Here is a 53424-nt window from a genome sequence, read left to right on the forward strand (position 1 = left end):
GGGCGGCATAGTGGGCGCGCACAGGATAGCCCTTGTGATCGGCGAAGCCGTAGCCCGGGTGAAGCGTATCGAGCGTTCGCATCAGCGCATCGCGCGAGACCTTGGCCAAAATGGAGGCCGCCGCGATGCTGGCGGATTTAGTGTCGCCTTTGATAATCGCCTGCTGCGGGATCGCTACGTCTTTCAGGCGTTTCGCGTCGATCAGGAGATGCTGCGGAGTTACTCCCAGCCCCTCAACAGCACGCCGCATTGCAAGGATGGCCGCCCAGTAGATGTTGATGGTGTCGACCTCCTCGACTTCGACAAACGCGACAGACCATGAAGCCGCCTTTTCCTTGATTTCGATCGCGAGAGCCTCCCGCGAATTCGCGTCCAGCTTTTTCGAATCGTCGATGCCGGTTATGCGGGTGCCTGGCCTCAAGATAACTGCGGCAGCCGCGACAGGCCCCGCGAGCGGACTCATTCCGGCCTCATCGATACCAGCAACGGCATCCTGCCCCTGATCCCAGAGAAGCGTTTCATAGCGGAGCATCTTGCGAAGCCGCTGTCCTTCGGATCGGTTTTCAAAGCGCCGCTTTTCAATCGCAGCGAGGATTGCGCGCGCTCCCGCGCGGCCGTCAGCGCGCAGGATTTCTTCAAGGCTCGCCTCAAGCGGCCTGCCCTCGACGACATAGCGCTGACGTAGTTCGTCCAGTGAATAGCGGGTCACGGCAGCCTTGATGCAGGGACTGGCGGAGGTGTCGCCAAGCTTTGTGGCGAATGTCTGAAATTCACTGTCAAGAAATGGAACTTGGCGCCCGTCCCTAGACAGGACGGGCATAAAAAAACGCCCCGCACTGCGGGGCATTTTCTAGTTTATCGTAAGTGTCAGGCTGCTTCCGCCTCCTGATTGATCGCCGTCTTTGCGATTTCAGTCAGAGCCTCGTCGGTCGCCTCTTCCTCTTCGAGGGTTTCCTCAAGGAGCGAGACCGCGTCGTCAAGGCCAAGCTCCTCGGCCCAGGCAATCATCGTGCCGTAACGTGAAATCTCATAGTGCTCAACGGCCTGAGCGGCGGCAAGGAGGCCGGCGTCCAAAGCGGGCGAGCCCTTATATTCTTCCATGATCTCGGCGCCCTCATCCCTGATGCCCACGATCGCTGCACAGGTTTTACCCTGCGGCTTCTTCTCGATCACGGCGAACACCTTTTCCAGCCGCTCGATCTGTCCTTCAGTTTCGGTGCGGTGTTTTTCGAATGCTGCTTTCAGTTCTTCGTTCTGAGCAGCCTTTGCCATCTTCGGCAGGGTGGCCAGGATTTTCTTCTCAGCGAAGTAGATATCCTTGAGGGTATCGTGAAACAGGTCGTCAAGGGTCTTTGGCTGCTTTGCCATGTGGGCTTCTCCAATGTCTTGAGGTCGTCGCATCACCGCTGGTGAAGCTCGCCGGCTAACGAGGCTGCGTTTGAGTCGTTCCAATTCCGGTCACCTTCCATCGCTGGATACCGGAGCCTCCCGGGGGTCTCTTTCAGGATGCCAATCTGCGCCGGGGCGCGCACGCTTCAAGGCTAATCCCTCGGCTTCCGGCAGGCCGGGCCGCTTCACCTGCGGTGAAGTTCCGCATCCGCTTGTTCCCCGGCGCCTTCGCTGGGCATCGAGACCGCTACTCAGGGCGGCTCAGAAAGCGAAGGAGCTTCAGATGTCTAACCGGTCCCGCCAACGCAAGTCCCTGCGCATCCGCGCAACAAGCTTTCAGTCGTGGTTCAACGCAAACCTCAAGGCACATGCGCGGGACATCGCGCGGCACGGAGCGGATTGCGGCTTCCCTTCCATCAGCTACACCAGCGATACGGTCTGCATCTTCGATCGCTTTGCAGACGAAATCTGGGCAATGGCCGTCGCCGACGCCGAGGAATACGGTCACACGAATGTCTGCGAAATGATCGCTGGCTTCAAGCGCTCGGACATGCTGGCAGATTACGACAGCTTCAAGAACCTCATGGTCTGGTACGCCTGCGAGAAGCTGGCTGGTGAGCGCGAATGATCGCGCTCACCGCGTACGCCCGAAGCGCTCAGCGCGGTCGGAAATCCGGCCGCGCCAGCGTGAGGCGAATATTGTAAAGGTTGTAGTGAGCTATCCGCAGCTCGTGAGATCCTTCCGGCAAGGCCGGAAGCTCGCTCGCGATTTTGCGCAGGAGCGCCGTGAGCTCAAGACGGGACAGGCGCAGCAGTTCGGATTGTGAAATCACTCTCATTTTTTCCTCCATCGTTCGGACCGCGACCATCGCGGCCTCCTGGAGGAAGGCCCTGCACCTTCGGCAGCGGGCTGCACCGCTTGCGGCCAAAACGCAGTGGAGGAATGCCGTGCATTTGCGGCCATGCGAGCTGACGGTGGTGCGAAGACTGGACAAGGAGGACATGCGGTGTCGCCGGCTTCGGCGATGACCAGGAAAATGATTTTACAAACGAGCTGGTGAGAGAACTGGCCCGGCTCACGGCGCGGGAGAGCGCAACATTGCGTGATGAACCACAACGACCGTGATGCTCATGCGCAACTGTGCAATATCCGAGCGTCCGGATTGCTGCGCGCGGGCGTTACTTTGTGTGGCCGGTGTCGGGATCTTTGGGCGTATTCTTTTCCGCCTGCGGCGTCATTTTCGCGGGACTCTCCTTGCCCGGCACGCCGCGCGGGCCGAGCGCCTCACGCTGCAAATCTTCTTCCGAGAATTCGGGTTCGCGTCCATTAATTGGTTCGTCAGGCATGCGTCACCTATTCCATTCGTGCTTTTTCTTTGAGGTCGCGGATGCGGTTCTCCGCCTCCTCCTTTGACTGGACAATTTCCGACCAGTCGTTGACGCGGGCTTCCCTGCTCAACCTCTTCAGCTCATCCAGCTGCTGCTGCGTCGGCTTTTCCATATTCGCTCCTTACGAGACAAGCCGCAGCTTACGAAGCCGGTAGGCGTCGATGGCCCGGTTGGCCAGCATCAGTTTCCTGCGCTCACCCTTCAGGACCATCTCATCGACGGATTTCAGGAGAAACCGGCTGGTCTCTTCGGCATCGATAATTTCCCCGGAACGTTCGAGGTAGTCCCAGGCGATCTGGATCGCATTCTCGATCAGCCAGGGAATGGGTTCGCTCATATGAGAAAAACCCTCCTCGCCGGGCGGGGTTCCTAGGCGGGGCACGGCAATCCTGCAGCAGGATTGATTTCAGCGCGCCCGTTACCGGGCGGGCCATACTCGCGCCGCCAGCGGCGCTCCCCGAACCCCGCGGACGGGTTTCGGCCGGAAGGTGACTGTCCCTCGCGCGGGTTTCAAACCGAGGCATCCAGATCACTCCCAATTAGCTTCTTACGATCCCCGAATCTTACCAGCCGTCCGCTGCGCCGCGTCCGTTGCTCAGAGCTCCTTTCGTTTCCGGCTTCCGCGCTGCGCGCGGACCCTCCTGAAACGAAGAGGAGCTTGGGACCCGGCTTGGTCCGGCTGAACCAAAGGGGAGCCGGTGCAATTCAGCACCCAATAACATGGAGAAAAACACCCATGAAACTTCAACATATCGAACTGTCCGAACTGAAGGTCTCGCCGGTGAACGTGCGCAAGCGCGGCGCGGGCGAAGATCTTGGCGAGCTTATCGCCAGCATCCGCAGCCTCGGCGTCATCCAGCCACTTCTCGTGCGGCCGAATTGCGAGGGCTATGAAGTCGTCGCAGGTCAACGCAGGCTTCTCGCCTGCCAGGCACGGCAGGAAGAAACAGGGGGCGTAGCACCACTTCCCTGCGCTCTCCTGGAGAACGGCGACGATGCGACCGCGCTTGAGGCTTCGCTTGCCGAAAATGTCGCACGCCTGCCAATGGACGAGATCGACCAGTACGAGGCCTTCGCAGTCCTCACCGTTCAAGGCCGGAGCATTGCGGACATAGCGGGCCAGTTCGGGGTGACTGAGCTGCTCGTCAAAAGGCGCCTCGCGATAGCGGCGCTTATCCCGCAGATATTAAGTGTCTACCGCGACGGGGAAATCGAGCCCGAGACGATGCAGCAACTGACCCTTGCGACGGCAAAGCAGCAGAAAGCGTGGTTCAGGCTCTTCAAAAACCCGAAAGAGCATGCCCCGACCGGACGCCGGCTGAAAGCGTGGCTGTTCGGCGCGGAAATCCCGGTATCGTCCGCCATATTCCCGCCCGAGCGTTACACCGGCAACATCGTCTCCGACCTCTTCGGCGAGGAGCGCTACTTCGACGACGCCGAGAAGTTCTGGAAGCTGCAGACGGAAGCGGTCATTCACCGCCAGGCCGCCTATCTTGAGGAGGGCTGGAGCAACGTCGTCATCATGGAGATCGGCGCGGCGTTTTATCAATACGACAAGGTTAAGCGCGGGAAGGCAAAAGGAGGCGCGGTCTATATCTCCTGCGCCGGCAACGGCGAAATCGGCTTCCACGAGGGATGGCTCGATGCAAAGGAAGCCGCACGGCGGGAGAAAGCGATAGAGAGGAGCGCGAATGCGGGAAAGCAGGATGAAAAAGAGGCCGCCCGGCAAAACCGGAGCTGACCAGCGCCGCGATGCGCTACATCGATCTGCACCGTCAGAGTGCGGTCCGGGCGGTGCTCCTGAAATCCCCGCAGATCGCGCTTCGTCTTCTCGCCGCCAGCGTCATAAGCAGGGACGGCTTGTGGCTGGCCCGGCCTGAAATGCAGGATGGCGCGCGCCACGAGGCGACGGCTTCTTCCATAGTTGCGGGCAAGGCGAGCGGCGTCTTCGCGGCCGAGCAGAGCGAGGTGCGGATGCTTCTTGGCCTGCCTGGCGTTGGTTACCTGACCGCGGCCGAATACGGCTCCGTCAATCTTCCAAAGCTGTTCGCGAAGCTGCTGACGCTTCCCGACGACGATGTCCTGCGGGTGCTGACCTTCCTTATGGCCGAAACCCTGCCGGCAGGAAGCGAGGCCGTCGAGATCCTGGGCCATCTCCTTGCCGTCGACATGAGAGAGTGGTGGACGCCGGATGAGGCCTTCCTCGACCTTCTCCGGGACAAGCCGGCGATTAATGCGATGCTCGCTGAATTAGCGGGAAAGCAGGCCGCTCATATTCACGTTGCCAAGACAGCCGCGGTTCAGAAGGGTGCGATCAGGCATTGCCTTGCCGGGACCGGCGGACGGACCAAGGTCGAAGGCTGGCTGCCACGCTACTTAGGCTTCCCGATGCAGTCCTACACCAAGCGCAAGGGCCTGCGCGCCGTCGATAACTGGAACGCCGTGAAGAAGCTTTTCAGCTAATACTACCTGCGAACCGGGCAGTGCCGAAAGGTGCGGCCCGGTTTTTTGCGCAGGCTGCTCCAATGAAAAAAGCCCGCCTTGCGGCGGGCTTTTTTACGAGATTTCCTCAGATCGGGGCGAGTCCGTAATAGTCATCCACCGCGCGCGTGCGGGTTTGGTCACCCCAGTTCCAGTCATTGTCGCTCGCGTATTTCGGGGCGCCCTCCAGCTGCTGCTGGGTAATGCCGGTGCGGTAGCCGCCAAGGTTCGTGTCGTATTTCAGCGACTGCCACGGCAGCGGGTAATGATCGTCTCCCACTCCCAGGAAGCCGCCAAAACTCAAAACCGCGTAAGAGACCTTGCCGGACTGCTTGTCGATCATGACGCGCTCGATCGAACCTATCTTGGTTTCATCGGGGCCATAGACCGCGGTGCCTTCAACCTTGTCACTTCCGATCAGGGTGCCCGTCTCACGTTCCTCTGTTGACATGGTTTCCTCCATTTTTGAGCTCCTGGCCTCCTAACAGCTTGGCCACACGAATGTTCCTTCCGCACTACCTGTGGTCGTTTTGCCGCATCCCGCATTCAGGCCGAACGCATCGTTTATAAATTAGCAGTCGCTGAAGTGTCATATTTTACAGCTTCCTCCACTTGCTCGTTGAAGTAGCCTCCCAAACGCCGGGCCCGCACTTTGCAACCTTGTGTTGAGTTGTGGCAAACTAAGAATAAGGGGATAGCGATGGATACAAGATGTGCGCGGGCAGACCGCGCACATCTTGAGGGGGCTTCAGACGCCGCCCCCGTGTGACCCCCGCTGTTGTCGCCCGATCAACTCCGCCAGCATTACGCTGGCAGATGATCAGGCGACACGGGACTTTCGATCCCGCACCCTGCGACCAAGGCATCGGCGGCCTTGGATGCGCCCCGGATGATCTGCGAGCCGTGAATAGCGTAACTTTCACGGACATCCGGCAAAGGGCTTTTCGGAGCCCCTTGTACCCACGACCAGGGGCTCAGGGCCGCCTCTGGACACCGCCTGCGGCGAGCGCTGCTTTTATGCACGCCCACCGACGAGGGGCTTTCGCGCCCCTCGCGACCACGACCGGGCATGTGCCCGGGAGTCGCCACAGCGGGAGGTGCAATGGCGGAGAGCGGCAGCGAGACACGGCAGCGAGACGAGCGGCACACTGTCCGCTTCACCCCGCTTGAAGACGCCCTTATATGCGCAAAAGCTAATGCAGCGGGCGTACCGGTCGCTACCTTTCTCAGAAACACCGCCCTCGCCTTCCCCATGCCGCGCGCAGCCAGGCGCCCGACCTCGAACCACGAGGAAGTCGCACTCCTGCTGGGCAGGATCGGCCAGCTGGCCGCGGCCTTCAGGAGCGCGGCCACGCTTGCGGATGCGATCTCTCGGAGCTTCGCCTTCTGTGTCTCACCGCCCTGGGGCGCAAGCCATGATCCTGCAATCCCCGGACATGGTTATATTGCGCGGCACTAATGTGCGCGGGCGGTCACTTTGATTATCTCGGGGCTGCAGACCGGTAATACGCGTTGGCTTGCCCGCCATCTGCAGAACGCCGCCGATAATGAGACGATCGAGCTCGCCGAAGTCTCCGGCACGGTCGCGACCGATATCGATGGCGCCCTCACCGAAATGGACGCGCTGTGCGCAGGCACGCGCGCGAAAGAAGGCGTCTACGCCGCCTTCATCAACCCGCCCCGGCCCCTCGCCCGCGCGCAGTTCATGCGTGTACTGGAGTTGATGGAAGAGCGCCTTGGCCTTTCCGGCCAGCCCCGCATCGTGCTCTTTCACGTGAAGAACGGGCGGCACCATTGCCATGTCGTGTGGTCGCGCATCGACATCGAGCGCATGAAAGCCATCCATCTCGGCCATGACCGCCAGAAGCTGCGCAAATGCGCGCAGGAGCTGGCCGCGGAGTTCGGCCTCACCCTCCCGCCGGGGCTTGCGGAAGATCGCGGCCCCGCCCGCTTCGATGAACCAGCCCGGACAAAGACGCCAACCCGCGCCGACAAGGAGCGGGCAAAGACCTCCGGCATCACGCCGGAAGAACGGCGCGCGGCTGTGACCGAGGCCTGGCGAATGTCGGATGACGGCGTGAGCCTGCAGGCAAGCCTGGAGGAGCGCGGCTACCTTCTCGCGAGAGGCGACAGACGCTGCTACGTTGTCGTGGACCTCGCCTGCGACGTGCACAGCCTGCCGCGCCAGATAGAAGGTGCGAAAACAAAGGATGTCGCGGCTAAACTGCAGAACCTGCCCGTCGCACTCCTCCCAACGGCGGAGCGCGCGAAGATATTGATGGCTCAGCGTGCAGCCGCCCTGCGCGACGCCGCGCGCGAACACCTGAAGAAGGGCGCAGCGGCAGAGGAAGCCCGTAACCGCCTGCTGCGCGCCCAGCGGGCACGCAAACTTGCCGTTGATCTACAATGGCAGAAGATCAAGCTCCGGCAGATGCACGAACGCAAGGTCATGCTCGCGTGGTTTCTTGCCGAAAAGAAGTGCCACCTCGCCCGGCGGCACTGGCAGGCGATTGGCCTTGCACTATACCTCCGCAAGGTTGCGGCCTTGAGAGAGCTTATCCGCTACTACGAGAAACAGCGGCACAGGCAGCTTCGCACCATGGAGGAGTTTCATCGCGAGGTGAAGACCGCGATGAAAAGGCGCCATGACAACGAGGCCGCCGAAAGCGAGCGCCTTTACACGGCACTCAGGCGCCTTGAGAGACACGAGTTGAGATGTCTGGAGCGGGGACAGCTTGGCCAGATAGCCTGGCATAAGACGTGGCTTGCGCATAACCAGGGTGACTACGACGGAGAAATCACGCTTGCTCTCAGCGTCGGCCTCAAGCGCGGCCACCAAGCGAAGGAATTCGATCAATCACGGCATCTCAGGAAATGGTATGACAGCCGCTACGCACCTTCGGTGGAACGGCTTGCCCGCACCTATGCCTATATGAAGGAAAATGGCATCGAGATTACGAGCGATCCAGCCTCGAAATGGCTTCCCCTGCAGCGTCAAGGCAGCAGCCAGGGCGGCGGCATCGCCGGTATGCCACTTTCCGCTGCGTTCAAGTTGAACGAGCAGGAAGTCACCGGGCGTAACCCCCGCTTCCGGGGGCGCATGCCGCATCGTGGCCCTGCGCCCCCGTCGGGAAAGATTTAAGCAGCAAGCAGCGTGCCGGCAGTCACCAGTGCGGCTTCATCCGTAGCCGCGGCGCCAGCAAATCAACGAAATGTCGAATCTGTCCGGATATTTTTCGGTTTCCGTAAGCGCTGGGGTTTGGTTGTAAGTGTTCGCTATGGCGCGCCTCGCCGCTTAATGCTGCGAGGCCGGGCTCTAGGCCTTTGGCCCCGAACCTCGCGTGTCCGAGTTTCGGCCTCCGGTAACGATCCCTCGCGCGAAGAGAGCGGAGGTCTCACCTTGACTCAGCCAGAGATACCGACGTGTGCCTGGAAGCAGAGCCGATCACGGCGCTCATCTAGGAGGGGGCGCGAAAGGTGCAACCAGCGTATTGTGGAACGCTGCAATCTGCCATACGCCGGCCTCCTTGACGAAAACACGCAGACTTAGCTCCTGATAGGCAATGCATGACCGTCTGGAGCAACCAGGCCGCTCAGCTCATTGGTGACATTCGCGAGCGCCACATCGGGCCGTATGAATCTGACCGTGACATCCATCGTTCGCTGCGTTGCGTTCTTGGCCCTGCCCGAAAGTATTGCCGACAATCCCTTCTCGATTCCGGCGTGGCCGTTCATCATGTCACCCCTGACGCTGACAAATCGAGCGTCCGGAGCGTACATCCGCGCAGCAGCTTTTCCATCATGATTGTTGAAACCTTCGGTCATTTCTACAATGACTTTGCGAATCTCCAATTCATCTTCGTTGCCGCCGGTTTGCTGTGCACCCGACATTGATGCTGTCCCAAACGTGACCACACCGAGCGCAACAAGGGCGGCAAGAGCATTGATTTGTTTCATTTCCGCTCCTTCGTTAAGGAAATAATCAGTACATTTGCCTTCGGCCGATGCAGAGGCGGTGTAGCATGGCGTGTGGTCGCACGGGAGCCGCAAGTCTGCGCGCCGGTTCGGCAAAAATGCGGATAGCCAAATGTTGGATTGGAATGACCTTCGCGCTATTTTCTGGCGGTCCGCGCGGTGGTAGCACCGGGATCGCCGCAAAAGCTTTGGGCGTGAATCAATCGACCGTTCAACGACGTCTACGGGCTCTCGAAGTGGCTCTTGATTGCTCGCTTGCCGAACGACAGGCGGGGGGATACCGATTGACATCCCATGGCCAACAGCTGTTGGCCCATGCTGAGCAAGTTGAAGCGACCGTCAATACGTTGCAACGCCAATCGGCTTCGCTCGACAAGCGCGCGGCTGGCCTGGTTAAGCTCACGAGTCACGTGACGGTGGGTCAGCGCATCATCAAGTCTGGCTTCCTTGATACCTTTCATCTGGAGAATCCAGGCATCACAGTCGAGTTGATCATGGAGCAGCGCAAACTCGATCTTTCCAAGGGCGAGGCGGACATTGCAATCCGAGGCGGAAGCCTTGATGATGACCCGGCGCTGGTTGGACGAAAAATTGCCGACGTCCCTTGGGGAATTTACGCCAGCCATTCTTTTGTCGAACGCCATGGTCGCCCGTCCGCGCCTGCCGACATCAAAGGCTTTAGCGTTGTCGAACTGTCTGATGAGATCGAGGCTTTACCAGCGGCCCGGTGGATGAAGATGCATGCGCCGGCGGCAAGGGTCGCGGTGCGATGCAGTAATATTCCCAGCGTGCACCTCGCAATCAAGTCTGGCGCCGGTATCGCTCCCTTGCCGGCAGCGTATGCAACCGCGGACGACGCTCTTGTCCGTGTGCTCGGCCCGTTTCCCGAATTAGACTATCCAATGTTCCTTGTTACACACCGGGACCTTCGCAGGATACCGCGCGTCAATGCTGTTTTTGAGTTTTGCCTCAGTGAACTGAAGTCAGTCCTGATGCGCGGTGAAATGAAGAAATGAGTGCCGGTGACGTCCGTCAATGGCACTTTCGGACCTCACGTCGTCCGGGATCGGATTAGTCCAGCTCGCACAAAGAGAGGGGATCGTATCCCCTTTACGTCAACGGCTCCGCAAGCCGCCGGAGGCGGCCCTTGACGCTTCAACCCCGCTCATTGCCGCAGGGCTAGCCGGGTTGCAGGCGACTCCGATTTTTAGATTGCTGAGCATCTACTCCGAGGCCGGGTTACGGCCGGTCTGGCCCGGTGTAGGTTGGCAGGTCCCCCCAACAACGAAGCCGCCGGGCGGAGTATGATCGCCGGACGGCTCGCCACGCTGGTCCCGAACGAGGGCAATGTCCGGTGCTGCATCTTCGCCGATGCGAGTGTTCCGGCAACTTCATTCGAATATTAAGCTTGATGCCGCTGAACAGGTTAACTCCGGAACCACGCCGAAGCGGTGGCCCTTCATTCAAAAAGCTCGAAGTATGGCCACCATCGTGCAGACCGGCAACGCGCGAGAGCCATGGATATCGATCGCAGCACGAAGAAGCAGAGAGCCGCTGAGCGCGTTGCCCCGCGAGGTTGTATCTTCCGAAAGAAGCGATGAGAGTTACCAGCACATCGGTGCAGTCCGGGCGCAGTGAAAGCAGCGCTGCGCCCGGCAGGCGCAAGATGAAGCTTATTTCCTGGCGGGCGGACCGCTCTTGTTTCCGGGAAGCCCCTTCACCCCCGAACTATCCTGCTGCTGGACAGCCGAGTTTGAGGTGCCCGTCGTCGTCGCGTTCGCGGGCGGACCGTTCTTGTTGCCCGGCGCGCCGCTGACGCCCGTACCCGAGTTCTGCGCGGTCGGCTGCGCCGATGAATCGCCGGTCCCCATCTGGCCCGGCATGTTCGAGGAGCCCGCTTTCTGCTCGCCGACAACACCGGATGCGCCGGAGTTGCGCGTTTTTACTCCCTTGTCGGCTTCTTCCTGGACCGCCTGAGGAGATGTCTGCTGCGCGTATGCCGGCAGTGCCGTAGCCGCGAGAAGGACGGAGAACGTCAAGGTTGCTATTCGCATAGATTTTTCCTCCTGGTTTTGTTCGCGGGACAACTCGTGAGCCCACGGACATTTCCTCGGAGGAACGGATTTTTTCAGGAACTGCGCGAGGACGCCTGTTTGCACCGCGGCATCATCGGCCCTGCGCGAGCTTGCCGTTCACGCAGACTTTCGCAGCCAATCCAGTTACATCCGTTCCGGCTCGGGTTCGTCGCGCAGGAGATAAGGCAGAAGACCTCGAAGATCCTCGGCTACGACAAAACATCCGGCTTGCGAGAGAGTCTCGGCGCTAAAGCCGCCGGTGAGAACGCCGGCCGCTTTCGCTCCCGCTTCGAGCCCTGCCTCGGCATCATAAGGCGTGTCGCCGACCATCACCGACTGCGCGCCGGCCAGTGCAAGCTTGCGCAGCGCGATGCCGACAAGGCGCGGGTCCGGTTTGCCGTGCTCAACGTCATCGCCGCACGCGGTCGCCGTGATAAAGTCATCAGCGTTCATGAGTGAGATGTAGCGCTTGAAGGCAATGCCCTTGCAGTCGGTCGCAAGTGCGATCTTCCCGCCGTGTTCGGTCAGCGCCCGAAAGACATCCCTGACGCCGTCGACCGGTTTGACGCTCGCGAGATACTCGCGTTCGTAAATCGTCCCCTGCTCCTCCAGAATCTCCTTGCGCACAGACTCACTTGATTCCGGGAGGATGAGCTGCAGCGTCTGATCGCCATCAAGGCCGGAATAGAGTTGCAGCGTCTGATACGGCACCCGGCAGCCGAAACGCTCCAAGGCGTCCTGCAGGCTCCGCAGGTTTTGCGGCACGCTGTCTACAAGCGTCCCCTCAACGTCGAAAATGAAACCTGAAAACATCTGGCGCTCACAACGTTAGTGTTTTGCAACAAACCTTTGATCTTCCACGGGTTCCTAGCGGTCCCGCCGCGACCACCAGGTTCCTGCATTGGAACCCTGGAAGCCGAAAAATGTTATCGAGAGGCCTAGACAATCGTGGAGGTTTGCCATGAAACGTCGCCGCACCAAGCAGACCACTTCCCTGGAAGAGCGCGTGCTGCGCCAGGCCGAGCAGATCAGGCTTCGGGCCGACGGCATGCCTCCGGGGCAAGAGCGCGAGGAGCTCCTGAAAAAAGCCCGCGACGCCGACATGGGCGCGCGTATCGAGGGATGGTTGAGATCGCCAGGACTGCAGCCGCCCAAATGATCGCCGCGAATAGGAACATGACGGGCAAGCGGCGGTTGCCCGTGATTCACAATCAGCGGAGCACTGGCATGAAGGCAACACATCATCTCCTCGCAGGCTGCGTGGCGCTTCTGCTCGGCACCGGCTTCGCACATGCGGGGCCCTGCAATACGGCAGACAAGGACGCGGGCTCCGGGCCGACGCCAGGCAGCACGGCGCAGTCAACGACGACTGGTATCGCACCGCAACCCGGCGCACATCCGCCCACCGCCACGATGGACAAGGCATCCGGCAACGTCGCCACCTCTTCGCAGGACGCCCAGCGCCAGATGCAAGGCCGGCCTACGGTCTCGCAGGAATCTCAGGGCGCGAAGCCCAAGGCCGGAAACGACTGCTGAGATAGCGCGAGCCCACCGGCGCTCGCGCCCTTCTTTTAAAGAGCGCGATGCCGCCCGGTAATGCGACGTAGCGGCGAGGAGACTAAAGCGATGCAGACTCCGAGCTGCGCCCGGAAGCGTCAGGAACTATTTTCAACCTGCCGGCGTAAGTTGCTGTAAAGTTGAGTGAGACTGTTACCCAGGGAATGATTTTGGACGGTAAGAAGAAATTCGAGGCCTCACAGTCGGCTGAGGGCCGATACCGCATGCTGGTCGAGGCGGTGACGGATTATGCAATCTACATGCTCGATCCGACAGGCATCGTTTCAAGCTGGAATCCGGGCGCGCGGCGCTTCAAGGGCTACGAGGAATCCGAGATCATCGGCGAGCATTTTTCGAGGTTCTATACCGAGGAAGATCGCAAGTCGGAGCTGCCGCGCCGCGCGCTGGAAACGGCAGCGCGCGAGGGTAAATTCGAAGCCGAGGGCTGGCGCGTCCGTAAGGACGGCAGCCGGTTCTGGGCGTATGTCATCATCGATCCCATTAAGGACAGCGAAGGAAAACTCGTCGGATACGCGAAAGTCACGCGCGACCTGACCGAGCGCCGCGCAGCTGAAGCCGAACTGCGCCGAAGCCAGGAACAGTTTCGCCTGCTGGTGCAGGGCGTGACCGATTACGCGATTTACCTCCTAAGCCCTGAAGGCAAAGTCGCAAGCTGGAACGCTGGAGCAGAGCGGATCAAGGGATACAAGCCGGAAGAAATTATCGGGCAGCATTTTTCGGTCTTCTATACGAATGACGACCGCTCCTCGGGACTGCCAAAATTCGCGCTTGCGACTGCAAGACAAGACGGCAGATTCGAAAAAGAAGGCCTGCGGGTTCGGAAGGACGGCTCGCAGTTCTGGGCGAATGTCGTCCTCGACGCGATCCATGACGAGGAAGGCGCGCTTATCGGCTTCGCCAAGATCACGCGTGACGTAACAGAGCGGAAGAAAACGGAAGAGAAGCTCGATCGCACCAGAGAGGCGCTGGTACAGGCGCAGAAGATGGAGGCGATCGGCCACCTGACCGGCGGCGTTGCGCACGACTTCAACATCCTGCTGATGGCCATTCAGGGCAGCCTTGAGCTCATGAAGCGCCGCCTGCCGGCCGGCGACACTCAAATGCATCAGTTTCTCGACAATGCGCTGCAGGGTGCACAGCGCGGCGCGGCGCTGACTCAGCGCATGCTCGCCTTCGCGCGGCGTCAGGAGCTCAAGCTCCAGACCATCAACGTCACTGAGCTCGTTAATGGCATGACTGAACTGCTGCAGAGCTCGCTCGGCTCTAGCGCCCAGATCGAAACTCACTTCTCGATAGGCTTGCCGAAAGTCGCGGCCGACGCGAACCAGCTTGAGCTCGCCATTCTCAATCTTACGATGAACGCGCGCGACGCGATGCCTAAGGGCGGCACGATCGTCATCTCCGCGCGCGAACGCACAGTGCATGACGAGCCCGGACTTAAACCCGGCGGCTATGTCTGTCTGGCGGTCAAGGATACCGGCACCGGCATGGATGAAGAGACTGTGCGACGCGCGACCGAACCGTTCTATACGACTAAGGGCGTCGGAAAGGGAACGGGACTTGGGCTGCCGATGGTGCTCGGCATGACCGAGCAGTCCGGAGGCAAGCTCTATCTCAAGAGCAAACCTGGCGAGGGAACGACGGTCGAACTTTGCCTGCCTGTCGCGGCCTCTGAAACAGACGAGAAGCAGGAGTGCAGCTCCCCGACCGCCGCGCCCGTGACGCGCACCCTCAGGATCGTCAGTGTCGATGATGATCCGTTGGTCGCTTTCAATACATTGGCGATGCTGGAGGAACTCGGGCATACGGTGTTCGCCGCAACCAGCGGCGCGGAAGCGCTCGGCCTCATCCATGAGAAGGGCGACATAGACCTGCTTATCACCGACCAGGCCATGCCGGGCATGACCGGATCTGAACTCGCAGAAGCGGTCCGCAGCGACTGGCCCGACCTTCCGATCATCATTGCTACCGGCTACGCGGAACTGCCGGAAGGGCCGGCCCAAGCCCTGCGCCGCCTCGCGAAGCCCTTCTTCGAGCAGGACCTTGCGCAAGCGATCGCCAGCGTCAGCAAATTGTCCGCGACGGCTTAACCCATCGCGAACCAGCCCCTCTGCCAGCCAGCGCTTCGCGCACCCGGATATTGCGGCGCCGGTTAACCCGTTTGTTTCTCTCGGAAATACGCGGTTGGATTCGCAGGAATACTGCGAACGTCCCTCCGGGGAAGCAGACCTGCCTTAACAAAGATGCTTTCCGGGGAGCCCGCAAAAATGTTATCAGTGATGTGATCACTTAATTCGAAAATGCCTATGAGCGAGAATGCAGCCCTGGTCCCCATCCGGTCTCCCGACCGTCCCCCAACTCCAGTGGGGTAGCCACCTCGCCCATTTCTTCGGCTCAGGTGACGAGCTGCGCGACTTGCTCGTGCCCTACTTCACGGCAGGTCTCCGGAATAATGAACAATGCCTCTGGGTGACCGGAAAGGCGTTCAACGCAGACGACGCGCGCTCGGCGCTGCGTAATGCCGTCCCCGACCTCGACAAGCGCGAGCGCGGCAGACAGATCGAAATCGTCAACGGCGATGAATGGTACGCAGCCGGGGAAAAGCTAAAGCCCCGCGAGCTCGTCAGCGGCCTCGTACAGCGTGAACAGGACGCTCTCGGAGCGGGCTATAGCGGTCTCAGGACGAGCGGAAACTGCGCCTGGGTCCCAAGCGAGCAATTGCCGGATTTTCTTGATTACGAGGCGCTCGTTCAGAATGCGGTTCGCGGTCGCCGCATGATCTGCATGTGCAATTACTGCGTCGATAAAGTTGACGGCTCAATTTTTGAAATCATGGGTCGCCACGATCTGACAGTGCCGACCGCGCGCCCGGGGACGACGACGCCAACCGGTTCGAGGAGTGGAAATCCAAACTCGCCCGGCCTGGTTCAGGATCTGACCGACGAAGGTGACCTCCGCGAGTCGCTGGAGCGCCAGAAACGCACATTCGATCTCGCAATGACCGCCTCGCAAATGGGGACGTGGCGTTACACGCTTGCCGACAATATCTGCGTCTACGATGAAAACGCGCAGCGACTTTACGGCCTGACCGAAGCACGGTTTGTCCACGACGATGCAGGTGTAAAGCTCAAATTCCATCCCGACGATATGGAGCTGATGTGGTCGCGCGTCGCCAAGGCGCTCGATCCGGAAGGCGATGGCCTGTACGACGTGGAGTATCGCGTAAAGCAGCCCGACGGCAGCTGGCGCTGGCTCAGCGCCTGGGGGCTCGTCGAGTTCGAAGGCGAAGGGCCTTCGAGGAAGCCGGTGGCGATCACAGGCGCAAGCCGCGATCTCACTGAATTAAAGCAGGCCGAAGAACAGCAGCGGCTCCTCCTGAATGAGCTGAACCACCGTGTTAAGAACACGCTGGCGACGATCCACGCGATCACCGCGCAGACGATGCGGAATGCACGCGACCTGCCCTCCGCAAGGCAGGCAGTCGAGCAGCGTATCCGTTCGATGGCACAGGCGCACGACCTTCTCACCATGCGTGCCTGGACCGGCGCGAACCTGACCGATGTCGCGGCGCGCGCGCTGAACGCCTTCAGCCCGGCTCAGGTGAAAACGGAGGGGACCGATATCACGGTCTCTCCAAAGCACGCGCTGGCGCTGTCCCTCACCCTGCACGAGCTTGCGACGAACGCGACCAAATACGGAGCGTTATCACATCCTGAAGGCCGCGTATCGCTGCGGTGGACCGTGCACGACGGGCTGTTGCAGCTCGGCTGGAAAGAAAGCGGCGGACCGGTCGTGACCCCGCCGACCCGAAAAGGCTTCGGCACCCGGCTTCTTGAAGACATTCTTATCCGCGACCTCGGCGGCCAGACCAAAATCGATTACCATCCTTCCGGCCTGCGCTGCGATATCACTGCCATGCTTTGAACAGGCGCAAACAAGGCTGCTACGCCGTCACCCCACGGCGTCCGCCCGCCCGCCGCGTCCAATAACCCCGCGCAAGGCTCCCGGAACCTGCGTTACCGTCGCACCCTGATCATTAGCCGAGCGGCGCGGCACCGCATTTTCCTGACCGGTGAAGAGACGCCTGCCGTCTCGCCAGCGCTGCCACACGGCAGCGCCCGCGGGCCTCGCGCCCGGCGGCCATCGCGAACGCGATATGAGGGCAGGATCATCAAGCCGGTGTCCGCGCCTAAGTGAAGAGCGCTCAAATTAACTCTCCGGCCGAATCCGCTTGAAGCAGGTTCTGGCAGCGGGCAGAATTCATCTATTTCCAGTTGCGTGACCGGTGATGTTCCGGGGCTGATTTAAGCGTCGTCCCGGCTATCCTGAGCGAGCGTTTTTCATGAAGATGTTGGGTAATCTATTCTGGGTCGTGATCGGGGTTCTTGGCGCCACCTTCCTCGCCTCCCTCATGTATCGGGCACTGACCGATACGGGCCGCGTGAATGTGCGCGAGGAGTCGGTGCTGGCGACCCCGGTTTGCAAGAAGACCCCGGGCGGCGCAGTCACTTTCAAAGCCATTGAAGGAAGCGAACCGGCGCGTGAGCCCATTTTCGTGCGCGACGACCACACCATCATGTACGACCCGAAGATCGCGGGCTGGCCCTATGAAGCGAGAGAATTCGCGTTAACTGCCGCATGCGCGCGGATTTCCGTGGCCGATGCCGATGAAGCGGACTGCGTTGCCGTGAAGCGCCTTCGCGATGAACTTGATTTCAAAAAAGAGAAAGTTGCGGTTATCACGCAGCACCTCGCTGATTCTCAGGTACGAAGGACGCGGATGCCCGCGTGCGGAATATTAATGCGTGCTTCGAGGCTCGCTGAATACAGCCGTCTTCGTGCGGCAGCGTGGTCGATGAGGGTCAGTGCAGGTTTATCCGCGTCCTCAGATCAGGCGTTTATATCTGTGAAGGTGCCTTTGCTTCGCGGGTTTGTCGTTCCACATGGTTTGAAATTTACGCGCGCTTTGGATGAGTTACCCCTTTAATCGCAGAATGCATCGACTTTATACGCCGTAACCTGACAGGACGCGCTTCCGGTTCAATGCCGGGCCCGTTCCGGGTTTTGCAACGGTGTCCCCAGCTTCCGCGCTTCGCTTGTGCAGCCGGGCGATGCCCCTCCCTTTCAAAAGCAGTGATCCGGAAAGCTATTCCGCCCTGTCCTGGGTGAGGCGTGTCGAACATTCAGCAAAAGGAGCAAATCATGGCACGTAACTTCAAAAAGAACGACAAACAGTCCCGCGAAGCAAAGGCACCCTCACTGATCGCCTATCACGTCGAGGACAAGGGTCAGGATAAATCTGGACCCGCATCGGCGCAGCCTGGGATCACGAAGACGGCAAGGGGCTCACGCTTCAGCTCGATTTCGTTCCGGTAGCGGGCGGCCGTGTCGTCCTCCGCGAACCTTCAGAAGCAACCGAGGAGAAACGCGCGTAAGCGCCTTTCTTTCTTTTGAAGGAGAAGATCATGGAAAGACGCTATCAGCATTACCGCCTCGAATGGTGCGGCATCGAAATGGAAGTGCGTTACTGCCCGCAATGGAGCACTTGCTTCGCCCATCTTGAAATAGAATCCCTTTGCCGCACGCCCCTCCCGGTGACGCTCACGGGATATCGCTCGGTGCACACGCAGACGGCGACGGTGGAGCGCCTGGGCGGCCCGGTGCGGCTGGTCGAGGACTGGCTTGAGCGGGAGCTTGACCCGAAGCTCCGTCGCAAGATGCAGCCGTCGCAGTATTAGGGCGCGCCCGCGCAGCGCGGGCGGGGCTCTAGGCCTGCGGCCCCGAACCGCGTGTTCCGCGTTTCGGCCATAAGGTGACGATCCCGTGCGCGAGGTAAGAAGGATTACATCCCTCATCGTAGGAAGAAGGGATTGCATCCCTTATTAGAAAAGGAGGGATTGCATCCCTTGGGCCGTCAAGGGCTGACGCGAGCCGCCGCGAGTGGCGGCCCTTGACGGCCTTTCCCTGCTCATTGCCGCGGGGCTAGCAGGGTTGCAGAGCAACCCTTTTTCAAATTCCGTGTTCGTCAGCGTGCGAGTTATAGGGATAGAGCGTGAGCTCGTTTTTATCGTTGAGGCGAACGGCGTTGCCGTTCTCGTCGACCATGGTGACGTAGAGCGTCGCCGTTTTGACGCGGTAGCCGTTTTCATGTTGCTTGAGCAAGCGGGCGGTGTCGAGCAGCCCTTCGGCCACCTGCTGCATGGATAGAGCCGCGTTGTCGCGGCCGCGTAACTTGATTTTCAGTGCAGACGATTCGTCTTTTGGCGGAGCCTTGCGGCCCCCGCCGCGCGTGCGAATTCCCATGCTTTCATTATAGCAGTTTCAGGCAGTTCTTTGCGAATTTCGCTGCCTACCGTTGTATGTCGTTATTGTCTTTTCCCTTGTCACGCCGGGGCGCCTTGCGCCGTGGCGCGCCCTTTGGCGTGGGAGATAGAACCTCCTTTCGTTCGTCATAGAGGCTGCTGCCGCTGCTGCCGTCTCCGCTTCCGTTCTTCCTGCGGAAAACGGAAATCTCAGGGATGTCTTCGGGAAGGATTGTCTTAAGGTCGTCGCCTCCTGGATTGTCCATGCGGCTGACGCGGCTCGCCATGTTGGCAAGGCTCGCTTCGAAAACATTCCGCGTTTCGCGGGCATTGCCGAAATGCTTTCCTTTCCCCGCCCAGAGACGTGTCATGAGGAGAAGGACCTTGTCTTTAGCCTCCGGCGTTGCCTCAACCTTTCGCCTGGCAGAAGCCGGCGAAAATCCTGGTCAAGTCTTCCGGGCTGTAGTCCTCGAATTCGATGATCGTGCCAAAGCGCGAGCGCAGGCCCGGATTGGCTTCGAGGAAATCATCCATCTCCTCGGTATATCCGGCCGCGATCACCGCGAGGTGGCTGCGCCGGTCCTCCATCAGCTTCACGATGGTATTGATGGCGTCCTGACCGAAGACGTCAGCGGCACCGTCGGAGCGCCTTGCCGCCAGAGAGTACGCTTCATCAATGAAGAGAACACCGCCCATCGCCTTGTCGAAGGCCGCCGTTACCTTCGGTCCCGTCTGCCGGAGATACTGTCCGACAAGGCCGCTGCGATCGACCTCGACGACATGACCTTTCTCAAGGAGGCCGAGCCTCTCATAAATCGCGCCGACGATCCGCGCGACCGTCGTCTTGCCCGTCCCAGGATTGCCGGTGAAAACGAGGTGATAGGAGGTCGTGATAGGCGGCAGCCCTTCGCGGATGCGGGCCGCATTGAACACCGCCTGATCGATCAGCTGCCGCACCCGGGCTTTTACATTCTCAAGGCCGATCAGCGCATCCAGCTTGCGCGAAGGGATCGAGCTCTTCCCTTCTTCGTCGGGCGGCGATGCGGAAATTTCTTCCTGAGGCTGCGCCTCCTCTTCTTCCGGAGGCGGCGCCTCGGCGGGCGCCTCCGCGAGGGACTCCTTGCGCTGCTTCGCGTTCGACAGTGCCATGTCGATATTGATGACCGGAGGTGGCAGCGATGTGTCCGGCTTGCCTGAGAAGGGATCGAAAGGTTTGGGCGAAGCTGCGGGTTCCGGCAACGGGCCGCTATCCGCATAGTCGGGATCGGGATTGTACCAATGCCGCGGAAAATACCGGTCGTAGTCGATGCGGCGGATCAGCATCGGCAGATCGCCGTTGCGAAACACGAGCATCCGCCCGGTCTCGCGCGCGGCTTCCCGCTCGACCTCGTTGGGGTCGCGAAACTTGTTCGCGTAACGCTGCTCGTGTCCGCCGACCTGTTCCTTCCAGACCGCATGGCCGAGCCGACCGGAGATATATTCCCCGGTCGTCCTGTCATTGACGCCAAATGCCTGCACCGCGCCGGCATTCGCAAAGAACGTTTCCCAGTTCGCGGGATACAGCTCCTTCAGCTGCGAGAGGTTCTGGACGATGGGCCATTTGGATCGGCCGCGCTTTTTTGAAATCCAGGAACCGGGATCGCCGCGCCTCGTTTGACTGGTAGTCATGGCCAAGACCGACCCGCAAACCGTAGCCAGTCTTTTGAGGGAGTACGCGCAACGCACATCGCTGCGCGGCGGCAACCCGTATCGCGCGAAAGCTTACCTGCGCGCGGCCGACAGTCTCGGCGCGCTCTCGCAGCCGCTTGGCCGCCTCATCGCGGCTGGCGCTCTCACCTCGATCCCGGGCATCGGCGACGCCATCGCAGATATCGTGACGAAGCTTTACGGGACCGGCACCCATCCAGGCCTTGAGAAGCTGCGCAAGGAAGTCCCGGCAGGAGTGCTTGAGCTCTTCGCTATCCCGGGACTTCGTCCAGACAAGATCCTGAAACTTCATGAAGCGCTCGGCATAAGCTCGCTTGCCGAACTGGAAGCCGCCGCGAAGGAGGATCGCATCCGTCCCGTAAAAGGCCTCGGCGCTTCCCTGCAGACCAAAATCCTGCAGAATCTATCCATCGCGAGAAGCGGCGAGACGCAGCTGCATCTGCACAAAGCAGCGGCTCTTCTTGAGCATGCAGCCCAGACGGTCAAACAGAAGCACCCGGAATATACACGCGTCGAAATCGCCGGCGATTTTAGGCGGGGCTGTGAACTGGTCTCGGACCTTGCGCTCGTCGCGCAGGCAACCAGACCGGCAGAAATCGACAGCGCAAGTCTCAAGGTCGTCGTTACCGATAAGAAACATTACGGCGCGTATCTACTGGATGCGACCGGATCGGCAGAACATCTTGAGCAGCTGAAAACATTTGCAGCTGAAAAGGGTTTTGATCTCAAACGCGACGGGCTTTACCGCGGCAGGAAGCTGATTGCCTCGGCATCGGAACAGGACATATACGAGGCTCTCGGGCTGCAGTTCGTCCAGCCTGAACTACGGGAAGGCCGCGGCGAAATCACCCAGGCCGCGAAGCGTAAGATCCCTGCCCTCGTCCGGGATAAGGATTTGCGCGGCATCCTGCATTCCCACACGACAGCGTCCGACGGCACGGAGACGCTGGAAGCGATGGCGGACGCCACGCGCAAGCGCGGTTTCGAGTATTACGGTGTCGCCGATCACTCACAGTCTGCGCATTACGCGGGCGGGCTTTCCTTAGAGGAAATCGCGGCGCAACACCGTGAGGCCGACCGGCTCAACAAGCGCTATGGCGATAAATTTCGCATCCTGAAAGGGATCGAGGCGGACATACTGGCGGACGGATCGCTCGATTATCCGGACCATATCCTGGAAGACTTTGATTTTGTGGTCGCGAGCGTTCATAGCCGCTTCAAGCTGCCAAAAAAGGAGCAGACCGAGCGTCTTCTCAAGGCGATCAAAAATCCGCATACCACAATCATCGGGCATATGACCGGCCGTCAGCTGCAGCGGCGTCCCGGATATGAAATCGACATCGACAAGATTCTGAAGACTTGCGCGAAATACGGTGTCGCCGTTGAAATCAACGCGCATCCCTGGCGCCTCGATCTCGACTGGCGATGGCATCAAAAGGCGCTCGCCTATGGCTGCATCTTCAGCATCAATCCTGACGCCCATTCCATCCGCGAACTCGATCACATGCACTGGGGCGTTGAGATGGCACGCAAGGGCGGCGTGCCTCCGGACCGCGTCCTGAACGCCATGCCTCTTGCCAAGCTGCTCGCGCATCTTTCGAAGCGAAAGCGCTCTGCTGCGAGCGGCCCGCGCCGCCGTGCGCCTGCCCGCGAGGTCCGCGTTCGATAGATGGGGGCCATCCGGGCAATATCGCTGCCAAAGACAAGCGCCGGCGTTCTTCTCTTCCGCCGGAGCGGCAAGAATGTCGAAGTCCTGCTTGGACACCCCGGAGGACCTTTCTGGAAGAAAAAGGATCACGGCGCCTGGACAATCCCCAAGGGTCTCATTGCTTTTGGCGAGGCTCCGCTGGGCGCAGCGAAACGAGAATTCGAAGAGGAAACAGGTTACAGGCCGGGCGGAGACTTCATTGCACTTGGCCACGCGAAGCAGCCGGGCGGCAAGACCGTACACGTCTGGGCCACAGAGGATGACTGGAATCCTGAAGAGCTGAAGAGCAATACGTTCAAGATGGAATGGCCCCCGCGTTCGGGCAAGTACCAGAATTTTCCCGAGCTTGACCGGGCATCGTGGTTTCAAACAGAAGAAGCCCGCGAACGAATTCTGAAAGGCCAGTCCGTATTCCTCGACCGACTGAACGAAGTACTGTCGGCGTCGAAAAGCGGGGATGCTCGCGCTAAATAAGGACCCAGACGCCGTTATCCGGCGGGAGACAGAAGCTGGTCAGGCCCTGGCTGTCGTTGCTGCTTGGCCATTTTGGTGTAGATCGAGCCGACCGGACGTTTGAGTTTGCGGGCGATAAGGGAAGTCTTCATTCCAGCTTCCGCCATTTGCCTCAGCCGCTTCTCTTCATCTTCGGTCCAGGGCCGTGCCAAAAGCCGCCGCATAGTCAGGCCCCCTGTCTTATAAACTGTTTTTCCTTCATCGTCGCGCCCAGGGCCGGCGACCGCGATCAAGGTAATCTTCGCTACCTTCATCGCTGGTTTTTCTCCATACTGAACTTCGCTTGCAACCTGCCTTGAGACCGAACGTTCCTACGTCTGCAGATGCGAGCCCCATGAGGGTGACATGAGCAAAGAACCCGCTTTAACTCCCGATGATTTTCCGATCGAAGCAGACAAGCAAAAGCTAAAGACGCAAAAAGGCGAGCCGATAGCGACCGCCGACACGGAAGAACTCGCGGATCAGCTCGCTGAGAAACTGAACGAGCAGGCTCACCGGGAAGAGCAGGACCGCTGGTCCGCGTGACAGGCATTGGTAAGCGCGCGTGCGCGCTCCCGCTTCGCACGGCACGATAGCTTGGCGAGCTCGGAAGTGTTCGCGCCCCATGATGATCGATGTCCCCGCGCATCTCGGTCCAAAAGTGCACACAGCGTGTGTCCTGTGTCCGACGACTGAACACTTAGGAACGGCACAGCTTGCCCTGGCATTGACAGTGTATGCCGGAACGTCGGCATGCTCATTGCCCGGGCAAGCGGCCCCGGTCCCCCTCCTCTCGGGCCGGGGTCGTGCTCGTGGCCGTTCCTTTGTGCCCAGGAACTTTGATCGCAAGCGAAGGTTGATCGCGAATAACCTTCAGAGGATAACTTCATGAAAAAAGCAGCCCTAGCATTTGCCGTGCTCGCAGTCTTTGCATCGCCCTCCCTCGCGCAGTCGGTCGGCGAGAAGACGGGCGTCAATTCCGCGCTTGGAATTGCGCCGAAGACCGAAGACTTCATCAAGGAAGCTGCCATGAGCGACATGACGGAGATCGAAGCAGCGAAGATCGCGCAGCAGAAGGGCAACGCCGACGAGAAAAAGTTTGCTGAAATGATGGTGATGGATCACACCAAAACCAGCAGCGAACTCAAATCCATGGTCCCCGACAATCTGAAAGCGGCGATCCCGGCTTCGCTCGATGACGCTTCCCAGAAGAAGATCACGAAGCTTCGCGACACCAAGCCCGAAGATTTCGCGTCGGAATATGATCCGATGCAAGTGAGCGCCCACAAGGATGCGGTGTCGCTGTTCGAGCGTTATGCGAATGGCGGCGACGATGCCAAGCTGAAGGACTGGGCAGGCAAAACCCTGCCGGCGCTCAAGCACCATCTCGACATGGCGCAGGCACTCGACAAGAATCGTAAATAGGTCCAGGCGATCACAACTCAAACGGAAAGCCCGGCCGAAGCCGGGCTTTTGTTTATACCTTACGGCTTCTGGCCGCCCTGCTGGCCGCCCTGTTCGCCGCCTTGCTTATTTTTGCCCGGGTGCTGGTTTTGCTGGCCCGGCTTCTGGTTCGGGTTCTGACCTTGCTGGCCGCCCTGATTGCCCTGCTGGTTCTGCTGTCCAGGGGTCTGCTGCTTGTTGGGATTCTGCTCGTCTGCCATGTGAACATCCTTTCACTTCGTGGATGATGACAATCATGCGCGAAGGTGCTCGTTCCTATTCATTGGACTCAACGAGACCAGGGTGCTCACCGGTCAAACCGGGCTGATATGCCGCGTCACCCGCGCGGCTTCTCGCGCTCCATGACGACGTCCTTTGCCTGCTTGTCTTTTCTCAGGCCGAGATAAACGGGGTGCCGCATTTCGCCTGAGCTTGTCCACTCGGTAAATTTCACTTCGGCGACGAGTTGCGGTTTGACCCAGGTAGTGACTGCTTCGTCCTTCACCTTTTTTCCGAAGGGAGATTTGGCGGCCGTGAGCCTGATCATCTTTTTGTGGAGCTCTTCGAGTGTTTCATGACTGAAGCCCGTCCCGACATGACCGATATAGCGCCAGCCGTTGCCGTCCCGCAGCGCGAGTGTCAGCGCCCCGAAAAAAGGTCTTGTCCTCCGCGGCGCTGTAAATCCCACGATCACCACTTCCTGGCGTTTCGAGGTCTTGATCTTCAGCCAGTCGCCGGTTCGCGCGCCTGACAGGTACTTGCTGTCGGCGCGTTTCGCCATGATGCCTTCAAGACCTCTGCGCTCCGCCTCCTCGAAGAATTTCATGCCGAAGGTCTTCCGATCGCGGCTGAACCCGATCAGCCTGTGCTTCGGCAGGATAACCTTGAGGCGCTTCTTCCGCTCCGTGAGCGGCAGGCCACGAAGGTCTTCTCCATCCTGAAACATCAGGTCGAAGGCAAAGTACTGCAGCTTTGCTTCATGGCGCAGCGCATTCTGCAGGAGCTGGAAATGCGATACGCCGTCCTTGCCGATCGCCACGAGTTCTCCGTCGATGACGGCATCGCCTTTTATACCTTCGAGCGCCTCTGCGACTTCGATATAGCTATGGCTGATGATCTTGCCGTTGCGGCTGTAGAGAGTAACCTTGCCGCCGTCGATCTTTGCGACCATGCGGAAGCCGTCATACTTGTCCTCGAATATCCAGCCCTTATCATCGAGCGGCGCGTCGGTCAGTGTCGCGAGCATGGGCTGGAGCCGTTTCGGCAATGTGGATACGCGTGCCACTAGGATTCACCTTCTTCGATCACGTTACGAAACGTGACCGAGTAGCGCAGGCTTTCGACACCGGGAATGCTGTGCTGCCATTCGGTACGCGACGGACCGCGGAGAAGGTAGACGGAGCGCGGCTCGGCAACGAGAGTGTTCCTCTCGAATGACTTTGCCGTTCGCCTGCGCAGCCTGAAGGTGCAGGACGACAACAGGGAAATGCCGGCAACATCGCCAAAGACGGAGCGATCCTTATGCCAGCCGATCCCGGCGCCGGGCGCGTACTCGGTCACGAGAACCTGCTGGAAGCGGCCGGGCGCAATGCGGGCGAATGCCTCGGCACGGGCCCGAGCCGAGGTCAGGAATTCAGGCATGTCATCAGTTCTGGTTAGACCACCGCCATTGAAATCGTAGCGCCAGCCAAAAGAAACGATACGGCGCTTGCCGGTGAACCCGCGGAATTCAAATTCCTTGAATGGAAGCGTCTCGATATCGGCTAGAAGCGCACGCTCTTCATCAGCAGAGAGAAACTCTGGCTGATACTTCATACCTTCAGGAAGGGGACCGGCTCCAAAGAGATCGAGTGTCGGGTTAGTTGCGGGCACTCGTTTTTTTCCGCGCCTCGGAGGTGACGGGCTTGCGGTCGCCCCGGTCACTCTGCCCCCCATTCACTTTTTTCTTTGCGGTCCGGCGGCGGTCCTGAGAAAGCGACCGGCTGACGCTTCGCTGCTGCCCACCCTTTCGCAATTCGCGTCATGTGCTCTCCCCAGCTTCATTTTCCGGTTTACCAACTTTCCCCAAAGGCTCCCGGTTCCTCATTGTGGCGCGTCCGCTGCTGCGCAGCCGGCCGGGCTCTAGCGCGTTCCTTGGCAGTCCCGCGCCCGGGTCTTCGTCCCGGCCATGCGGTGACGATCCCCCGCGCGTAAACGGGGCTGCCGCCCCTTCAGCCGTAAAGGGCAAGCCGCGCGGGGCGCGGTGCGTCGCCGCACCCTTGACTGCTTTCCCCTGCTCATTGCCGCGTGGCTAGCCGGGTTGCTGACGGCAACCCTTTCAGGCAGGAACCAAGACCGGGCCGCTCCGTTGGAGCTCACTTTCGAGGACGGCGCCAATGTCAAAGAATGATGAGCTCCGCTATGGGACACCCGGAGAGAACGCGGTTCATATCTGCGTCGACATGCAGAGGATGTTTGCGGAAAGCACGGAATGGAAGATGCCGTGGCTGCCGCGCGTCTTGCCTAATGTCGTTTCGGTCACGGCGGTCCATCCCGAGCGCACGGTTTTTACCCGGTTCATCCCGGCGCAGAAGCCGGGCCAGGGCGCCGGCATGTGGCGGCGCTATTATGAGCGCTGGGGATCGATGACCATCGACGAGCTTGGCCCCGACATGGTCGGTCTGGTCCAGGATCTCGCACAGTTCGTTCCGCCCGCACGCATCTTCGACAAGCATGTTTACTCGCCCTGGACAGGGAGCGATCTTCACGAGCAGCTTCGCGCGGCTCATGTCGATACGATCATCATCACCGGAGGCGAGACCGATGTCTGCGTGCTGGCGACCGTGCTCGGCGCCGTCGACTGGGGATACCGCGTTATTCTCGTCACCGACGCCCTGTGCAGCTCGGCTGACGAAACGCACGACTCCATGATGAATATCTACATGAACCGCTTCGGGCAGCAGGTGGAGTGCGTCACGACCGAAACGCTTCTCGGCAGCTGGCCGGGCAGCGCCAGGGCGAGGCTCGTGTCATGAATAGATCCTACGTCGTGCAGATTCTCCTGCCGAAGGAGCGCGGTGACGGTGTTTCACAAAGCTGGTTCGAGGAATTCCTGGATGAGCTGACCGGCGGGTTCGGCGGCGCGACCAGTTTTGTCCGTGCGCCGGGCCAGGGTCTATGGCGCAGCGGCAACGAGACCGAGCGGGACAATATCGCGGTCGTCGAGGTCATGGCCGCGAGGCTCGCACCCGAGTACTGGCGCAGCCTGCGCGAGCGGCTCGAACGCGAGCTTTTCCCAGGAAGAGATCGTCATCCGCGCCCAGGAAATCATCGCGCTGTGAGGTTTTAGGAACGCCACGCCGTACAGACCCCACCCAGGAGGACATAATGGGCTTTTTCACCAAGGACATTAAAACGCTGAATGACCTCTTCGTGCATACGCTGCAGGATATCTATTACGCCGAGCAGCAGATCGCGAAGAATCTGCCCGACATGATCGAGAAGGCAAGCGATACCGGCCTCAAGAACGGCTTCCAGACGCATCTCTCCGAAACCAAGGGCCAGATCACCCGGCTAGAAAAAGTCTTCGAGATGCATGGCGCAGAGGCGAAGGGCGTGGATTGCCCTGCGATCGACGGCATCCTGAAGGAAGCGAGCGAAGTCGCGGGCGATATCGATGACAAGCAGGTGCTGGACGCGGCGCTGATCGCGGCGGCCCAGGCCGTCGAGCACTATGAAATCACGCGCTACGGCACCCTGATCGCATGGGCGAAAATGCTTGGCCGCGATGACTGCGCCTCCGTCCTGCAGCAGAACCTCGATGGAGAAGGCGACGGACGAGAAGCTCCGATGGCGCTGCGCAGCGTGAACCGGAAAGCCGCTTAACCCGTTAGCAGGATCGAAGTGGAGGGCCGCCGGAAGGCGGCCCTTGGTTTGAGCAGGAAATCATGAGCCTTGAAATTCTGAGAACCCTGGCAGCCGCCATGACGATAATCGCGGCCGCCATGGTCGCGGCAAACTGGAACGCGCGCATTACCGTGTGCGGGTTCTCTCTCTTTATCGCGGCATCCATCGCATGGATCGCCGACGGGATAATTGAGCCGAAGAACTCGCTCATCATCCAGAACGCTGTTCTTCTCGTCATCAACGTACTAGGCGTATGGCGCTGGCTGCCGCGCGCCGGCAACGAAGCGGCCGCGTCCAGGCCGCGGACCGCGCGACGCGGTAGGGTCGCCTCAGGCCTGCTTCCTGTCGGAGATAGCCCGGCGCGCAAGCGCGGCTTCTCCCGCTTCAGTTAAGGCACCCAGCGTTGTCTGCCCCTTCCTCGCGCATGTGACGATGCTGTCAGCTATGAATGATCTTAATTCATGGTCCGCGCCGTCGGGCCTTCCGTTGCAGATCCGCTCAAGCGCGGCTTCCATGTTTGCGAGGGTGCGGCGATCGAAGCTTTCCAGGATCATGGGCTCTTCTCCTTTCCCGGCTGAACGATCTCCAGAGCTGGGAGTTCCAAATTCGGAACCAGCGTTCCATTATGAGGAACCAAGCTGTATTCTTGGTTATTGGACCTGAATGGCCCGCAAACTCAAGGTTTTTCAAACGTCCCAAGGTTTTTTTGATCTTGCGATCGCAGCGCCGTCTATGAAAGCCGCGCTGGAAGCCTGGGGTGCGAGCAGCAATCTCTTTCATCAGGGGTTCGCGAAGGAATCCGAAGACGACGCGGTGATCGCAGCCGCCATAGCAAAGCCTGGCATCGTTCTGCGCAGGCCCGTCGGATCAAGCACCGCTTTCAAGGAGCACGCGGAGCTGACATCCGCCGCATCGCTCGACGCACGTCCGCGCAAGGAAAAGGCCAAAGCGAAAACGGCCGCTTCTGCAAAGCCTTCGAAGCGGGACGGAAACTCTGAGCGCGAGGCGGCCGCAAAATACGCAAAGGAAGAGCGGCAGCGCGACAAGCAGCGCGCGAAGGAAGAGGCGGAAGCTGCGAAAGCCCGCGAGAAGCGAAATGTTGCGATTGACAAAGCTCAAGCTGCGCTTCTCCAAGCCGAAGGCGAGCATGAGGAGAACGCCGACGCCCTCTCGAAGGATCTGCAAGCGGTGCAGCAGCGCGTGGAGGCCGAGGAAGAACGCTGGCGTAAACAGAAAGTGCGTCTCGAAGCAGACCTGCGAAAGGCAAAAGACTGACCAATGCCCCGCTCGCCTGTAGCTCCCGGGATCAAAGAATTGACGCTGGAGGAAAGACGCGAACGGCGACGGCTTCGCCGTGAGAAACAGCGCGAAAATAATATCGCACGCGCAGCGAAGATGCACCGAACCCGGCTAAAATGGAGAGCGAGGGACAAAAGCCAGCGAAGGCCTTGAAGAAGACTGTCTTCGTGGGCTGCTCCGGCTGGCGCTACTGGAAATGGCGGGACTCGTTTTATGCGGACGTGCCGCAGCCAGAGTGGTTCCAGCATTACGCGTCCGCCTTTGACACAGTCGAGATCAACGCGTCTTTTTATTCATGGCCAACCGTAGCGAATGTTCAGGCCTGGCGCCGTCAGCCGGGCGGCAAAGATGTCGTCTACACCATAAAGGTCTGCGAGCTCATCACTCATATCAAAAAGTTCAAGGGCACAAAAACGCTGATCCCCGATTTTGGCATCATCGCTGATATTCTTGGCGAGCAAATGGGCTGCTTTCTTTTCCAGCTGCCGCCGAGCTACCGCTATACCAAAGCCCGCCTGAATTCGATCGTCAGCCAGCTCGATCCGGCGCGCCGCAATGCGGTTGAGTTCCGGCACAAGAGCTGGTGGAACGAAGATGTCTACACTGCTTTCCGCAAGGCCGGGATTATCTTCTGCTCCTGCAGCGGTCCGCGTCTGCCTGACGAGCTCGTGCGAACGGCAGACGACGTTTACGTCCGCCTCCACGGGCCTGAGCGCTGGTACCGGCACAATTACTCAGACGATGAACTTTTGAAATGGGCCGCCAGGATCAAAGAGAGCGGCGCCGAGAGAGCGTGGATTTATTTCAACAACGACTACGACGCCCATGCACCGCGAAACGCAAAAACTCTGCACCGCATGCTTGTGCACTTTGATACTTAGGAACCTGCGCCACTGCGGGGACGCGGAACCCAAGCCGTCGTCCGTCGAGACTCACGTTCCAGGCCTGCATGTCCCAAGTGCAAAGCGCCTGCCCGCTATACGACTTCAATACTCGACGTGAAGCGCATCCATTGTGTCTCGTCTGCGGTGAAGAGATCCGGAAATAGCGACCCCGGCACGTGCCAAGGTCGAAAGATGCGACATAGCTTGCCAGCTTTTCCCAACTTCGCTACGACCTCGTAGTCCGTTCAGAATAACAGGACAGGATCGGTTCGGGATTTAGGCAATGCCTCCGCAAAAAGAGCAAGAAAGCCGATGGGTCGCCTTCGAGCATCCATTGCAGTCGCAGATGATGGCCATTGACGGTACCTGGCGCCGCGAGTGCAAGCTCAAAGATGTTTCGGATGTCGGCGCAAAACTCCAGGTCGAGACTTCGATTGAGGGGTTGGCCCTGAAAGAGTTTTTTCTCTTGCTCTCATCGACTGGACTTGCCTACCGCCGATGCCAGTTGGAGCGAGTTAATGGCGAAGAGTTGGAAGTCAGTTTCATACGCCCGAAAGGCAAGGGTAAAAGACAGCCTTCTGGCGCAGCTTAGGCTGTTGCCGCATTGATCAAGAGGCCGAAGGCCGTGACCGCACGGCTTTATCACTGCGTTTTTTGCCCAAGGTCTCTCAAGAGCGCGTGAAGGAAGTCGCTGGCGTGGTCGTAGTGCGCGTTGCCTTCCGCAATCTGATGCGCGTGCGGCTCCATTATATGACCAACGGTCTCCGGGCCCAGTAGATCAACTTCATCCGACCATCGTTGCAATAAACGATCCGGAATGTCGTCCGCAGATCCGAACAACTTCAAAAGGCAATTTTCGCCTTCGACGTTATGGTCGTGATGCGCTTTAGCCGCATAAAAAGCGAACAGCCCACGAAACGCACTACGGGAAACGGCAGCTTTTGCCATCGCAATGTCCCCCGAAAAGATGACTTCTCAATGAGGCAAATATGAATGTCCTGAAAGGAAAAGCCAGCGAAATTCTTGCTTTGAAAGGCAAGGCCGCCCTGGGGCGGCCTAAGGTTTGAAGCGCACCGATGTAAGATCGTGCTCAAATTACCTGTTGCAGCACAGGAAGCCGCTCCAGCCCCGGATGAAAATAAATACGCAATGAACCAGCTCCGGTGCGAGAAGCATGCCCGAATGATCGTCCGGTGCCAAGAAAAATTTAGGGAAAAACTGGCAATCGCCCTATCGCAGTTTTCCGTCCTGAGCACACGAGATCGGGGACTGCACCGACCTAACAAATGATAGATTCAAGCGATAGTGTCCCGGATAGTTGGAGACCTCTTCCCTGATCGCTGATGCCGCCTGGCAGACGCGAAGAGGGTGACGCAAGCGGGCCTAGGAACCCGGGCTGCCACGGAGGCTTAATGTGCGCGCTCCGCCTTTTGCGGCTGCGCAACATCATCAGCCCTGGACCGGAGTTCTCATGCTTGTTTGGTATTCGATGCTGACACTTATGGCCGATGCCCTTGAGGTCATCGACATGCGGCTGCGGCAGATCGCGGCAGGCGCGGGCAGCACGGACGAGATGTTCCTTATGGTCACGGAAAAGCTGGTTGCGGCGGAGGCCCGAACGATACTCATCCGTGGCGGGGACTGCGGCGACGTTCTCGATCACTACAGAAAAATCGTGGCCGGCAATGTAGAGCGTTTGTCGGCAGCTAAGGTGGTCGGCCGCGCGTAAGATTAAAAGGCTTATTAGGAACGCCGCGAAGGAACGATTGTTCTAGTTCTTATGAAGCGGTTTTATTTCGATCTAGCTGGTAAGTTCACTGCCTGCGACAGAGTGGGACATCAATGCGCGTCCCGCCGCGAGGCAAAGGAGCACGCCAAGTTCATCGCTCATCGCATCGCCACTGAGAAGCCACCCTTCGCCCAGTCGGGCAACTACATCAGGGTGCGGGACGAAACCGGTGTAGAGATTTATGAGTCCCCGATACATATCGGGCCTTCTACTATGCGTCAGGTTGCTTAGCGCCGCGCCCCCTTTTTCTTCTTGCCGGCCTTCTTCGCGCCTGCGCTCTTCTTTTCTACATGCACACCTTTGAATTTTTTCGCCGCCTTTTTCTTTGAAGGCCGCTTGAGAGCCATGAACTCACCGGACTTCCTGTCGCGTTTTGTCCACGCGCTTGCGCCTCCGATGGTGGATTTCGTCTGCGAGCGTTTCTTCACTGCACCCTTGCGAGCGTTGTCTCCGGTGGGCTTGTTGACAGCCATTTTCGTCTTCCTCCGTGGTTCGCACTCTTAATGCTGGGGACTCTATCAAGTTCCACGATCGGAACGGCGGCCGCGGATCGAACGCAACGCACGAAGTGGTAACGGATCGGAATTAACCTGGACCCGCTAAGGCCTGTTTGGCGGACTGTTCGGCGCTGCGGCCCGGCGCTAAAAAGGCCATGGGGAATGATGGAAAAGTGGGGGAAATGCCGCATCGCTGCCTAGGAGCTCCACAAGGTAAAATTGGTTTGGACGACCGGGAAAAAACGTTTTGCAGACCTCAGAAAATAACGGGCATGGCCCTGCAGCGGTGGAAGGGCAACTGCGTGTGACCGCCAACGATATTCAGGCTCAACGGATACGATTGCCGAAGTCGCCGCACAAAGCGCGGATCTTCCGGCTGCGGCACGGATTGTTAACTCGGGGGCAAACTTCCTGATCGTGGGTCATGGGAGACAGCTGACTACTCTCGGACAACATCGAAGGCTTCACGCGCGGTGTAAGTGACTGCCTCGATCTTGTGGCCATCGGGATCGCGCACAAACGTGCCGGTAGTTGGCGTTATAATTTGCGCGGATGCCTGGCGAACCCTCATCAGTGCCGCCTGCAGCGATTGCCGCCGCATGAAAGCGCCGTACCGTTTCCCGGTCCGGCGCCTGAAACGCGCTATGGACACCATTGCCGGGTGAAGCCGGCTTACCATCAACGGGCGTTTCGAGACTGAAAAGGATGTCGGACGCGCCGTAGTGAACGGACTTTGCCGACGCTTTCAGAATACGGAAGCCGATTAGCTTCATCAAGGGCGTGTAGAAAGCCCGCGCCCGAGGGACGTCGTTGGTCCCTAAAGAAACATGATGGATCATACCGCACCTCGTAGGGCTTCACGCGCTCAGGTTGGCAACCGGCCTGGAAAAAGCGATCCGGATTGGCGGGCTGGACTGTCAGGTATGAAAAAAGACGGTCCAGATTGCCACCATCGTGATAGCCGCAAGAGTCAGGCTAACGAGCAGCAAGGCGAGGACGCTTGGGCCAGGTTCTGCCTGGCGCCTCGGTGGGGGTCTCGACAATGGTGGGGTCTCGACAATACGGTGTTCTGCATTCGACATATTTGTCTCCGTCTCGAAGAAAAAGCCTTGTCGAACCGTTAGTTCCTCCGCAGGAACGGCAGCGGGCATGAGCGCGAGATCGGAAGAAAACAAGAGCGAGCCAGGAGGTTTTCATGGCCGAAAAATTCAATCCAGCGCCACCCGATAAACACGCGACAGACCCTAAGCAGGACGTACGGCGCGACAAGGCAAGAGATGATGAGTTGGAGAAAGGCCTGAAGGACTCCTTTCCGGCTTCGGATCCCGTGAGCAGCACGCAAGCTTCAAAAGCAACTCCGGACGGCTAGAGGAGAACCCGCGTATGGGATTGGCAGCCTACGATATCGTCGGCCGAGATGGTGCCTGGCATATCGAGCATGATGGGGTCAGCCGGAACACCTATCAGACCAAGGAAGCTGCTTCGAGGCCGCAGTCGCGGCCGCGTCCCTTGCGATGCGGCAGGGCCACGCTGTGCGCGTAACCGTCCCTGAAAGCGGAAACGCCGTAGGTGCATAATATTCTGGCTAACGGCGCCGCAACCTCCAGATCGATTTTTATAAGGAGATCGGCATGGATCCAAAGGAAACGGCGGCGATGACCGAGGCCTCCGGCCTAGTGGACCCGGATCGCGCGAGGCCCGCCAGCACGACATCGTCCGGACCGGACGGGAGTGCTCATGGGCTGAGCATGCCTTCGCAAGAAGATTTGGAGCGGTGGGCCGAGGAGCTGCGCGAAATGACCGTTAAAGGCGCTCCGCTCGCTCTTTGTCGCCTTCCTTGCGGGGATATGGGTGGCGCGCCGGCGCTGACCGGCAGTCTCAATCGAAGCGAGCGGACCCCATGTCGGACGACCCGGACAACAGCGCCAGAATTGGCACGGTCCAGGTCGCTGAGAAGTGGCCGAGCAGCCCAATTCCGAGAACGGCCTCAGTGAACATCACCTAGACCTCCGCCAGGCGGCGGCCCAAGGCCGCCGCAGCCGTCTCGTAGCCCCGCCCGGGCGGGGCGGACCGTCGTCTTCGCCGTCGAGGCGACGCAACGCCGCGAGGATGTCGGCGAGCCGGATGGCGCGCCCCATGCCGGGTATTTCGCGCAACGCGGGACAGGATTTGCGTACATGTCGGACGCCCAGGACGACAGGATGATCCGCTTCTCGGGCGCCGAGAGGGTCTCGTCGTTCAGCACTTCATCCGGAGACGCATAGTGCGCGGCGGGATGGAAGAGGGAATGGAGATTACTTGAGTTGGTTTTCGCATTGGTCATCGTTGGGCTCCCTTACGCTCCTTTCCGAGGGATGCGACAATGACGGCGGGCACCGGCCCGCCGTCGCTCGATGTGGTGTTAAGGGCGGTCAGGCCGCCTTCTTCTGCTCGATCTGTGGCGAGGCCGGGCTGCCCCCTGCGATCTGGATCCGGCGGGGCTTCATCGCCTCCGGCACCTCGCGGACGAGGTCGATGATCAACAGTCCGTCCTGGAACGAAACCTGCTTCACCTGGACGTAGTCGCCAGGTTGAACACCCGCCGGAACGGCCGCGCCGCGATGCCCTGGTACAGGAATTCGCCGGCCGCCTTGTCGGGCTTCCTGCCTTCGATCATCAGAGCGTTCTGCTCCGCGGTGACGGCGATGTCGTCGGCGCCCGTGAAGGCGTCCGGCACACCGCTCTCGCGGCGAAAAACGATTTAGAGAAACGCAAAGTAGGTTCAAGAGGCTGAACGCAATTTTTTTGACGTGTGCGATTGGTTAACGCGGTGGGCACAAGGTTTTCCGGGTCGCACTTCTAGTGTCTTGACAGTTTTGTCGCGCCGAATATTTTTTGCGACGGGGAGACCGACCGCTTCCCGTTCTCGAACCGGAAAGGACACTGAAGACAGTCAGGAGTGGCGACGATGCTCGACGAAGATTTTGCTCGTATCCGAACGCACCGCAATAACATTCACCGCTATCGCAGCCTGCTTAAGACGCAGGTCACCTCGAGCGTCAGTTCATCAAACGGCGCCTTTCCGAGGAGACCGCATCGCTCGAGGCGCTGACTTCCGAGACCTTCCCATCGCATTTGCCTTGCCTGAAAGGCCGGCCGCGGAGGCGAGCGCGGGGGTGGCGTCATGACCAACGTCAGGGACCTGTTGATCCGAGGCAGTGAGAAGGTCATCGACCACTATCGCCTGCTGCTGGCCGGCGCCAAGACTGAGAAGGAGCGCGAGCTCTATCTCAGCCGAATCGAGCGTGAGCAAAGACTTCTCGTCCAGATTCGGGGTGGCTTGCCGAACAGGGTGGCGGCGTGACTTCTCCGTCAGACGGCGAGGATCGATTTGCGGGGTTCGATATCGTGCTAAAGAGGCGTGGTCACGGCCGATCTAAGTGGGCCGTTCGCACCGCCCAAGGAGACGCCGTCATGTCCGGCTCGGAGTGCAGTCGCGCTGGCGCGAGATACAAGGCCGAGCGCGCGCTCTTTTTGCTGCTTTGCGCAAGCGCGTCGCGGGGGACGTCCGGAGGAGAGTGGCGGACGATAGGTTAGGAACCTTGATTGCCTTCAGTCGGTTGTCGCGCTCTCGACCCGCGGAGACCGATCTCGATGCCAGACTATCCGAAGCCGCCTTACCCCAGTCAGAAGCAGCCGATGCCGGGGTCGACTGCGAAGATGGACCCCCGCCCCGATCATGGGGAGACCAGCTACAAAGGATCGGGGCGACTAAAGGGCAAGCGAGCCATCATCACGGGCGGAGATAGCGGAATAGGAAGGGCGGTCGCTATCGCCTTCGCCCGTGAGGGCGCCGACGTCCTGATCGCTTATCTGGAGGAGCATGAAGATGCGGAGGAAGCCGCGGCGCTCGTCGAAGCGGAAGGCCGCAAGGCTATTCTGGTCGAGGGCGATCTGAGGTCCGCGGACCATTGCAGGAAGGTCGTCGATCGGGCGGTCCACGATCTGGGCGGCGTAGACATTCTCGTCAACAACGCCGCCCATCAGGCGACTTTCAAGGATCTCGCCGACATCAGCGACGAGGAATGGCGGATGACGTTCGACGTGAACATTCACGCCATGTTCTTTCTCGCGAAGGCCGCGGTGCCCCACATGCAGCCGGGTGGCGCCATCATCAACACGGCCTCTAAACTCTGACATGCCCAATCCCACGCTGCTGGCCTATGCGACGACGAAGGGCGCTATTCAGAATTTCACCGGCGGGTTGGCCCAGATGCTGGCGGAGAAAGGCATCCGCGTGAACGCCGTGGCGCCCGGGCCGATCTGGACGCCGCTGATCCCGTCGACCATGCCCGACGACGCCGTCAAGAACTTCGGCAAGCAGGTGCCGATGAAGCGCGCCGGGCAGCCGGCCGAGCTGGCGACGGCGTACGTGATGCTGGCTGATCCGCTGTCGAGCTACACCTCCGGCACCACGGTCGCCGTGACCGGAGGGAAACCCTTCATCTGATGTCGGGCCTGTAGCATCCGATCACGCCTGCTGGGCGACATGGGCCCGTCTTGCGCTGGTAAGGCAGTGGGGGCCTTGGCCGCGAATGCGCGGAACGGCGCTTTAGGAACGACGTCCCGCTTGACGCATTGGCAGCGTATGGCGGAGAGGTAGAAAATGGGCAATAGCGGCGTTGGTATGCTTCTGGGTGACGTCTCGGTGACCGCGCTGTGGATGTGGTTCATCGGCGCGTTCATCCTTGGCGGAGCGATCCTTTATGGCGTGTTGAGGGCCGGTCGTCTGCGCCGCAGCGAGCGAGAACAGCTGGATAGGAATACGGAAGCGGCGCAACGCCGTGACGATCCGCAGAAGCGAGCGGGGCGCTAGGTACTTCTGTAGGCGACGCCTTTCGTTCATGGTGGAGCCGATCTCCTGCCTAGGCGCACCAAAATATCGGATGGATGTAGATAAAGGTGGCCTTCTTCCGGTTCGGCGCCCCACAAGGTCTCGCCTTCGACCAACGGAGGCCGCAAGACGGCCTGCTCGGCGAAGTTCGTGACGATCTGAAGGATACCGCCTTGCGGCGTATGCCACTGAACATCGAGGCCTCCGATGCTCCCGTCTCGCGGATCGAGCAATTCAGCGTAAGCTCCGACAACACCCTCCCTGAGAAGCGGCAGGATATTCGCGCGCCGTATCTCCAACAGGTCTCGTGTCAGTGCTCGAAATCGACGGCTCACATCCGACCGTTCAAGCGCTTGCCAGTCCAATTTTGACGCCGCGAATGTTCCTCCGTCGCAGGGGTCCGGAATCCGGTCACGCATTTCTGGTGTCGCGAACGCCGCGAAATGCGCGAACTCTTTGCGCCGACCTTCGCGGGTGAGATCGGCCGCCTCACCTTTCCAGTCGGCAAAGAACAGGAACGGCGTCTCGGCAGCGGCCTCCTCTCCCATGAAGAGCATCGGAATATGCGGGCTAAGAAGCAGCAAGGCCATGGCTTGCTCCAACTTTTCGCGACTGACGAGTTTCGCCAGCCGTTCGCCGAGGGCCCTGTTACCCACCTGATCGTGATTTTGCGCGAAGAAGATCGTGGCCTCCGGCGGAAGGTGATCGCTCCGTTCGCCCCGCGGCCTGTCATGCAAGGGAAAAATTTCGCCCTGATAGGCAAATCCTTCCGCAAGCGATCTCGCCAGATGCTGGAGCGGCCGGTCGGCAAAGGCCCGGTAATATCCCTCGTTCTCGCCGGTCAGCAGCACGTGCAGGGCATTGTGGAAGTCATCTCCCCACTGCGCATCATAAAGCGTTACTCGGCCATCCCGACGTTCGAGCAGGCTCGCTTGATTAGCCTCGTTTTCGAGCATCAAGTGCACGTGCCGGCGGCCGACCTGTTCACGAACGGTTTCGGCCAGTTCGACGAGGAAATGCTGTTCGGAATCGTCTTTCAAGGCGTGCACGGCATCGAAACGCAACCCGTCGAAGCCGTAGTCGCGCAGCCACATCAAAGCGTTGTCGATCAGGAACTGGCGCACGAACGCGCCGTGCTCGCCCTCGAGATTGACGGCGGGCCCCCAGCCGGTCGTGTGTCGATCGGTAAAGAAATTCTCGGCGTAACTGTGCAGATAATTGAGCTGTGGCCCAAAATGATTATAGACCACGTCGAGATAGACCATCATGTTGCGCTGGTGAGCGGCCCGCAGCAACCTCTTGAGATCTTCTGGACGACCGTAGCATACGTTCGGCGCATTGAGCAGAACACCGTCATAGCCCCAATTGTGACGGCCGGGGACATCATGGATCGGCATGAGCTCGATGGCCGTGATGCCGAGATCACGAAGGTCGTCGAGCCGCTTCTCTACTCCAGCGTAAGTTCCTTCGTCGGAGAATGTGCCGACATGCAGCTCATAGATGACGGCTTCGGCCCAGGGCCGCCCTGGATAAGGATCGAAGTCCCGCAAAGCTACCGTGTTGATCACTTCGCTCGGTTGGCCGACATCATCAGGTTGAAATGACGACGCGGGATCGGGAACCACGAGTTTGCCGTTGATCCTGTATTGGTAGCGCGTTCCTGCATGGGCCGTCACGCTGAGAGCCTGATACCACCCCTGCTCGTCGCGGGGCATGCGCCGCGGTGCCTGCCCGCTTTCGAGCAGCTCGACCGATTCCGCCGACGGAGCCCAAAGATTGAAAACCACACCGTGCCCGGTGATATGCGCCCCGTGCCGCCGCGGCTGCCCGGCGGCTCCCAACTTCTCGTTCAAGCTTTCCTCACAGTCTTCTTCTGGCCGGCGCGTTTTAGACGGCCAGGAAACTACCTGGCGTGAATCCCGCAATCGAGCCTGTGATCAATGCGTCCCGACCTGCGCCGGATCCAGGAAGGCCTTGCTGTCGCAGCGGCGGAGATCTGCCCGCTTGCTGGTCAAGAAAGGCTCTGCCAAGGCCGACGCCGGCGTTGGCCAACAGCGCATCGATTGGCCGGCTGCCGACGGCCGCGCACAACTCGTCGACCCCTCTGTCGTCGCCGGATCCGCCTGCACTGCCTGAACGCTGCCCGCTCGATGGCTACCTCGTCTGCGGCGAATGACGAGATCAAAGCCGGCTTCAGCCGCACAGCAAGTTTGCCGGTAGATGCTCCGGTGACCAGGGCGAGTTGCTTGTCTGGCATGACATTATCCTCGTGTATTGATCTCTTCAATCGGTCTTCCCACGCTGTCGTTCCTATTCAGCGCATAGCGGTTGCGATGCGGCGATTTGCGGACCGCGATAGCAACCATCGTTCTTCGTTCGACTTAGATGGCTCGTAACGATCGCGGAGGACAGAGATGAAAGCGCTGGTTTGGCACGGCAGGGAGGATATACGGTGCGACACCGTCACCGATCCGGAGATCCAGGACCCTCGGGATGCCATCATCAAGGTCACGAGCTGCGCCATTTGCGGCTCCGACCTCCATCTCTTTCACAATTTCATTCCGGGGATGCTGCCTGGCGATGTCATGGGCCACGAGACCATGGGCGAGGTGGTCGATGTCGGTTCCGGTGTCGACCGCAAGATTAAGAAGGGCGACCGCATCGTCGTTCCCTTCACCATCATTTGCGGCGAATGCGAGCAATGCAAGCGTGGCAATTTCTCCGTCTGCGAAACCACCAACCGGAAGCGCCACCTCGCCGACAAGGCGTTCGGACACACGACGGCCGGCCTGTTCGGTTACACGCATCTGACCGGCGGCTATCCCGGCGGGCAGGCCGAGTATCTGCGCGTGCCTTATGCCGACGCCACGCACATCAAGGTTCCAGCCGGAATCCCCGACGAGCAGTTGCTTTTTCTCAGCGACATCTTCCCGACAGGCTGGCAAGCGGCGGTGCATTGCGACATCGAGCCTACCGACACGGTAGCGATCTGGGGTTGCGGGCCGGTCGGGCAGATGGCGATCCGAAGCGCCATCCTGCTAGGTGCCAACCAGGTGATCGCGATCGACTGCCTGCCTGAGCGCCTCAGTATGGCGGAGGCCGGGGGAGCCGCAACGATTAACTTCGAAACCGAAAGCGTGGTCGAGCGACTTAACGAGCTGACCGACGGCAAGGGCCCGGAAAAATGCATCGATTGCGCCGGCATGGAGGCGCATGTAATGGCCTCACAGCCGGACACGCTGCTCGATCGTGCCAAGCAGATGGTGATGCTCGAGAACGACCGCCCCCATGTGCTTCGGGAGATGATCTATGTCTGCCGTCCCGGGGGCATCATCTCCGTCGCCGGTGTCTACAGCGGCCTCTCTGACATGATGCCGATGGGCGCCTTCATGAACAAGGGCTTGACGATGCGAACCGGCCAGACCCACGTCAACCGCTGGACCGATGACCTGCTGCACCGCATCGAGCAGGGCGAGATAGATCCGTCATTCGTCATCACCCATACGGTGCCACTGGAGCAGGGCCCGCAGATGTACCAAGTGTTTCGCGACAAGCGGGACTCCTGCATCAAGGTCGTTTTGAAACCCTGAAGGAGCTGTCAGACATGTTTCATTTCTCCAACTTCCTGCGCACCAAAGGCGATCCAAAGATCATCGAGGGCGGACAAAGCCTGAAGAGACCGGCGGATCAGCTCGCGCGCGCGCTCGGCTGGTTCAGCATTGGGCTTGGCGCCGTCGAATTGCTGGCGCCGCGTCGCGTCACGCAAGCGCGGGGCATGGAAGGCAGCGAGACCCTGGTCAGAGCGTTCGGCCTCAGGGAGATCATGGCCGGAATCATGTCGCTGTCGGTAGACAAGAATGCCGGTCTTTGGGCCCGCGTTGGCGGAGATGGCCTGGATGCGGCCGCGTTGCTGTCGGGCTTGACGGCGGACAATCCCAAGAAGGGCAACATCGCGCTCGCGCTGCTGATGGTCGGGGGGATTGCCATGCTCGACTACCGGGCCGCACAGGACACCAAACCGCTCCGCCCGGCCCGGGACGCAAGGCGAAAACTTTTTCCGAACCGCAGCGGCTATCCTAGGGGACTTGAGGGCGCGCGAGGCGTTGCAAGGCAGATCGCAGCACATACTAACAAATCGCCATCGCTAAATCCTTCCTGAACGCATGAGGCACGACCGGGTCGAACAGAGCGAGGCGGCTCAAGCAACGGCGGAAAAGCCGTGGTGGCACTCTGCGACGATCTATGAGATCGCGCTGATCTCGTTTCAGGATTCCAACGGCGACGGCAAGGGCGATTTAGCAGGCTTGCTATCGCGCGTTGACTATTTGAAGTGGCTCGGCGTCGACGCGGTGTGGCTGACGCCGATCTACCGAAGTCCGTTCCGGGATCTCGGCTACGATATCTCGGACTATTGCTCGATCGACCCTGCCTTCGGCACTCTTGATGACTTCGACCTTCTTCTTGGTCGCTTGCACGATGCCGAAATTCGTCTCATACTTGACCTCGTCCCCAATCACACCGCGAACACCATGCCTGGTTCGTCGAAAGCCGCAGCTCTCGCGACAACGCGAAGGCAGATTGGTACATCTGGGCTGATCCGGCCGAGAATGGGGGTCCGCCCAACAATTGGTTGAGCCGCTTTGGCGGCAGCGCGTGGGAATGGTGTGACGGGCGGCGGCAATATTACTATCATTCTTTTCTCGTCGAGCAGCCGGACCTGAATTGGCGAACCCCGGAGGTACGCGCGGCAATCGCAGACGTGATGCGCTTCTGGCTGGACCGGGGCGTTGATGGTTTTCGCGTCGATGCCAGCGCCGTCCTGATCAAGGACCACCTACTGCGCGACAATCCGCCCAATCCGGATGCCGAGGGCGAACCGCCGCCGCAGCGCCAGACGCCTGTTTTTACCGACGATCGTCCGGAGACGATGCAATGCATCGAGGACATCCGGAATGTGATCGACCAATATCGTGGAAGGCTGTTGTGCGGTGAAGTGCAAGGTAAGACCGACCGGATCGGGCATTTCTGCGGCAACGATCGGCCGCGCTTGCACTTGCCGTTGAACTTCGCGCTGCTCGATACGCGCTGGAATGCTCTATCTCTGCAAGCAGCGATCGATGCCTATTTCAACGCTCTGCCTTCGCAAGCCTGGCCGGTCTGGGTGATCGGAGGGCATGATAAGCCGAGGGTCGCGAGCAGGATCGGAGAAGCGCAGACGCGCATCCTGGCGATGCTATTGATGACCCTCCGGGGAACCCCATTCTTCTACATGGGCGACGAGATCGGCCGCGAGCGGGTCTCCATCCCGCCGGATCGGATCCGCGATCCGTTCGAGAAGCTGGTGCCGGGCTATGGGCTTTGCCGGGATCCCGAGCGCGCGCCGATGCGCTGGGATGACGGCCCGAATGGCGGCTTCACTGAAGGACACTCTTGGCTGCCGCCCGGTCCAGTCGGTTCAAGGGATGTCGCCGGCCAGCAACGAGACGAGCGCTCGATACTTGCCTTGTTTCGAGAGCTCATCGCGCTGCGGCGCGAGCAGACGTGTCTGCGCGAAGGCGAGCAGCAGCCGCTCCGCTCACGGAACGATGTCCTCGCTTTCAAACGCGCCCGGAACGGAGACGAGATATTGGTCCTGCTCAACATCGCCCCCGAGCCTCGGAAATGGCGCTGGCAGGGTCATGGCCGCCTGCTGATGTCGACACATCTCGACCGGCAGCCGCAGCCGCTGCCGGACACCCCCCTCCTCCTCCGCGGCAATGAAGGGGTGATCATCGCCATCGAGCGCTCCTAACCAAGGACGGACTATGGGGCTTCCCAATAGTCTCACCAGCACCTTCGGCATCCCCCAACCCCGCTGCCGGTCGATTGGAATAAACTACCCGGCCTTTCGCCGCCTTTATGCGCCGGGTCAGTGGCGCTGACGTCGAGGTTGACGGATGAGCCAGACGAAGGGCCCCACACAGCGACTTCTCGGTAAGGCCAAGCAATCCGTCGGCGAAATCATTGTAGATCAGGATCTCCACAAGTAAGGCAAGGTCGAGGCGGAGAGCGAAGCGGCCATTTCGATGCACCGCAAGCCCGTCGATTCTGTCGGATGATTTGGGCCAAAGCGCCCCGAGCATCACATTCAGCTATCTTGCGGCCGAACTGTTCGACCGAAGCACTCAAGCAATTGAAGTGAACGCCGTCGCCCTCAAGCTCCCTCCATGCGAGACATGGATTCTAGCGCTCGGCCGTTCGACAAGTCCCGCAGGCGCTCACGGTGGGTTGCGGCGACCGCGCTCGGTCTGATCAGTAGTGTCTTTTCCACCGTTGTAAGCCAGCTGTTTGCCGCGCGGATCGGCCGCGATGCGGCCGTAGATTTTTCCTGGGCGCTGGTGTTTTTCGGCGTGCTCGGCCGGTGGACCGCCGACCGAGACCGCTCACTATCCTGTCGCTCGCGTTGCCCTGGGCCGTCTTCTCCTCTGCGACGGAATGGTTGGTGGTGCCGCGCTACCACTGTTCACGCTGCAGCAACCCTATTGGATCGGCCTCCTCGTCCATGGCTCGTCTGCCATCATGTACCCGCTGCGCTGGAAATGGCGCCGCGCGCCTGCGCCAGATGTGCGCTTCGCCAAAAGCTGGATCACCGGCGCGATAACTGCGATCCCGGTGCTGGGCATACTCGCGTTGTTCGGCGGTCACGGCTACAAGCTGCCTGGATCGGCCGCGACAGGGATGCGGACCAGGCTTTTATCCGTCACACGAGGGTGCACCACGCTCAAGGCATCGATCTGGCGCAGATCGCTTCGGAGCGCGCGAAGGATCCGCATCTGCGAAGCTTGATGGTCGCCAGCCAGGTGGGCGAGAACCGATTTTCGAAAACTGGTGGCTGAGTTGGTTCGACACCGAGATGCCGGACTGCACCGGCGAGGAGCGTGCCGCCATACCCGGTTTCTCACCGTGGCCGAGATGCGGCGGATCAAGTCTGCGCCGACTCACTAGTTCGACCCGATTTTGTGGAATTGATGAGCAGCCATCACCGGGGTGCGGTGAAGATGACCGATCAGATGTGGTAGAGCCCGGGAGACTTTCGCCTGCGGGTGATGGCTCACGCCATTCGCCACGAACAGCAGGCGAAATCAGACTGAGGGGCTTGCCGCCGTTTCCGCGGCCTCCCGCAATATGCTGGCGGACAATGTCAATTGAACGAGGCTTCGTCCTCCCGCACGTCATCGGTCCGACTCCTAACTTTTCGTCTCCGCTCTGGCACGACGTTTCCACGACCCCTGCCTTCCAAGCGTCAGGAACCTTTGTTTTCAGATGGCGTTTTGCGGAGTAGGAGAAAGAGAGATGACCAAAGCGGAAATCACAGCACCTTTTCTGAAGCGGCTGAGGGTCAGCACGGAGATCGACGACGAAGATGAGCATGCGATCAACAGCCTCTCGATAGCGATCAGGCAGGTGGTCAATGGTGAGGCAAAACGCGTCCATAGGGGATCGCCCATCCGCTGCTGTCTGGTTATCGAAGGTTTTGTGCTACGATCGAAGATTGTCGGCGCCGGGCAGCGTCAGATCCTGGCATTCCACGAGCCGGGTGACGTTCCCGACCTACAAGTCTTCTTCTTCAAGTCATTTGTCTCTGACAGTCACGTCCCCTCGACGTGGACACGTCCCTGGCGATCGAAGTTGCGGCGATGATCGCCTCCCTGGTTGCGACTTCGAGGCTGGCCGCAAACGTTCGCACAGTGTGGTGCACGAACGTTTCCGGCAAGGCACGCGCGCTGCATCCGCGAGTGCGCTCAACTGAGTTGTTCGAATAGCACATCTGAGATCGGAGCGCGACATCTGGCCGATTGTGGTTTTGAGCATGGCAGCCAGGTCGCCGCCCCAGCCAATTGGGTATCGCGACCAAGTCGTGGCGGCGATCATCCCCCGAGCTGTCCGCCTACATCGTGATTGCTACGGATAGACCCTGCGGCCATAACAACAAGCTGTCAATAAATGCGACAAGACTAGATCATCTGACAGCCAGTTGTAACTCAGAAGTCAAGCGTTGTTCCCCGATGCCTTCGGTTCATGATGGAACGGAACAAGGCCACCATCAGCCATGGTTTTTGCCCCACCATTTTGCGATCTCCATCACGAGCTCGTTCCACAAGTGCGTCGGCAAATCGGGCACCGCCACACGAACGCTATATTCATCCAAAATGGCGTCGCGAAACCATTCTGTCGTGGCAAAGTCAAAGCCAAAACTACCTGCGTGGCGGATTGGATATCGGCTGCGCAACTCGCCGCTCATCGCCTCGGCGGCTTGCCGGGCGCTCAGCTCGTCGAGGGGGCGCCTGGAGCAGAGCGTGACATAGAGGCCGTGGACGAAATGAAGCTCGGCCGAAAGCTTAGGGATCTCGCGGGCAAGAAGCCGGGCCGCCAGACGGCCGTTGCGAAGAATGGCTGCAATGCGCACCCGAGTTAGCGCCCTATAGTTTTTGCCGCCCGCATAGGGCGGGAAATGCGCCGGGAGCGCCGCGCTACCCAGAAGACGGACCGCGTTGCCCGTTTCTCCAGCCAAACGCTCGATCATCGCGCGCTTTGCATCCGCGCCCTCCCCGCTCCAATTCACGAAGACGGCAGAGCCGAGCCTGCCGTATTCAGCGCCGAGCGTGTCCAACTTGTTGTGGCTGCGCACCATGGCAACAGGAACTCCGCAACGGCGAGCCCAGCGCAGCACACGCCGAACACGGCCCGAGTTGCCGGAGAAGCAGGTCGTGTCGAACACGAGCAGATCGAACGCAGAACCGTCACGGCGCAACATCGCCTCAAAGGCGCCGGCACTGATGCATGAATCGAGCAAGAGAATTTTCGGTGCGTCCTCCTGATCAAACGATTCGGGCAGCGGCAGCGCCAAGGGGACAAGCCTATAGCTTGGGAGAAAGCGATCGACCAGCTCCAGCGTCTCCCCGTAAGAGCCTGGTAGCACCAGAATGTGTGCCTTGGGAAAAATCAGCCGGGAAGCCAGGAAAAGTGAAGAGATCGCCGCCATGCCGGACGCCGTATAAGTCGCGTCGCGTGCACAGCCGCGTTCTAAATCATAGAACGACGGTCCACTGACGCTGAGATCAGCGCGCTGATAATCGTACTGAAATTTAAAGTGTCCACTCGCAGGCAGCGCCGCAGACCAAGCCGTCTCGGTGGCGTTCCAATCTTGAAGCTCATGTTCGGCACGCAATGCGGCGGTCAGCTGAAACTTCGCTGCGATGGCCTCATCTACCGTCGGCGGACGAGACACTTGTCGTGGACTTCTCAGACAATCGTGGATCAGGCGAATTTCGCGGTACTTCCGCTCAAGATAGGTCTCGATGGTCTCCATGCGCTCTTGCTACGCCCGCGGGGGTGGTTACTCGTCTCTTAACGTAAGGGGACCTTATTCAGTCCAATCGCAGCTCGTCATCAAGTGGCGGCATGCCGAAGCCGGCCAGAAAATCCTACCCTCAGTTGGCTGCTAGGTTCGGAGTGTACGATGGCAAGTCAGCCTGCTTTTCGCGCTCTGCAAGAAGCTCTTTTTCCGCTTCGTACGAATACGTGTCCATCCGTCCTGCCGGCGGTCCAGCCCTTTCCCAGAGAAGGTAGGCACGTTTACGGATGTCTTCCTCGCTTAAGCCTGCCATCGGAGATCTCCTTGTTGGCAAACGAATTGTAGGCAAAACGCGTTGTGAAGATGCGAGTTCCTGTTCGGCCTCAATGGGACGCGTGCTCAACAGCCTTATCATCCCGCAACTTTGCGACCTGGGAACGATTTTTTAGGCGCTGACACCGCCCACGGTTTCATTGCTTGGGCCTTCTGCGCCAGCCTTGCAGCCACAAAAGGCGGCGGCCTTCGTGATGGCACCTGCAACCGCCGCCGCTGATTGCGAAAGGAAAGGACCATGCCAATTCTTCTCTGGCTAGTCGGAATCCCGATTCCCCTTATTATCCTGATCATGCTCTTGCGTTAAAGCACGAAGAGCGATTGCGATCTGCTGGCCTGGCAGATCGCAATCATAGAATAATCAGAAGCATCGCGCTTCGCGGAGCCACCCGCGAACACGGACATCGGTTCATCCAAAATTCCAACCCGCTTCGTTGGCCCAGTCCGTTGCTAGACCAATGTCTCTTAGGTGGATGCCTAGGGCATGAGCTACAACAAAAGACACGCCGGCGCGAAAACGGCCGCTCTTTGCTGCTCCCGGCCAGTCTGCGATCCAGGCGCCGCGAAGGAGATTGTGGGGTGATGGGTGACGAGCACCAATCGTTGATGGTCAGGTTTTTCGGCGAATTGGTCTGACTTCGAGCGAGGCACCACCGCAACTTGTTCTGTGAGAAACCATTGACCGGATTGATGCGAGGATCTGCACCAAATAAAGGCACGAACTCTCGAACCCTCAAGATGCCTGAACGTGTGCGCGCTCTTGCTCGACTTCCTCGGCGTCCTTCTTGTCGACATCCATCAAATCTGCATCCGCATCCCCGACGGCCTTCAGGAGCTCGTCGAGTTTGGCATGAATGGCCTGAGCATCGCGATGCTCCGCGCGCTGGATGAGAAGGGTCATTCCCCAGGTTGCGAGTGTTGCCATCGAATGCCATTCTAGTCCGCTTCCGAGTACGAGCCAGCAAGCTCCATAGGCCAAGAAGACAACGAACGCCGCCGGCCGCGACGTCGCCACACCGACTTTGGTTAACCAGCCTCGCATACAGGCAAGTGACATGTCCGCCAACGTGAGCGTGTCGGACCCGTTCCACGAACATAAATTGCTAGAGATGTCCTCAATCGGCAGGGCGTGGAACCCGTTGACCGCTGCCTGATGACCGGCTTTCTAATCGGTCGCCGTTCTCTGGCGCGATAGGAGGCCCTAACCCTGCGGGCGCCCGCTTAGGAACCATCTCGCAAGGGTGGCGTCGTTTCTTCTTTCAGGGAGGACGCGTTGCACGGCTCGCAGTCTAGGTGCCAGACAAATCTGCCGCACGCGGTGGTCGGCGCCGATTGTCGCGACCAGGACGGGCGACTTGCTACCCGCACACTTGCTGAAGAGACCCCCGTGGCCCTAGCGTACAACGGAACGACGCTTGCCGTTGTGATGGCGACACCTGCCGATCTCACCGATCTCGCCCTTGGGTTCAGCCTGACGGAGGGAATCATTGCCGCGCCGTCCGAAATCGAAGACTTGGAGATCGTCCGGCACGGAGACAGCGTGGAACTGCGGATGTGGCTCACGTGCGACCGGAGCGACCGCCTTGCGGCGCGGCGCCGGCGTTTGGTTGGCCCGACAGGTTGCGGCCTCTGCGGGATCGAAAGCCTGGCCGACGCCTGTCCGCCCGTCCCACCCGTTGCATGCAGTCTCTCGCTAACCGCGGACGACGTTTCCTCTGCGGTGGATGCTCTTACTGCGGCGCAGGATATCAATCGTGCAACCCGGGCAACGCACGCAGCCGGACTCTATCGGCCTGGATCGGGATTGTTGCTGCTGCGCGAGGATGTCGGCCGGCATAACGCCCTCGACAAGCTCGCGGGCGCGATGGCCGCAGAGAGCGTGACCGGCACCTCAGGTGCGCTTATCCTAACCAGCCGCGTATCAATCGAGCTTGTGCAAAAGGCCGCGGCCATCGGCATAGGCATTCTGATCGCGGTCTCTGCCCCTACGGCGCTCGCAGTCCGAACCGCAACCGCATCGGGGATTACGCTGGCCGGCATCGCGCGCGGCAGTGAGTTTCAGGTTTTCAGCTGGCCTGAGCGCATAACTCGAAGACTCAAGCCCACTGGAACCAAGCAGTAGCGCACCGATTGATAGTTCCCACGGGCAGACGGGTCAGATGAAACGGATGACCAGCATTCTGATCGCAGTTGCGACGGTCTTGGCGGGCTGTCAGCGGGAACAGCGACAATTGCGGCTCGATCCACCGACCGCCGATGCGCTCGACAAAATCGCGCTGATGCCGAACCAAATCGCCGGCGCGCCCCCGCAGGTCTACTTCGCGCTAGGCAACCCCTATGAGGCCAACGCCTACAATCTGAGCCAGGGCAAGCGGCTGTTTGCGTGGTTCGGATGCAAAAGCTGTCACGGCGACGGCCAGGGTGGGAGCGGGCCGGGCTTCCTTGACGGCTGGTGGTACTACGGACCCGAGATGGTCTCGATCTTCGCCTCGATCCGGGATGGGCGGCCGCACGGCATGCCATCATTCCGCGACAAGATGACGACCGATCAGATCTGGCAGCTTGCAGGCTTTGTGCAGACCATCGGCTCCTATGAAGGCAAGACCGCCGCGCCCAGCCGCAACGACGAGAAACAGACGCGGCCTGCCGAAAATCGCGCACCGGCCAAGCTGCTATTCGATCAAGGCCCCTCACCGGTTCATTTGGATCAGGGACCGACGCCGTGATCCGCGTGCTGAGCAAGGCCTGTTTGAGCGCAGTACTTGCCGTTCCGCTGGCAGCGTGCGGCAGCAATTGGCAATCCGCGCTCGACGTTCACGGCACCTCGGCGATCAGCTTGAAGCATCTCATCCTTCTGATCGTTGCGGTCTGCTCCCTCGTCTGGATGCTGGTGATGGTCGGGCTGATCTGGGCTTTGTGGCACCGGCGGGAAGGCCGGCCGACACCACCTCAGGCTGGCCGCGAGCGGCACATGACCATCGCGGTCACCGGCGCCGTCATCGTCACCGTCGTGATCATCGGCACGTTCACCGTCATAAGCTTTTTTGCCACGCGCGGTCTCAGCGTCGCCGGCCAGGACGATCTGACGATCCGGGTGCGCGGCCTGCAATGGTGGTGGGGCCTCGAGTATATCGGCCCGGATCCGGCCCTGCGATTCGAGACCGCCAACGAAATCCACATTCCGGTGGGCCGCAACGTGCGGCTCAAGCTCGAGGGCCTCGACGTGATCCATTCGTTCTGGGTCCCGAGCCTTGCTGGCAAGCAGGACTTGATCCCTGGTCGCTCGAACGAGTTGGTTATCCGCGCCGAGAAAGCTGGTGTCTATCGCGGTCAATGCGCAGAATATTGCGGCATGCAGCACGCGCACATGGCGTTGCTGGTGATCGCGGAGTCGCAGGAGAATTTCGACAGATGGGCGAACGCGGAGCGGAATGCGGCGGCCCAGCCGGTCGAAGAGGAGGCCGCTGCGGGAATGCAGACGTTCCTGACGAAGCCGTGCGCGGCCTGCCACACCATCCGTGGCACCATTGCAGCCGGCACCACGGGGCCTGATCTCACCCATGTCGGCAGCCGCCGGACCATCGCGGCGGGACTGTTCGAAACCACGCGCGGTTCGCTTGCTGCCTGGATCGCCGATCCACAGACCATCAAGCCGGGCAACAACATGCCGATGGTGCCGCTAACGCCCGACGAGCTGCGCGCGGTCTCCGCTTATATGGCGAGCCTGAAATGAACAGCCCCGCCAAAGCGTCCAAGACGCGCGATATCGATATCCAAGGCACGCGCCTGACAGAGGCGCTGACGGAAACATGGAAAACGCCGCCCGGCATTTGGGGCGCGCTCACCACAGTCGATCACAAGATCATCGGGCGCCGCTACATCTTCACGGCCTTTATCTTCCTTGCCCTCGGAGGAGTTCTCGCCGCGCTGATGCGGATTCAGCTCGCGCAGCCGGAAGCGCGCCTGCTCGGCGCCGACCGATATAATCAGATCTTCACCATGCACGGCGCCAATATGATGTTTTTGTTCGCCGTGCCTGTAATGGAGGCCGTCGCGGTCTATCTGGTGCCGCTGATGGTTGGCACCCGCAACATCGCCTTCCCTCGCCTCAACGCATTCTCCTACTGGATCTATCTCGCCGGCGGCGCTCTGCTCTGGATTGCCTTTGCGCTCGACATGGGACCCGACGTCGGCTGGTTTGCCTATGTGCCGCTATCCGGGCCGCAATATGCCGCCGGCAAGCGCGCCGACATCTGGGCACAGATGATCACCTTCACTGAAGTCTCGGCTCTCGCAGTTGCTGTGGAGATGGTGGTCACCATCTTCAAGCAACGCGCGCCGGGCATGACCCTCGACCGTATCCCCGTGTTCGTCTGGGCGATGCTGGTGACGTCCTTCCTGATCATCATGGCGATGCCGGCGATCATGGTCGCCAGCACCAGCCTGATCCTCGACCGCCTCGTCGGCACGCACTTCTTCAATCCGGCCGAGGGCGGCGACGTGCTGCTCTGGCAGCATTTGTTCTGGTTTTTCGGCCATCCCGAGGTCTACATCATCTTCCTGCCGGCTGCCGGCATGGTCTCGACCATGATGGAGCCTTTCGCACGGCGGCCTGCCTTCGGCTATCTCGGCCTGGTGATGGCGTTGATCGCCACAGGCATCCTCGCCTTCGGCCTGTGGGTGCACCACATGTTTGTGACGGGCTTGCCACGGCTGGGAGAGAGCTTTTTCACGGCATCCAGCATGGCCATCGCCATCCCCGCCGGTGTTCAGATCTTCTGCTGGCTGGCCACGCTGTGGGACGGCAAGCCAGTGTTCAAGACGCCCCTCCTCTTTATCATCGGTTTCTTCGTCACGTTCGTCATCGGCGGCCTGACTGGTGTTATGGTCGCCTCCGTGCCGTTCGACACCCAGGTGCACGACACTTACTTCGTGGTGGCGCATTTCCATTATGTCCTCGTCGGCGGCGCCGTTTTTCCGCTGCTCGGCGCCATTCACTACTGGTTTCCCAAGCTGACCGGACGAATGATGAGCGAGACGCTCGGGCAATGGTCATTCTGGCTGATCATCACCGGCTTCAACGCCACATTTTTCCCGATGCATATCCTTGGGCTGGAGGGCATGCCCCGGCGTATCTACACCTATCAGCCCGACCTGCCGTGGCACGCTCTCAATTTGTTCGCGAGCCTCAGCTCTATCGTGCTCACCGCGGGGTTCTTGCTCTACTTCATCAATGTCATTCGAAGCGCGCGCGCCGGCGAAGTCGCGTCCGACAATCCCTGGGATGCACCCACTCTGGAGTGGGCCACCACATCGCCCCCCCCAAGCTACAATTTCGCGATGATTCCCGTCGTCACCAGCTTACACCCGCTATGGAACAGCCGCGACGCCCTTCTTGTTGCCGACGGCCTGCGTACGGATCGACGCGAGCTGGTTGTGACGTCGCTGAATACTGCCGAGCCACAGGCGCGCGAGGCCTCGCCGCGGAATTCGATCTGGCCTCTGCTCACGGCGATCGCAACTAGCATCATGCTGATCTGGTCGATATTCACGCCATGGGCGGTGGTGTGGGGCTCAATCCCGATCGCCGTTGCGCTGATCGGCTGGTTCTGGCCCAAGGGCACGCCGGAGGATGAGGCATGAGGGAAAGGATCGTGCTTCATCTCGGCCAACTGCCGTTACACGGAATGGGGATGCAGAGTGCCACTTGGTGGGGCACGCTCGCCTTCATGTTGATCGAGGGGACCGGCTTTGCCCTGGCGATCGCTGTCTATCTCTATCTGATGAGCCTGGCGACCACCTGGCCGATCAACGCTCCTCCGCCCGATTTGCTTCCCGGTACGCTGGTGACACTCATTTTGCTCGTCAGCCTAGTGCCCAACATCCTGATCTCGCGCTGGGCGGCGCAGCTGGATTTGCGCAAAGTCAGAATCGCACTCGTCTTCATGTCGATCTTTGGAATCACGCCACTGATCGTTCGCATCTTCGAAT

Annotated in this window: 63 protein-coding genes and 4 pseudogenes (1 of these 67 only partly in view); 41 read left to right on the plus strand and 26 right to left on the minus strand. The window is 60.1% G+C overall.

The features are described 5' to 3' along the window. Positions 1-709, minus strand: a 709-nt coding sequence (locus tag AB7245_RS44655; protein ID WP_439035792.1) for a ribonuclease HII, incomplete at its 3' end; no start/stop codon positions are given. A gap of 158 nt (positions 710-867) precedes the next feature. After that, a complete protein-coding gene (locus AB7245_RS44660; protein ID WP_439035793.1) occupies positions 868-1368 on the minus strand; it encodes a YciE/YciF ferroxidase family protein in 501 nt (166 codons plus the stop codon). A 304-nt stretch (positions 1369-1672) separates the two neighbouring features. On the opposite strand from AB7245_RS44660, the gene AB7245_RS44665 reads away from it, so the two are divergent. Further along, positions 1673-2017 carry a DUF7222 domain-containing protein gene (locus tag AB7245_RS44665; RefSeq protein WP_253575044.1) on the plus strand — a complete coding sequence of 115 codons (345 nt, stop codon included), beginning with the start codon at positions 1673-1675 and terminating at the stop codon, positions 2015-2017. Between the two features lie 28 nt (positions 2018-2045). On the opposite strand, the gene AB7245_RS44670 is transcribed toward AB7245_RS44665, so the two are convergent. From AB7245_RS44670 to AB7245_RS44685, 4 genes are all read right to left on the minus strand, one after another. Next, positions 2046-2258 carry a hypothetical protein gene (locus AB7245_RS44670; protein ID WP_231145559.1) on the minus strand — a complete coding sequence of 71 codons (213 nt, stop codon included), beginning with the start codon at positions 2256-2258 and terminating at the stop codon, positions 2046-2048. Between the two features lie 310 nt (positions 2259-2568). Next, positions 2569-2736: a hypothetical protein gene (locus AB7245_RS44675; protein WP_179945620.1), complete on the minus strand. Its 168-nt coding sequence runs from the start codon at positions 2734-2736 to the stop codon at positions 2569-2571. 7 nt (positions 2737-2743) lie between these two features. After that, a complete protein-coding gene (locus tag AB7245_RS44680) occupies positions 2744-2890 on the minus strand; it encodes a hypothetical protein (RefSeq protein ID WP_231145558.1) in 147 nt (48 codons plus the stop codon). Positions 2891-2899: 9 nt separating this feature from the next. Next, entirely contained in the window at positions 2900-3115 is a 216-nt protein-coding gene (locus AB7245_RS44685; protein ID WP_439035794.1) for a hypothetical protein, read from the minus strand. A 399-nt stretch (positions 3116-3514) separates the two neighbouring features. Here AB7245_RS44685 and AB7245_RS44690 point away from each other — a divergent pair, with 399 nt between their 5' ends. Together AB7245_RS44690 and AB7245_RS44695 are read left to right on the plus strand one after the other, a co-directional pair. Next, on the plus strand, positions 3515-4519 hold the full coding sequence (locus AB7245_RS44690) for a ParB/RepB/Spo0J family partition protein (RefSeq protein WP_439035795.1): 1005 nt from the start codon (positions 3515-3517) through the stop codon (positions 4517-4519). 11 nt (positions 4520-4530) lie between these two features. Further along, entirely contained in the window at positions 4531-5241 is a 711-nt protein-coding gene (locus AB7245_RS44695) for a hypothetical protein (protein ID WP_162479133.1), read from the plus strand. A 106-nt stretch (positions 5242-5347) separates the two neighbouring features. Here AB7245_RS44695 and AB7245_RS44700 read toward each other — a convergent pair whose 3' ends face one another. Continuing rightward, entirely contained in the window at positions 5348-5710 is a 363-nt protein-coding gene (locus tag AB7245_RS44700; RefSeq protein ID WP_162479173.1) for a PRC-barrel domain-containing protein, read from the minus strand. Between the two features lie 651 nt (positions 5711-6361). Between AB7245_RS44700 and AB7245_RS44705 the strand changes: the two genes are divergently transcribed. Further along, a complete protein-coding gene (locus AB7245_RS44705) occupies positions 6362-6718 on the plus strand; it encodes a plasmid mobilization protein (protein WP_439035796.1) in 357 nt (118 codons plus the stop codon). A gap of 18 nt (positions 6719-6736) precedes the next feature. After that, entirely contained in the window at positions 6737-8401 is a 1665-nt protein-coding gene (locus AB7245_RS44710; RefSeq protein WP_439035797.1) for a relaxase/mobilization nuclease domain-containing protein, read from the plus strand. A gap of 404 nt (positions 8402-8805) precedes the next feature. Here AB7245_RS44710 and AB7245_RS44715 read toward each other — a convergent pair whose 3' ends face one another. Next, entirely contained in the window at positions 8806-9216 is a 411-nt protein-coding gene (locus AB7245_RS44715) for a YybH family protein (RefSeq protein ID WP_439035798.1), read from the minus strand. Between the two features lie 143 nt (positions 9217-9359). On the opposite strand from AB7245_RS44715, the gene AB7245_RS44720 reads away from it, so the two are divergent. Then, positions 9360-10250: a LysR family transcriptional regulator gene (locus AB7245_RS44720; protein WP_439035799.1), complete on the plus strand. Its 891-nt coding sequence runs from the start codon at positions 9360-9362 to the stop codon at positions 10248-10250. 657 nt (positions 10251-10907) lie between these two features. On the opposite strand, the gene AB7245_RS44725 is transcribed toward AB7245_RS44720, so the two are convergent. Together AB7245_RS44725 and AB7245_RS44730 are read right to left on the minus strand one after the other, a co-directional pair. Continuing rightward, complete coding sequence (locus tag AB7245_RS44725) at positions 10908-11273, minus strand: hypothetical protein (protein ID WP_439035800.1); 366 nt, start codon at positions 11271-11273, stop codon at positions 10908-10910. A gap of 180 nt (positions 11274-11453) precedes the next feature. Next, entirely contained in the window at positions 11454-12122 is a 669-nt protein-coding gene (locus AB7245_RS44730) for an HAD family hydrolase (RefSeq protein ID WP_439035801.1), read from the minus strand. A 148-nt stretch (positions 12123-12270) separates the two neighbouring features. On the opposite strand from AB7245_RS44730, the gene AB7245_RS44735 reads away from it, so the two are divergent. The 7 genes from AB7245_RS44735 to AB7245_RS44765 all read left to right on the plus strand — a co-directional run bounded on the left by AB7245_RS44735 (position 12271) and on the right by AB7245_RS44765 (position 18625). After that, positions 12271-12468, plus strand: a complete 198-nt coding sequence (locus tag AB7245_RS44735) for a hypothetical protein (protein WP_162479128.1) — start codon at positions 12271-12273, stop codon at positions 12466-12468. Between the two features lie 68 nt (positions 12469-12536). Then, on the plus strand, positions 12537-12845 hold the full coding sequence (locus AB7245_RS44740; RefSeq protein WP_439035802.1) for a hypothetical protein: 309 nt from the start codon (positions 12537-12539) through the stop codon (positions 12843-12845). A gap of 191 nt (positions 12846-13036) precedes the next feature. Further along, complete coding sequence (locus tag AB7245_RS44745; RefSeq protein ID WP_439035803.1) at positions 13037-14977, plus strand: PAS domain S-box protein; 1941 nt, start codon at positions 13037-13039, stop codon at positions 14975-14977. Between the two features lie 226 nt (positions 14978-15203). Then, positions 15204-16811: a sensor histidine kinase gene (locus tag AB7245_RS44750; RefSeq protein ID WP_439035804.1), complete on the plus strand. Its 1608-nt coding sequence runs from the start codon at positions 15204-15206 to the stop codon at positions 16809-16811. A gap of 418 nt (positions 16812-17229) precedes the next feature. After that, positions 17230-17874 (plus strand): hypothetical protein, encoded by a 645-nt coding sequence (locus AB7245_RS44755; RefSeq protein WP_162479127.1) that lies wholly within the window; start codon positions 17230-17232, stop codon positions 17872-17874. A gap of 215 nt (positions 17875-18089) precedes the next feature. Beyond that, a complete protein-coding gene (locus AB7245_RS44760) occupies positions 18090-18263 on the plus strand; it encodes a hypothetical protein (RefSeq protein WP_309248191.1) in 174 nt (57 codons plus the stop codon). Between the two features lie 89 nt (positions 18264-18352). Continuing rightward, positions 18353-18625, plus strand: coding sequence for a hypothetical protein (locus AB7245_RS44765; RefSeq protein ID WP_162479126.1), 273 nt, complete (start codon positions 18353-18355; stop codon positions 18623-18625). A 271-nt stretch (positions 18626-18896) separates the two neighbouring features. Here the strand turns inward: AB7245_RS44765 and AB7245_RS44770 are convergent, their stop codons facing one another. The 3 genes and pseudogenes from AB7245_RS44770 to AB7245_RS44780 form a co-directional block, all read right to left on the minus strand. Then, entirely contained in the window at positions 18897-19190 is a 294-nt protein-coding gene (locus AB7245_RS44770; RefSeq protein ID WP_162479125.1) for a hypothetical protein, read from the minus strand. 46 nt (positions 19191-19236) lie between these two features. Beyond that, positions 19237-19578: pseudogene (locus tag AB7245_RS44775) on the minus strand (hypothetical protein); the annotation flags it as partial. A gap of 19 nt (positions 19579-19597) precedes the next feature. Beyond that, positions 19598-20932: an AAA family ATPase gene (locus tag AB7245_RS44780; protein WP_439035805.1), complete on the minus strand. Its 1335-nt coding sequence runs from the start codon at positions 20930-20932 to the stop codon at positions 19598-19600. Between AB7245_RS44780 and AB7245_RS44785 the strand changes: the two genes are divergently transcribed. After that, entirely contained in the window at positions 20856-22565 is a 1710-nt protein-coding gene (locus AB7245_RS44785) for a DNA polymerase/3'-5' exonuclease PolX (protein ID WP_253575036.1), read from the plus strand. The genes AB7245_RS44780 and AB7245_RS44785 overlap by 77 nt on opposite strands. After that, on the plus strand, positions 22566-23078 hold the full coding sequence (locus AB7245_RS44790) for an NUDIX domain-containing protein (RefSeq protein WP_253575034.1): 513 nt from the start codon (positions 22566-22568) through the stop codon (positions 23076-23078). It abuts the gene before it with no gap. 14 nt (positions 23079-23092) lie between these two features. On the opposite strand, the gene AB7245_RS44795 is transcribed toward AB7245_RS44790, so the two are convergent. Beyond that, the gene (locus tag AB7245_RS44795; protein ID WP_231145748.1) at positions 23093-23371 is read right to left on the minus strand and encodes a hypothetical protein; all 279 of its coding nucleotides are present in this window, start codon (positions 23369-23371) and stop codon (positions 23093-23095) included. 91 nt (positions 23372-23462) lie between these two features. On the opposite strand from AB7245_RS44795, the gene AB7245_RS44800 reads away from it, so the two are divergent. Together AB7245_RS44800 and AB7245_RS44805 are read left to right on the plus strand one after the other, a co-directional pair. After that, on the plus strand, positions 23463-23642 hold the full coding sequence (locus tag AB7245_RS44800; RefSeq protein WP_162479121.1) for a hypothetical protein: 180 nt from the start codon (positions 23463-23465) through the stop codon (positions 23640-23642). A gap of 342 nt (positions 23643-23984) precedes the next feature. Continuing rightward, a complete protein-coding gene (locus AB7245_RS44805; protein WP_162479120.1) occupies positions 23985-24521 on the plus strand; it encodes a DUF4142 domain-containing protein in 537 nt (178 codons plus the stop codon). A 59-nt stretch (positions 24522-24580) separates the two neighbouring features. Here the strand turns inward: AB7245_RS44805 and AB7245_RS44810 are convergent, their stop codons facing one another. The 3 genes from AB7245_RS44810 to AB7245_RS44820 form a co-directional block, all read right to left on the minus strand. After that, positions 24581-24760 carry a hypothetical protein gene (locus tag AB7245_RS44810; protein WP_162479119.1) on the minus strand — a complete coding sequence of 60 codons (180 nt, stop codon included), beginning with the start codon at positions 24758-24760 and terminating at the stop codon, positions 24581-24583. Positions 24761-24876: 116 nt separating this feature from the next. Next, positions 24877-25824, minus strand: a complete 948-nt coding sequence (gene ligD, locus AB7245_RS44815; protein WP_439035806.1) for a non-homologous end-joining DNA ligase — start codon at positions 25822-25824, stop codon at positions 24877-24879. Beyond that, complete coding sequence (locus AB7245_RS44820) at positions 25824-26354, minus strand: alpha-ketoglutarate-dependent dioxygenase AlkB (RefSeq protein WP_439035980.1); 531 nt, start codon at positions 26352-26354, stop codon at positions 25824-25826. The genes ligD and AB7245_RS44820 overlap by 1 nt, the downstream gene beginning before the upstream one ends. Positions 26355-26914: 560 nt before the next feature. Between AB7245_RS44820 and AB7245_RS44825 the strand changes: the two genes are divergently transcribed. The 7 genes from AB7245_RS44825 to AB7245_RS44855 all read left to right on the plus strand — a co-directional run bounded on the left by AB7245_RS44825 (position 26915) and on the right by AB7245_RS44855 (position 31199). Beyond that, the gene (locus tag AB7245_RS44825; RefSeq protein WP_162479117.1) at positions 26915-27553 is read left to right on the plus strand and encodes a cysteine hydrolase family protein; all 639 of its coding nucleotides are present in this window, start codon (positions 26915-26917) and stop codon (positions 27551-27553) included. Next, positions 27550-27867, plus strand: a complete 318-nt coding sequence (locus tag AB7245_RS44830; RefSeq protein WP_231145747.1) for a hypothetical protein — start codon at positions 27550-27552, stop codon at positions 27865-27867. The genes AB7245_RS44825 and AB7245_RS44830 overlap by 4 nt, the downstream gene beginning before the upstream one ends. A 38-nt stretch (positions 27868-27905) precedes the next feature. Next, positions 27906-28403: a YciE/YciF ferroxidase family protein gene (locus tag AB7245_RS44835; protein WP_439035807.1), complete on the plus strand. Its 498-nt coding sequence runs from the start codon at positions 27906-27908 to the stop codon at positions 28401-28403. A 62-nt stretch (positions 28404-28465) separates the two neighbouring features. Further along, a complete protein-coding gene (locus AB7245_RS44840) occupies positions 28466-28816 on the plus strand; it encodes a hypothetical protein (protein WP_283019021.1) in 351 nt (116 codons plus the stop codon). Positions 28817-29087: 271 nt separating this feature from the next. Then, positions 29088-29699 (plus strand): cell envelope biogenesis protein TolA, encoded by a 612-nt coding sequence (locus tag AB7245_RS44845; RefSeq protein ID WP_439035808.1) that lies wholly within the window; start codon positions 29088-29090, stop codon positions 29697-29699. Positions 29700-29872: 173 nt separating this feature from the next. After that, positions 29873-30604 (plus strand): DUF72 domain-containing protein, encoded by a 732-nt coding sequence (locus AB7245_RS44850; protein WP_439035809.1) that lies wholly within the window; start codon positions 29873-29875, stop codon positions 30602-30604. A gap of 286 nt (positions 30605-30890) precedes the next feature. Next, entirely contained in the window at positions 30891-31199 is a 309-nt protein-coding gene (locus AB7245_RS44855; RefSeq protein ID WP_231145743.1) for a hypothetical protein, read from the plus strand. A 50-nt stretch (positions 31200-31249) separates the two neighbouring features. On the opposite strand, the gene AB7245_RS44860 is transcribed toward AB7245_RS44855, so the two are convergent. After that, positions 31250-31555, minus strand: a complete 306-nt coding sequence (locus AB7245_RS44860; RefSeq protein WP_231145742.1) for a hypothetical protein — start codon at positions 31553-31555, stop codon at positions 31250-31252. A gap of 523 nt (positions 31556-32078) precedes the next feature. On the opposite strand from AB7245_RS44860, the gene AB7245_RS44865 reads away from it, so the two are divergent. Next, a complete protein-coding gene (locus tag AB7245_RS44865) occupies positions 32079-32336 on the plus strand; it encodes a hypothetical protein (protein WP_231145740.1) in 258 nt (85 codons plus the stop codon). 51 nt (positions 32337-32387) lie between these two features. Next, the gene (locus AB7245_RS44870; RefSeq protein WP_425364327.1) at positions 32388-32627 is read left to right on the plus strand and encodes a DUF6894 family protein; all 240 of its coding nucleotides are present in this window, start codon (positions 32388-32390) and stop codon (positions 32625-32627) included. Here the strand turns inward: AB7245_RS44870 and AB7245_RS44875 are convergent. Together AB7245_RS44875 and AB7245_RS44880 are read right to left on the minus strand one after the other, a co-directional pair. After that, positions 32624-32869, minus strand: a complete 246-nt coding sequence (locus tag AB7245_RS44875) for a hypothetical protein (protein WP_231145739.1) — start codon at positions 32867-32869, stop codon at positions 32624-32626. The genes AB7245_RS44870 and AB7245_RS44875 overlap by 4 nt on opposite strands. A 488-nt stretch (positions 32870-33357) precedes the next feature. After that, on the minus strand, positions 33358-33732 hold the full coding sequence (locus AB7245_RS44880; RefSeq protein ID WP_439035810.1) for a VOC family protein: 375 nt from the start codon (positions 33730-33732) through the stop codon (positions 33358-33360). 356 nt (positions 33733-34088) lie between these two features. Between AB7245_RS44880 and AB7245_RS44885 the strand changes: the two genes are divergently transcribed. Continuing rightward, on the plus strand, positions 34089-34262 hold the full coding sequence (locus tag AB7245_RS44885; RefSeq protein ID WP_231145737.1) for a hypothetical protein: 174 nt from the start codon (positions 34089-34091) through the stop codon (positions 34260-34262). Between the two features lie 618 nt (positions 34263-34880). Here AB7245_RS44885 and AB7245_RS44890 read toward each other — a convergent pair. Continuing rightward, positions 34881-35216 (minus strand): hypothetical protein, encoded by a 336-nt coding sequence (locus AB7245_RS44890; RefSeq protein ID WP_439035811.1) that lies wholly within the window; start codon positions 35214-35216, stop codon positions 34881-34883. A gap of 88 nt (positions 35217-35304) precedes the next feature. Beyond that, positions 35305-35591 (minus strand): annotated as a pseudogene (locus tag AB7245_RS44895) (Hsp20 family protein); the annotation flags it as partial. Positions 35592-36056: 465 nt separating this feature from the next. Between AB7245_RS44895 and AB7245_RS44900 the strand changes: the two are divergent. The 3 genes and pseudogenes from AB7245_RS44900 (at position 36057) to AB7245_RS44910 (ending at position 37748) form a co-directional block, all read left to right on the plus strand. After that, a complete protein-coding gene (locus tag AB7245_RS44900; protein WP_231145735.1) occupies positions 36057-36236 on the plus strand; it encodes a hypothetical protein in 180 nt (59 codons plus the stop codon). Between the two features lie 290 nt (positions 36237-36526). Next, a pseudogene (locus AB7245_RS44905) lies at positions 36527-37382 on the plus strand (glucose 1-dehydrogenase). Positions 37383-37538: 156 nt separating this feature from the next. Further along, positions 37539-37748, plus strand: a complete 210-nt coding sequence (locus AB7245_RS44910) for a hypothetical protein (RefSeq protein WP_231145733.1) — start codon at positions 37539-37541, stop codon at positions 37746-37748. Positions 37749-37774: 26 nt separating this feature from the next. On the opposite strand, the gene treZ is transcribed toward AB7245_RS44910, so the two are convergent. Next, on the minus strand, positions 37775-39619 hold the full coding sequence (gene treZ / locus AB7245_RS44915; RefSeq protein ID WP_231145732.1) for a malto-oligosyltrehalose trehalohydrolase: 1845 nt from the start codon (positions 39617-39619) through the stop codon (positions 37775-37777). A gap of 151 nt (positions 39620-39770) precedes the next feature. Here treZ and AB7245_RS44920 point away from each other — a divergent pair, with 151 nt between their 5' ends. The 6 genes and pseudogenes from AB7245_RS44920 to AB7245_RS44945 all read left to right on the plus strand — a co-directional run bounded on the left by AB7245_RS44920 (position 39771) and on the right by AB7245_RS44945 (position 45446). After that, on the plus strand, positions 39771-39902 hold the full coding sequence (locus AB7245_RS44920) for a hypothetical protein (RefSeq protein ID WP_283019018.1): 132 nt from the start codon (positions 39771-39773) through the stop codon (positions 39900-39902). 278 nt (positions 39903-40180) lie between these two features. Then, complete coding sequence (locus tag AB7245_RS44925; protein WP_231145731.1) at positions 40181-41356, plus strand: zinc-dependent alcohol dehydrogenase; 1176 nt, start codon at positions 40181-40183, stop codon at positions 41354-41356. Between the two features lie 14 nt (positions 41357-41370). Continuing rightward, entirely contained in the window at positions 41371-41925 is a 555-nt protein-coding gene (locus AB7245_RS44930) for a hypothetical protein (protein ID WP_439035812.1), read from the plus strand. Positions 41926-41929: 4 nt separating this feature from the next. After that, a pseudogene (locus AB7245_RS44935) lies at positions 41930-43557 on the plus strand (alpha-amylase family glycosyl hydrolase). 683 nt (positions 43558-44240) lie between these two features. Next, positions 44241-44591, plus strand: a complete 351-nt coding sequence (locus tag AB7245_RS44940) for a hypothetical protein (protein WP_341850590.1) — start codon at positions 44241-44243, stop codon at positions 44589-44591. 507 nt (positions 44592-45098) lie between these two features. Continuing rightward, a complete protein-coding gene (locus AB7245_RS44945; RefSeq protein ID WP_439035813.1) occupies positions 45099-45446 on the plus strand; it encodes a hypothetical protein in 348 nt (115 codons plus the stop codon). Between the two features lie 403 nt (positions 45447-45849). Here AB7245_RS44945 and AB7245_RS44950 read toward each other — a convergent pair whose 3' ends face one another. The 3 genes from AB7245_RS44950 to AB7245_RS44960 form a co-directional block, all read right to left on the minus strand. Then, entirely contained in the window at positions 45850-47115 is a 1266-nt protein-coding gene (locus tag AB7245_RS44950) for a hypothetical protein (protein WP_439035814.1), read from the minus strand. A 121-nt stretch (positions 47116-47236) separates the two neighbouring features. Beyond that, complete coding sequence (locus tag AB7245_RS44955) at positions 47237-47413, minus strand: DUF2934 domain-containing protein (RefSeq protein WP_439035815.1); 177 nt, start codon at positions 47411-47413, stop codon at positions 47237-47239. 753 nt (positions 47414-48166) lie between these two features. Continuing rightward, positions 48167-48490 (minus strand): low affinity iron permease family protein, encoded by a 324-nt coding sequence (locus AB7245_RS44960; protein ID WP_439035816.1) that lies wholly within the window; start codon positions 48488-48490, stop codon positions 48167-48169. A 261-nt stretch (positions 48491-48751) separates the two neighbouring features. Between AB7245_RS44960 and fdhD the strand changes: the two genes are divergently transcribed. The 5 genes in view from fdhD to AB7245_RS44985 are tightly spaced (at most 46 nt apart) and all read left to right on the plus strand, a layout consistent with a single transcriptional unit that may run on beyond the window. After that, a complete protein-coding gene (gene fdhD, locus AB7245_RS44965; protein ID WP_354130567.1) occupies positions 48752-49555 on the plus strand; it encodes a formate dehydrogenase accessory sulfurtransferase FdhD in 804 nt (267 codons plus the stop codon). A 46-nt stretch (positions 49556-49601) separates the two neighbouring features. Then, positions 49602-50159, plus strand: a complete 558-nt coding sequence (locus tag AB7245_RS44970) for a c-type cytochrome (protein WP_231145724.1) — start codon at positions 49602-49604, stop codon at positions 50157-50159. Between the two features lie 5 nt (positions 50160-50164). Then, positions 50165-51166 carry a cytochrome c oxidase subunit II gene (gene coxB, locus AB7245_RS44975; RefSeq protein ID WP_425364329.1) on the plus strand — a complete coding sequence of 334 codons (1002 nt, stop codon included), beginning with the start codon at positions 50165-50167 and terminating at the stop codon, positions 51164-51166. Further along, positions 51163-53076 carry a cytochrome c oxidase subunit I gene (gene ctaD / locus AB7245_RS44980; protein WP_439035817.1) on the plus strand — a complete coding sequence of 638 codons (1914 nt, stop codon included), beginning with the start codon at positions 51163-51165 and terminating at the stop codon, positions 53074-53076. The genes coxB and ctaD overlap by 4 nt, the downstream gene beginning before the upstream one ends. Then, a protein-coding gene (locus AB7245_RS44985) for a cytochrome c oxidase subunit 3 (protein ID WP_439035818.1) crosses the window boundary here: on the plus strand, positions 53073-53424 show its 5' portion. The gene runs 251 nt beyond the window's last position; 352 of the gene's 603 nt are visible here — the first part of the coding sequence; its start codon is at positions 53073-53075; the stop codon falls past the right edge of the window. The genes ctaD and AB7245_RS44985 overlap by 4 nt, the downstream gene beginning before the upstream one ends.

The sequence above is a fragment of the Bradyrhizobium sp. 604_D8_N2_3 genome, from assembly GCF_051810765.1.
GTDB classification, from domain to species: domain Bacteria; phylum Pseudomonadota; class Alphaproteobacteria; order Rhizobiales; family Xanthobacteraceae; genus Bradyrhizobium; species Bradyrhizobium barranii.

Excerpts from the sequence above, each read along its gene's own strand:
- ctaD (WP_439035817.1), top strand. The coding sequence starts at position 51,163 with ATGAACAGCCCCGCCAAAGCGTCCAAGACGCGCGATATCGATATCCAA.
- AB7245_RS44870 (WP_425364327.1), top strand. The coding sequence starts at position 32,388 with ATGAAGCGGTTTTATTTCGATCTAGCTGGTAAGTTCACTGCCTGCGAC.
- AB7245_RS44825 (WP_162479117.1), top strand. The coding sequence starts at position 26,915 with ATGTCAAAGAATGATGAGCTCCGCTATGGGACACCCGGAGAGAACGCG.
- AB7245_RS44750 (WP_439035804.1), top strand. The coding sequence starts at position 15,204 with ATGCAGCCCTGGTCCCCATCCGGTCTCCCGACCGTCCCCCAACTCCAG.
- AB7245_RS44660 (WP_439035793.1), bottom strand. The coding sequence starts at position 1,368 with ATGGCAAAGCAGCCAAAGACCCTTGACGACCTGTTTCACGATACCCTC.
- AB7245_RS44785 (WP_253575036.1), top strand. The coding sequence starts at position 20,856 with ATGGCCAAGACCGACCCGCAAACCGTAGCCAGTCTTTTGAGGGAGTAC.
- AB7245_RS44675 (WP_179945620.1), bottom strand. The coding sequence starts at position 2,736 with ATGCCTGACGAACCAATTAATGGACGCGAACCCGAATTCTCGGAAGAA.
- AB7245_RS44830 (WP_231145747.1), top strand. The coding sequence starts at position 27,550 with ATGAATAGATCCTACGTCGTGCAGATTCTCCTGCCGAAGGAGCGCGGT.
- AB7245_RS44735 (WP_162479128.1), top strand. The coding sequence starts at position 12,271 with ATGAAACGTCGCCGCACCAAGCAGACCACTTCCCTGGAAGAGCGCGTG.
- AB7245_RS44840 (WP_283019021.1), top strand. The coding sequence starts at position 28,466 with ATGAGCCTTGAAATTCTGAGAACCCTGGCAGCCGCCATGACGATAATC.
- AB7245_RS44910 (WP_231145733.1), top strand. The coding sequence starts at position 37,539 with ATGGGCAATAGCGGCGTTGGTATGCTTCTGGGTGACGTCTCGGTGACC.
- AB7245_RS44865 (WP_231145740.1), top strand. The coding sequence starts at position 32,079 with ATGCTTGTTTGGTATTCGATGCTGACACTTATGGCCGATGCCCTTGAG.
- AB7245_RS44740 (WP_439035802.1), top strand. The coding sequence starts at position 12,537 with ATGAAGGCAACACATCATCTCCTCGCAGGCTGCGTGGCGCTTCTGCTC.
- AB7245_RS44945 (WP_439035813.1), top strand. The coding sequence starts at position 45,099 with ATGACCAAAGCGGAAATCACAGCACCTTTTCTGAAGCGGCTGAGGGTC.
- AB7245_RS44700 (WP_162479173.1), bottom strand. The coding sequence starts at position 5,710 with ATGTCAACAGAGGAACGTGAGACGGGCACCCTGATCGGAAGTGACAAG.
- AB7245_RS44765 (WP_162479126.1), top strand. The coding sequence starts at position 18,353 with ATGGAAAGACGCTATCAGCATTACCGCCTCGAATGGTGCGGCATCGAA.
- AB7245_RS44760 (WP_309248191.1), top strand. The coding sequence starts at position 18,090 with ATGGCACGTAACTTCAAAAAGAACGACAAACAGTCCCGCGAAGCAAAG.
- AB7245_RS44790 (WP_253575034.1), top strand. The coding sequence starts at position 22,566 with ATGGGGGCCATCCGGGCAATATCGCTGCCAAAGACAAGCGCCGGCGTT.
- AB7245_RS44770 (WP_162479125.1), bottom strand. The coding sequence starts at position 19,190 with ATGGGAATTCGCACGCGCGGCGGGGGCCGCAAGGCTCCGCCAAAAGAC.
- AB7245_RS44795 (WP_231145748.1), bottom strand. The coding sequence starts at position 23,371 with ATGAAGGTAGCGAAGATTACCTTGATCGCGGTCGCCGGCCCTGGGCGC.
- AB7245_RS44900 (WP_231145735.1), top strand. The coding sequence starts at position 36,057 with ATGACCAACGTCAGGGACCTGTTGATCCGAGGCAGTGAGAAGGTCATC.
- AB7245_RS44690 (WP_439035795.1), top strand. The coding sequence starts at position 3,515 with ATGAAACTTCAACATATCGAACTGTCCGAACTGAAGGTCTCGCCGGTG.
- AB7245_RS44810 (WP_162479119.1), bottom strand. The coding sequence starts at position 24,760 with ATGGCAGACGAGCAGAATCCCAACAAGCAGCAGACCCCTGGACAGCAG.
- AB7245_RS44950 (WP_439035814.1), bottom strand. The coding sequence starts at position 47,115 with ATGGAGACCATCGAGACCTATCTTGAGCGGAAGTACCGCGAAATTCGC.
- AB7245_RS44890 (WP_439035811.1), bottom strand. The coding sequence starts at position 35,216 with ATGACCAATGCGAAAACCAACTCAAGTAATCTCCATTCCCTCTTCCAT.
- AB7245_RS44845 (WP_439035808.1), top strand. The coding sequence starts at position 29,088 with ATGGCCCGCAAACTCAAGGTTTTTCAAACGTCCCAAGGTTTTTTTGAT.
- AB7245_RS44695 (WP_162479133.1), top strand. The coding sequence starts at position 4,531 with ATGCGCTACATCGATCTGCACCGTCAGAGTGCGGTCCGGGCGGTGCTC.
- AB7245_RS44885 (WP_231145737.1), top strand. The coding sequence starts at position 34,089 with ATGGCCGAAAAATTCAATCCAGCGCCACCCGATAAACACGCGACAGAC.
- AB7245_RS44925 (WP_231145731.1), top strand. The coding sequence starts at position 40,181 with ATGAAAGCGCTGGTTTGGCACGGCAGGGAGGATATACGGTGCGACACC.
- AB7245_RS44930 (WP_439035812.1), top strand. The coding sequence starts at position 41,371 with ATGTTTCATTTCTCCAACTTCCTGCGCACCAAAGGCGATCCAAAGATC.
- AB7245_RS44755 (WP_162479127.1), top strand. The coding sequence starts at position 17,230 with ATGAAGATGTTGGGTAATCTATTCTGGGTCGTGATCGGGGTTCTTGGC.
- AB7245_RS44665 (WP_253575044.1), top strand. The coding sequence starts at position 1,673 with ATGTCTAACCGGTCCCGCCAACGCAAGTCCCTGCGCATCCGCGCAACA.
- AB7245_RS44715 (WP_439035798.1), bottom strand. The coding sequence starts at position 9,216 with ATGAAACAAATCAATGCTCTTGCCGCCCTTGTTGCGCTCGGTGTGGTC.
- AB7245_RS44940 (WP_341850590.1), top strand. The coding sequence starts at position 44,241 with ATGGTTGGTGGTGCCGCGCTACCACTGTTCACGCTGCAGCAACCCTAT.
- AB7245_RS44805 (WP_162479120.1), top strand. The coding sequence starts at position 23,985 with ATGAAAAAAGCAGCCCTAGCATTTGCCGTGCTCGCAGTCTTTGCATCG.
- AB7245_RS44685 (WP_439035794.1), bottom strand. The coding sequence starts at position 3,115 with ATGAGCGAACCCATTCCCTGGCTGATCGAGAATGCGATCCAGATCGCC.
- AB7245_RS44955 (WP_439035815.1), bottom strand. The coding sequence starts at position 47,413 with ATGGCAGGCTTAAGCGAGGAAGACATCCGTAAACGTGCCTACCTTCTC.
- AB7245_RS44730 (WP_439035801.1), bottom strand. The coding sequence starts at position 12,122 with ATGTTTTCAGGTTTCATTTTCGACGTTGAGGGGACGCTTGTAGACAGC.
- AB7245_RS44880 (WP_439035810.1), bottom strand. The coding sequence starts at position 33,732 with ATGATCCATCATGTTTCTTTAGGGACCAACGACGTCCCTCGGGCGCGG.
- AB7245_RS44860 (WP_231145742.1), bottom strand. The coding sequence starts at position 31,555 with ATGGCAAAAGCTGCCGTTTCCCGTAGTGCGTTTCGTGGGCTGTTCGCT.
- AB7245_RS44855 (WP_231145743.1), top strand. The coding sequence starts at position 30,891 with ATGCCTCCGCAAAAAGAGCAAGAAAGCCGATGGGTCGCCTTCGAGCAT.
- AB7245_RS44835 (WP_439035807.1), top strand. The coding sequence starts at position 27,906 with ATGGGCTTTTTCACCAAGGACATTAAAACGCTGAATGACCTCTTCGTG.
- AB7245_RS44875 (WP_231145739.1), bottom strand. The coding sequence starts at position 32,869 with ATGGCTGTCAACAAGCCCACCGGAGACAACGCTCGCAAGGGTGCAGTG.
- AB7245_RS44680 (WP_231145558.1), bottom strand. The coding sequence starts at position 2,890 with ATGGAAAAGCCGACGCAGCAGCAGCTGGATGAGCTGAAGAGGTTGAGC.
- AB7245_RS44970 (WP_231145724.1), top strand. The coding sequence starts at position 49,602 with ATGACCAGCATTCTGATCGCAGTTGCGACGGTCTTGGCGGGCTGTCAG.
- AB7245_RS44705 (WP_439035796.1), top strand. The coding sequence starts at position 6,362 with ATGGCGGAGAGCGGCAGCGAGACACGGCAGCGAGACGAGCGGCACACT.
- AB7245_RS44670 (WP_231145559.1), bottom strand. The coding sequence starts at position 2,258 with ATGGTCGCGGTCCGAACGATGGAGGAAAAAATGAGAGTGATTTCACAA.
- AB7245_RS44800 (WP_162479121.1), top strand. The coding sequence starts at position 23,463 with ATGAGCAAAGAACCCGCTTTAACTCCCGATGATTTTCCGATCGAAGCA.
- AB7245_RS44720 (WP_439035799.1), top strand. The coding sequence starts at position 9,360 with ATGACCTTCGCGCTATTTTCTGGCGGTCCGCGCGGTGGTAGCACCGGG.
- AB7245_RS44960 (WP_439035816.1), bottom strand. The coding sequence starts at position 48,490 with ATGTCACTTGCCTGTATGCGAGGCTGGTTAACCAAAGTCGGTGTGGCG.
- AB7245_RS44820 (WP_439035980.1), bottom strand. The coding sequence starts at position 26,354 with ATGAAGTATCAGCCAGAGTTTCTCTCTGCTGATGAAGAGCGTGCGCTT.